Origin of the sequence: Amycolatopsis granulosa, assembly GCF_011758745.1 — a bacterium.
Classification (GTDB): Bacteria; Actinomycetota; Actinomycetes; order Mycobacteriales; family Pseudonocardiaceae; genus Amycolatopsis_E; species Amycolatopsis_E granulosa.
Genome location: NZ_JAANOV010000001.1, coordinates 115,344 through 171,811 on the forward strand (window position 1 = coordinate 115,344; position 56,468 = coordinate 171,811).

Annotated in this window: 55 protein-coding genes (2 of these 55 cut by a window edge); 38 read left to right on the forward strand and 17 right to left on the reverse strand. The window is 73.1% G+C overall.

Features of this window, described 5'->3' with window-relative positions:
* The 4 genes in view from FHX45_RS00500 to FHX45_RS00515 are tightly spaced (each overlapping or abutting the next) and all read left to right on the forward strand, a layout consistent with a single transcriptional unit that may run on beyond the window.
* Positions 1–559: the end of a lipopolysaccharide biosynthesis protein gene (locus FHX45_RS00500; RefSeq protein WP_167095980.1), read on the forward strand. It extends 683 nt beyond the left edge of the window; 559 of the gene's 1,242 nt are visible here — the last part of the coding sequence; its start codon lies off the left edge, out of view; it ends in the stop codon at positions 557–559.
* Positions 556–2,610 carry a hypothetical protein gene (locus FHX45_RS00505; protein WP_167095982.1) on the forward strand — a complete coding sequence of 685 codons (2,055 nt, stop codon included), beginning with the start codon at positions 556–558 and terminating at the stop codon, positions 2,608–2,610. Before FHX45_RS00500 ends, FHX45_RS00505 begins: the two co-directional genes overlap by 4 nt.
* Positions 2,607–3,170: a DapH/DapD/GlmU-related protein gene (locus FHX45_RS00510; RefSeq protein WP_167095984.1), complete on the forward strand. Its 564-nt coding sequence runs from the start codon at positions 2,607–2,609 to the stop codon at positions 3,168–3,170. The genes FHX45_RS00505 and FHX45_RS00510 overlap by 4 nt, the downstream gene beginning before the upstream one ends.
* Positions 3,167–3,397 (forward strand): hypothetical protein, encoded by a 231-nt coding sequence (locus FHX45_RS00515; protein WP_167095987.1) that lies wholly within the window; start codon positions 3,167–3,169, stop codon positions 3,395–3,397. Before FHX45_RS00510 ends, FHX45_RS00515 begins: the two co-directional genes overlap by 4 nt.
* A gap of 5 nt (positions 3,398–3,402) precedes the next feature.
* Here the strand turns inward: FHX45_RS00515 and FHX45_RS00520 are convergent, their stop codons facing one another.
* Complete coding sequence (locus tag FHX45_RS00520; RefSeq protein WP_341771288.1) at positions 3,403–4,827, reverse strand: hypothetical protein; 1,425 nt, start codon at positions 4,825–4,827, stop codon at positions 3,403–3,405.
* 69 nt (positions 4,828–4,896) lie between these two features.
* On the opposite strand from FHX45_RS00520, the gene FHX45_RS00525 reads away from it, so the two are divergent.
* From FHX45_RS00525 to FHX45_RS00545, 5 genes are all read left to right on the forward strand, one after another.
* Positions 4,897–5,733, forward strand: coding sequence for a glycosyltransferase (locus FHX45_RS00525; protein WP_167095991.1), 837 nt, complete (start codon positions 4,897–4,899; stop codon positions 5,731–5,733).
* Positions 5,734–5,765: 32 nt separating this feature from the next.
* Positions 5,766–6,566, forward strand: coding sequence for a family 16 glycosylhydrolase (locus FHX45_RS00530; RefSeq protein ID WP_167095993.1), 801 nt, complete (start codon positions 5,766–5,768; stop codon positions 6,564–6,566).
* An 80-nt stretch (positions 6,567–6,646) separates the two neighbouring features.
* Positions 6,647–7,264 carry a malonic semialdehyde reductase gene (locus tag FHX45_RS00535; protein WP_167095995.1) on the forward strand — a complete coding sequence of 206 codons (618 nt, stop codon included), beginning with the start codon at positions 6,647–6,649 and terminating at the stop codon, positions 7,262–7,264.
* Positions 7,265–7,338: 74 nt separating this feature from the next.
* Complete coding sequence (gene thrS / locus FHX45_RS00540) at positions 7,339–9,375, forward strand: threonine--tRNA ligase (protein ID WP_167095997.1); 2,037 nt, start codon at positions 7,339–7,341, stop codon at positions 9,373–9,375.
* On the forward strand, positions 9,372–9,920 hold the full coding sequence (locus FHX45_RS00545) for an HIT family protein (protein ID WP_167095999.1): 549 nt from the start codon (positions 9,372–9,374) through the stop codon (positions 9,918–9,920). The genes thrS and FHX45_RS00545 overlap by 4 nt, the downstream gene beginning before the upstream one ends.
* Positions 9,921–9,977: 57 nt before the next feature.
* On the opposite strand, the gene FHX45_RS00550 is transcribed toward FHX45_RS00545, so the two are convergent.
* The gene (locus FHX45_RS00550) at positions 9,978–10,526 is read right to left on the reverse strand and encodes a YceI family protein (protein ID WP_167096001.1); all 549 of its coding nucleotides are present in this window, start codon (positions 10,524–10,526) and stop codon (positions 9,978–9,980) included.
* Positions 10,527–10,625: 99 nt separating this feature from the next.
* Here FHX45_RS00550 and FHX45_RS00555 point away from each other — a divergent pair, with 99 nt between their 5' ends.
* The 6 genes from FHX45_RS00555 (at position 10,626) to FHX45_RS00580 (ending at position 14,957) form a co-directional block, all read left to right on the forward strand.
* Positions 10,626–11,132 carry a MarR family winged helix-turn-helix transcriptional regulator gene (locus FHX45_RS00555; protein ID WP_167096003.1) on the forward strand — a complete coding sequence of 169 codons (507 nt, stop codon included), beginning with the start codon at positions 10,626–10,628 and terminating at the stop codon, positions 11,130–11,132.
* A gap of 147 nt (positions 11,133–11,279) precedes the next feature.
* Positions 11,280–11,888 carry a phosphatidylinositol phosphate synthase gene (pgsA, locus tag FHX45_RS00560; RefSeq protein ID WP_167096005.1) on the forward strand — a complete coding sequence of 203 codons (609 nt, stop codon included), beginning with the start codon at positions 11,280–11,282 and terminating at the stop codon, positions 11,886–11,888.
* Positions 11,888–12,805, forward strand: a complete 918-nt coding sequence (locus tag FHX45_RS00565) for a phosphatidylinositol mannoside acyltransferase (RefSeq protein WP_167096007.1) — start codon at positions 11,888–11,890, stop codon at positions 12,803–12,805. The genes pgsA and FHX45_RS00565 overlap by 1 nt, the downstream gene beginning before the upstream one ends.
* Positions 12,802–13,941 carry a glycosyltransferase gene (locus FHX45_RS00570; protein ID WP_167096009.1) on the forward strand — a complete coding sequence of 380 codons (1,140 nt, stop codon included), beginning with the start codon at positions 12,802–12,804 and terminating at the stop codon, positions 13,939–13,941. Before FHX45_RS00565 ends, FHX45_RS00570 begins: the two co-directional genes overlap by 4 nt.
* A complete protein-coding gene (locus FHX45_RS00575; RefSeq protein ID WP_167096011.1) occupies positions 13,938–14,432 on the forward strand; it encodes a LemA family protein in 495 nt (164 codons plus the stop codon). Before FHX45_RS00570 ends, FHX45_RS00575 begins: the two co-directional genes overlap by 4 nt.
* Before the next feature lie 9 nt (positions 14,433–14,441).
* A complete protein-coding gene (locus FHX45_RS00580; RefSeq protein ID WP_167096013.1) occupies positions 14,442–14,957 on the forward strand; it encodes an XdhC family protein in 516 nt (171 codons plus the stop codon).
* Between the two features lie 36 nt (positions 14,958–14,993).
* On the opposite strand, the gene FHX45_RS00585 is transcribed toward FHX45_RS00580, so the two are convergent.
* Entirely contained in the window at positions 14,994–15,314 is a 321-nt protein-coding gene (locus FHX45_RS00585; RefSeq protein WP_167096015.1) for a hypothetical protein, read from the reverse strand.
* A gap of 33 nt (positions 15,315–15,347) precedes the next feature.
* A complete protein-coding gene (locus FHX45_RS00590) occupies positions 15,348–17,471 on the reverse strand; it encodes an elongation factor G-like protein EF-G2 (RefSeq protein ID WP_167096017.1) in 2,124 nt (707 codons plus the stop codon).
* Positions 17,472–17,674: 203 nt separating this feature from the next.
* Between FHX45_RS00590 and pdxS the strand changes: the two genes are divergently transcribed.
* The 13 genes from pdxS to FHX45_RS00655 all read left to right on the forward strand — a co-directional run bounded on the left by pdxS (position 17,675) and on the right by FHX45_RS00655 (position 30,294).
* Positions 17,675–18,589 carry a pyridoxal 5'-phosphate synthase lyase subunit PdxS gene (gene pdxS / locus FHX45_RS00595; protein WP_167096019.1) on the forward strand — a complete coding sequence of 305 codons (915 nt, stop codon included), beginning with the start codon at positions 17,675–17,677 and terminating at the stop codon, positions 18,587–18,589.
* Between the two features lie 98 nt (positions 18,590–18,687).
* On the forward strand, positions 18,688–19,323 hold the full coding sequence (gene pdxT, locus FHX45_RS00600; protein WP_167096021.1) for a pyridoxal 5'-phosphate synthase glutaminase subunit PdxT: 636 nt from the start codon (positions 18,688–18,690) through the stop codon (positions 19,321–19,323).
* On the forward strand, positions 19,320–20,072 hold the full coding sequence (locus FHX45_RS00605) for a YebC/PmpR family DNA-binding transcriptional regulator (protein ID WP_167096023.1): 753 nt from the start codon (positions 19,320–19,322) through the stop codon (positions 20,070–20,072). The genes pdxT and FHX45_RS00605 overlap by 4 nt, the downstream gene beginning before the upstream one ends.
* A 109-nt stretch (positions 20,073–20,181) precedes the next feature.
* Positions 20,182–20,700: a DUF4262 domain-containing protein gene (locus FHX45_RS00610; protein WP_167096025.1), complete on the forward strand. Its 519-nt coding sequence runs from the start codon at positions 20,182–20,184 to the stop codon at positions 20,698–20,700.
* A gap of 97 nt (positions 20,701–20,797) precedes the next feature.
* Positions 20,798–21,427, forward strand: a complete 630-nt coding sequence (ruvC, locus tag FHX45_RS00615) for a crossover junction endodeoxyribonuclease RuvC (protein ID WP_167096027.1) — start codon at positions 20,798–20,800, stop codon at positions 21,425–21,427.
* Complete coding sequence (ruvA, locus tag FHX45_RS00620; protein WP_167096029.1) at positions 21,424–22,011, forward strand: Holliday junction branch migration protein RuvA; 588 nt, start codon at positions 21,424–21,426, stop codon at positions 22,009–22,011. The genes ruvC and ruvA overlap by 4 nt, the downstream gene beginning before the upstream one ends.
* An 87-nt stretch (positions 22,012–22,098) precedes the next feature.
* Complete coding sequence (gene ruvB / locus FHX45_RS00625) at positions 22,099–23,082, forward strand: Holliday junction branch migration DNA helicase RuvB (protein WP_243869278.1); 984 nt, start codon at positions 22,099–22,101, stop codon at positions 23,080–23,082.
* Positions 23,083–23,180: 98 nt separating this feature from the next.
* The gene (gene yajC / locus FHX45_RS00630; RefSeq protein WP_167096033.1) at positions 23,181–23,579 is read left to right on the forward strand and encodes a preprotein translocase subunit YajC; all 399 of its coding nucleotides are present in this window, start codon (positions 23,181–23,183) and stop codon (positions 23,577–23,579) included.
* A 135-nt stretch (positions 23,580–23,714) separates the two neighbouring features.
* A complete protein-coding gene (gene secD / locus FHX45_RS00635) occupies positions 23,715–25,289 on the forward strand; it encodes a protein translocase subunit SecD (protein WP_167096035.1) in 1,575 nt (524 codons plus the stop codon).
* A 1-nt stretch (position 25,290) separates the two neighbouring features.
* Positions 25,291–26,529: a protein translocase subunit SecF gene (gene secF / locus FHX45_RS00640; RefSeq protein ID WP_167096037.1), complete on the forward strand. Its 1,239-nt coding sequence runs from the start codon at positions 25,291–25,293 to the stop codon at positions 26,527–26,529.
* A gap of 4 nt (positions 26,530–26,533) precedes the next feature.
* Positions 26,534–27,052, forward strand: a complete 519-nt coding sequence (locus FHX45_RS00645) for an adenine phosphoribosyltransferase (protein ID WP_167096040.1) — start codon at positions 26,534–26,536, stop codon at positions 27,050–27,052.
* Between the two features lie 106 nt (positions 27,053–27,158).
* Positions 27,159–29,498: a RelA/SpoT family protein gene (locus tag FHX45_RS00650; protein ID WP_167096042.1), complete on the forward strand. Its 2,340-nt coding sequence runs from the start codon at positions 27,159–27,161 to the stop codon at positions 29,496–29,498.
* Between the two features lie 22 nt (positions 29,499–29,520).
* The gene (locus FHX45_RS00655; protein ID WP_167096044.1) at positions 29,521–30,294 is read left to right on the forward strand and encodes an enoyl-CoA hydratase-related protein; all 774 of its coding nucleotides are present in this window, start codon (positions 29,521–29,523) and stop codon (positions 30,292–30,294) included.
* 5 nt (positions 30,295–30,299) lie between these two features.
* On the opposite strand, the gene FHX45_RS00660 is transcribed toward FHX45_RS00655, so the two are convergent.
* Positions 30,300–31,160: a peptidylprolyl isomerase gene (locus FHX45_RS00660; RefSeq protein WP_167096046.1), complete on the reverse strand. Its 861-nt coding sequence runs from the start codon at positions 31,158–31,160 to the stop codon at positions 30,300–30,302.
* A 145-nt stretch (positions 31,161–31,305) separates the two neighbouring features.
* Between FHX45_RS00660 and FHX45_RS00665 the strand changes: the two genes are divergently transcribed.
* Positions 31,306–31,926 (forward strand): MBL fold metallo-hydrolase, encoded by a 621-nt coding sequence (locus FHX45_RS00665; RefSeq protein WP_167096048.1) that lies wholly within the window; start codon positions 31,306–31,308, stop codon positions 31,924–31,926.
* A gap of 11 nt (positions 31,927–31,937) precedes the next feature.
* On the forward strand, positions 31,938–32,591 hold the full coding sequence (locus tag FHX45_RS00670; RefSeq protein ID WP_167096050.1) for a hypothetical protein: 654 nt from the start codon (positions 31,938–31,940) through the stop codon (positions 32,589–32,591).
* A 125-nt stretch (positions 32,592–32,716) separates the two neighbouring features.
* Here the strand turns inward: FHX45_RS00670 and FHX45_RS00675 are convergent, their stop codons facing one another.
* Entirely contained in the window at positions 32,717–34,297 is a 1,581-nt protein-coding gene (locus FHX45_RS00675; protein ID WP_341771290.1) for a YibE/F family protein, read from the reverse strand.
* Positions 34,298–34,428: 131 nt separating this feature from the next.
* On the opposite strand from FHX45_RS00675, the gene FHX45_RS00680 reads away from it, so the two are divergent.
* Positions 34,429–34,833, forward strand: a complete 405-nt coding sequence (locus FHX45_RS00680) for an SsgA family sporulation/cell division regulator (protein WP_167096053.1) — start codon at positions 34,429–34,431, stop codon at positions 34,831–34,833.
* 13 nt (positions 34,834–34,846) lie between these two features.
* Here the strand turns inward: FHX45_RS00680 and FHX45_RS00685 are convergent, their stop codons facing one another.
* The 7 genes from FHX45_RS00685 to FHX45_RS00715 all read right to left on the reverse strand — a co-directional run bounded on the left by FHX45_RS00685 (position 34,847) and on the right by FHX45_RS00715 (position 43,726).
* On the reverse strand, positions 34,847–36,106 hold the full coding sequence (locus tag FHX45_RS00685; RefSeq protein WP_167096055.1) for an ABC transporter substrate-binding protein: 1,260 nt from the start codon (positions 36,104–36,106) through the stop codon (positions 34,847–34,849).
* Positions 36,103–37,191 carry a hypothetical protein gene (locus tag FHX45_RS00690; RefSeq protein ID WP_167096057.1) on the reverse strand — a complete coding sequence of 363 codons (1,089 nt, stop codon included), beginning with the start codon at positions 37,189–37,191 and terminating at the stop codon, positions 36,103–36,105. The genes FHX45_RS00685 and FHX45_RS00690 overlap by 4 nt, the downstream gene beginning before the upstream one ends.
* On the reverse strand, positions 37,188–39,026 hold the full coding sequence (locus FHX45_RS00695) for a tetratricopeptide repeat protein (protein ID WP_167096059.1): 1,839 nt from the start codon (positions 39,024–39,026) through the stop codon (positions 37,188–37,190). The genes FHX45_RS00690 and FHX45_RS00695 overlap by 4 nt, the downstream gene beginning before the upstream one ends.
* Before the next feature lie 34 nt (positions 39,027–39,060).
* The gene (locus FHX45_RS00700) at positions 39,061–41,166 is read right to left on the reverse strand and encodes a transglycosylase domain-containing protein (protein WP_167096061.1); all 2,106 of its coding nucleotides are present in this window, start codon (positions 41,164–41,166) and stop codon (positions 39,061–39,063) included.
* 77 nt (positions 41,167–41,243) lie between these two features.
* Complete coding sequence (locus FHX45_RS00705) at positions 41,244–41,960, reverse strand: WbqC family protein (RefSeq protein ID WP_167096063.1); 717 nt, start codon at positions 41,958–41,960, stop codon at positions 41,244–41,246.
* Positions 41,961–41,973: 13 nt separating this feature from the next.
* Positions 41,974–42,627 carry a YdcF family protein gene (locus tag FHX45_RS00710; RefSeq protein ID WP_167096065.1) on the reverse strand — a complete coding sequence of 218 codons (654 nt, stop codon included), beginning with the start codon at positions 42,625–42,627 and terminating at the stop codon, positions 41,974–41,976.
* Between the two features lie 7 nt (positions 42,628–42,634).
* A complete protein-coding gene (locus FHX45_RS00715) occupies positions 42,635–43,726 on the reverse strand; it encodes a helix-turn-helix domain-containing protein (RefSeq protein ID WP_167096067.1) in 1,092 nt (363 codons plus the stop codon).
* 236 nt (positions 43,727–43,962) lie between these two features.
* On the opposite strand from FHX45_RS00715, the gene FHX45_RS00720 reads away from it, so the two are divergent.
* Together FHX45_RS00720 and mmuM are read left to right on the forward strand one after the other, a co-directional pair.
* The gene (locus FHX45_RS00720; protein WP_167096069.1) at positions 43,963–44,586 is read left to right on the forward strand and encodes a TetR/AcrR family transcriptional regulator; all 624 of its coding nucleotides are present in this window, start codon (positions 43,963–43,965) and stop codon (positions 44,584–44,586) included.
* The gene (gene mmuM, locus FHX45_RS00725) at positions 44,583–45,455 is read left to right on the forward strand and encodes a homocysteine S-methyltransferase (protein WP_167096071.1); all 873 of its coding nucleotides are present in this window, start codon (positions 44,583–44,585) and stop codon (positions 45,453–45,455) included. The genes FHX45_RS00720 and mmuM overlap by 4 nt, the downstream gene beginning before the upstream one ends.
* 43 nt (positions 45,456–45,498) lie before the next feature.
* On the opposite strand, the gene FHX45_RS00730 is transcribed toward mmuM, so the two are convergent.
* Both FHX45_RS00730 and FHX45_RS00735 read right to left on the reverse strand, forming a co-directional pair.
* A complete protein-coding gene (locus tag FHX45_RS00730; RefSeq protein WP_167096073.1) occupies positions 45,499–46,731 on the reverse strand; it encodes a cytochrome P450 in 1,233 nt (410 codons plus the stop codon).
* Positions 46,732–48,261, reverse strand: coding sequence for a prenyltransferase/squalene oxidase repeat-containing protein (locus FHX45_RS00735; protein WP_167096075.1), 1,530 nt, complete (start codon positions 48,259–48,261; stop codon positions 46,732–46,734). It abuts the gene before it with no gap.
* A 214-nt stretch (positions 48,262–48,475) separates the two neighbouring features.
* Between FHX45_RS00735 and FHX45_RS00740 the strand changes: the two genes are divergently transcribed.
* On the forward strand, positions 48,476–49,384 hold the full coding sequence (locus FHX45_RS00740) for a PAC2 family protein (protein ID WP_167096077.1): 909 nt from the start codon (positions 48,476–48,478) through the stop codon (positions 49,382–49,384).
* A 22-nt stretch (positions 49,385–49,406) separates the two neighbouring features.
* Here the strand turns inward: FHX45_RS00740 and FHX45_RS00745 are convergent, their stop codons facing one another.
* Positions 49,407–50,738, reverse strand: coding sequence for a carboxylesterase family protein (locus FHX45_RS00745; protein ID WP_167096079.1), 1,332 nt, complete (start codon positions 50,736–50,738; stop codon positions 49,407–49,409).
* Between the two features lie 123 nt (positions 50,739–50,861).
* On the opposite strand from FHX45_RS00745, the gene hmgA reads away from it, so the two are divergent.
* The 3 genes from hmgA to FHX45_RS00760 all read left to right on the forward strand — a co-directional run bounded on the left by hmgA (position 50,862) and on the right by FHX45_RS00760 (position 54,056).
* Positions 50,862–52,184: a homogentisate 1,2-dioxygenase gene (gene hmgA / locus FHX45_RS00750; RefSeq protein ID WP_167096081.1), complete on the forward strand. Its 1,323-nt coding sequence runs from the start codon at positions 50,862–50,864 to the stop codon at positions 52,182–52,184.
* A 118-nt stretch (positions 52,185–52,302) separates the two neighbouring features.
* Positions 52,303–53,670, forward strand: coding sequence for a phosphoribosyltransferase family protein (locus tag FHX45_RS00755; protein WP_167096082.1), 1,368 nt, complete (start codon positions 52,303–52,305; stop codon positions 53,668–53,670).
* A 209-nt stretch (positions 53,671–53,879) separates the two neighbouring features.
* The gene (locus tag FHX45_RS00760) at positions 53,880–54,056 is read left to right on the forward strand and encodes a hypothetical protein (RefSeq protein ID WP_167096084.1); all 177 of its coding nucleotides are present in this window, start codon (positions 53,880–53,882) and stop codon (positions 54,054–54,056) included.
* Positions 54,057–54,092: 36 nt separating this feature from the next.
* Here FHX45_RS00760 and FHX45_RS00765 read toward each other — a convergent pair whose 3' ends face one another.
* The gene (locus FHX45_RS00765) at positions 54,093–54,668 is read right to left on the reverse strand and encodes an NUDIX domain-containing protein (RefSeq protein WP_167096086.1); all 576 of its coding nucleotides are present in this window, start codon (positions 54,666–54,668) and stop codon (positions 54,093–54,095) included.
* Between the two features lie 78 nt (positions 54,669–54,746).
* Between FHX45_RS00765 and FHX45_RS00770 the strand changes: the two genes are divergently transcribed.
* Positions 54,747–56,468: the 5' portion of an acyltransferase family protein gene (locus tag FHX45_RS00770; protein ID WP_167096088.1), read on the forward strand. The gene runs 282 nt beyond the window's last position; the window shows 1,722 of its 2,004 coding nt (coding positions 1–1,722); its start codon is at positions 54,747–54,749; its stop codon lies beyond the right edge, outside the window.

Consider the following 56,468-nt stretch of genomic DNA (forward strand, 5'->3'; position numbering starts at 1 on the left):
GGCCATGGTGTGCGTGGTGGTGCTCTACAACCTGGTGCCGCTGATCGTGCTGCACCGCTTCGGCGCCGAGGCCAACGCCGTCTTCTTCGTGGTCTGGACCGCCATCAACGCGCTCGACGTGGCCGCGACCGCGTTCGTCAACCCGCTCGTGGTGCGGCTGTCCGCCGAACCCGGGCACGCCCGCTCGCTGGTCACCGGCGCCGGCAAGCGCCTCGCGCTCGTCTTCGTGCCCCTGCTCGCCGTCGGCGCGCTGCTGGCCTGGGTGATGCTCGCGATCTTCGGCCCGGAGTACACCGCCGGCACCGGCCTGCTGCGCGTGCTGCTCGCCGCCCAGGTGCCGCGCCTGGTCGTCGTGCTGGGGGTGGCGGTGCACCTGGCAGCCGGCCGCGGCGCGGGGGTCGCGCTGCTGCAGGCCGCCACCGCCGCTTCCGCCGTGCTGCTCGCGCTGCTGGTGCCGGCCGAATCCGGGTTCGGCGTCGGCATGCTCGTCGCCCAGGCGGTGATCGCCGCGGCGGTGCTGGTGGACCTGCGGCGCAGGCTGTCCGGGGTGCGCCCGTGACCGAACCGCCCACCCGGTCCCTGCGCCCGGACCGGCCGCTGCGCCCATCGCCCTGGCCACGTGAACCGCTGCGCTTCCCGCAGCCGCCGCCGGGCACCCCGACGCGCTACATCCCCGCCTCCGGCCGCCTCGCGCCACCGGCGAAGCCACCGGAGTCATCGGAGTCGCGGGAGTCGCCCGAGTCGTCGGAGTCGTCGGAGTCGTCGGAGACACCGTCCCGTGCGGACGGCGCGCGTCCCCGGCGGGGTCCGGCCGCCGGGCGGCCCGGGTTCCTCGCCGACCCGTTCTTCGGTCCCGGCCTCGCCGCGGTCGCGGTGGTGCTGTGGATCGTCGGGCTGCACCCGGTCCCGCCCGAGGCGATCGGCGGGCTCGGGCTCGTCGCCGAGCTGTCGGTGCCGACGCTGCTGTCCTATCCGCTGCTGGTCGCCGCGGTGGTGCTGGAACTGCTGCGCTACCGGCCGCGCACCTGGCTGCTCTCGCTCTACACGCTCGTCGGCGTGCTCGGTGTCTACGGGCTGCAACCCGCGGTCGAGGAGGTCGCGCGGCTGCCGGTGGCCTGGCTGCACGCGGGGTTCGCCGACTACATCGCGACCCACGGCGACATCCTGCACGACTACGACGCCCGGTTCTCGTGGGCCGGGTTCTTCTCCCTGGTCGCGATGATCACGCGCGCGGCCGGGATGCCGGACGCGGTCCCGTTCCTGAACTGGGCCCCGGTCGTGCTGTCCGGCCTGGCGGTGCTCGGGGTGCGCGCGCTGGCCGTGTCCGCGCTGGGCAACCGGCGCGCGGCGTGGCTCGCGCCGTGGCTCTACCTGGTCGCGAACTGGACCGAACAGGACTACTTCTCCCCGCAGGGCACCGCGATGGTGCTGCTGCTCGCCGCGCTGGCGCTGACCTTCCGGCACCTGGTTCGGCCGCGGCTGACCGAACCGGTCAAGGCGCGGCTGCGCGCCCGGCTCGCGCCGCGCTCGAGCCCGAAGGCGCGTCTGGTCGCGCAGGGCGCGGTGGTCCTGATCGGGCTGGCGCTGGCGCCCACGCACCAGCTCACGCCGTTCGTGCTCGGCGTCCTGCTGCTGCTCCTGCTGGTGTTCGGGCGGCTGTGGCCGGCGTGGGTGCCGTTCGTCATCCTCGGTGGTGCCGTGGTGTGGTTCTCGCTGGGCGCCTCGGAGTTCTGGAGCGGGCAGCTGGTCCGGATGATCCTCAGCCCGCTCGGTGACGTCGGGTCCTCGGTGGACCAGGGGATCGTGGCCCGGTTCGCCGGCAGCCCGGGGCGGCTCGTGGTGCTGACGGTGCGCATCGGCATCACCCTGTTCATCGCCGGGCTGTCCGCGTACGGGATCTGGCTCATGCGCCGCGACAACCTCAAGTCCTGGCTGCTGCCGGCGCTGAGCATCGCGCCGTTCGGCCTCGCCGTCGCCCAGCCCTACGGGGGCGAGGTCTTCATGCGCTGTTTCCTGTTCGCGCTGCCGATCATGGCGCTGCCCGCCTCGCTCGCGCTGGAGAAGGCCGTCACCTCGGCGCGGCGGCTGCGCTGGCGCAACCGGCCCGTCCGCACCGTGCTGACCGCGGCGGTGCCGTGGGTCGTGCTCACCGGGCTGCTCGCCGCGACCATCACCGCGCGGGGCGGCAACGACGCCTACGTCAGTTTTCACGACAGCGACATCGCCGCGGCGAGCTGGGCGGTGCGGCAGGCGCAGCCCGGGCAGCGGGTCGATTCGCTGGTCAACTCGGTGCCGTTGCAGTTCGCCCGGGTGGGCGAGGTGTCGCAGTACGAGGTCGACGACTACTGCGAGGACGTGATGGCCGACGTGCCCGCGCTGGTCGCGTGCCTGCGCGGCAAGGGCCCGGACTATCTTGTGCTCACCGAGCCGCAGTGGGCCTACCTGAAGATCTTCGACCAGGTCCCGGATACCTTCGGTGCCGACCTCGTTCGCGAGCTCGAGGCGACCGGGGTGTACCACCTGGTGTTCGACGATCGCGGATCGCTGGTGCTCGGCCGGACGACGCCCGCCGACAGGTTCGTGCAGGGCAGTGGCGGAGGGAACACGTGAGCGAGACCCGGTCCCTGGGACGCCGGTTGCGCGATCAGGTCCACATCGAACTGTGGGCGACGACGGTCGGCGCGTTCGTCAACGGGGTGCTCGGCAGCGCGCTGATGCCGCGGCCGCTGCGGCTGCTCGGCTACCGCGCGCTCGGCGCCCGCGTGCGCTCCGGCAACATCTTCCCCGGGCTGCGCATCTACGGCGCGCTGCGCAACGTGGAGATCGGCCGCCGCACGTTCCTCAACGCCGAGTGCTACCTGGAGGCCCTCGGCCCGATCACCATCGGCGAGGCGTGCCAGTTCGGCCCGCAGGTCATGATCGTCACCTCGCACCACCGGACACTGCCCGACGGCCGCGTGTCCCGTGTCGCGGAGGCCCGGCCGGTCGTGATCGGCGACCGGGTGTGGGTCGGTGCGCGTGCCCAGATCCTGCCCGGGGTGCGCATCGCCGACGACGCGGTGATCGCCGCCGGTGCGGTCGTGGCACGCGACTGCCCGGTGCCCGGGGTCTACGCCGGAGTGCCGGCCCGGCTGGTCCGCCGGACGGCCGTCGTCCCGGAGCCCGCGTGAGCCCGGCCGACTGGCTCACCCTGTGCACCGCGGTCGCCGGGGTGGCCCTGCTGGTGGTGCTCGTGGTGCGGACCGTGCTCAAGGAGATCGCCGTCGGGCGCCGCTCGACGGATTCGGCGTCCGCGCGGGACCGCCGGATCCGCACCCTCGACCTGGTCGCGGTGGCGTTGACGGTGCTGACCGCGGCCGGCGCCGTCTGGCGGATCGTGGTGGGTCTTGCGTTGTGATCCGGTCAGTGCGGCAGCAGGATCGCCAGCGGTGGCAGCCGCAGGCTGCCCCCGCCGGTCCGCAGCAGCTGGGGCGTGCTCCGCGGATTGACCGTGACCTTCCCGTGCGGCGTGCTGAACTGCAGCGCGTTCGCCGGCCGGGCCACGTCGACCAGCCGGGCCCGCAGCCGCGGCGCGAGCCAGGTCCAGGCCGCGGTCAGGCTCATCGGCCGCAGCCGGTCCACGCCCGGCAGCGCTTCCGACCACAACGCCGCGTAGGGCAGGTCGTCGCTCGCCTCCGGCTGCCACAGCAGCATCGCGGCGGCACCGGCCTCCTCGGCCCAGGCCACCGCGTCCAAAGTGGCCACCGCGCGTGCCTGGTCCACCGGTGGCGCGGCCTGCGTGGTGCCGGCGCTGCGGGTGACGGCACTGCGGGTGACGGCGCTTCGGGTGACGGCGCTGCCGGCCGGGAGCGTGGTGTCCGGGGCCTTGCCGCCGGGGGGTTTGCTGTCGGGTGCTTTGGTGTCCGGTGCCTTGGCATCGGGGTAGAACTCCGACCACCACACCGGCAGCCCGGTGACCCCGCGGGCCCAGCGGGTCGCGTCGGCGTAGATCTGGGACGCCTTGTCCGGCGTGGTGATCAGGCCCTTGTCGCGGGTGCCGGTGGAGGCGTCCAGCGCGACGAAGTCACCGCCGTGCTTGTGCTCGTTCCAGTACGTCACGACGTCCAGCGACCGCTGGTCGATCACGCCGTACGGGCCGCGCAACTGCGACGGGTGATCGGTCGCCGCCGGCGAGGACCAGCTGTTGAGCACCACGTACGGGCCGCCGATGCGGGCGTCCGGCCGCACCCGTTTCACCGCGTCGTAGACCTGGTTGTACAGGTCGGTGTAGGCCGCCACGTCCCAGTTGCCGCGGGCGGCGTTCCAGAAGCCCTTGAGCTCGTTCCACACCTGGAAGTACTGGACCCGGGGATAGCGCTGGGCGACCTGCGCGGCCAGGCGGGCGAAGTCGGCGAAGTGCGCCCGCAGCGGTGCGGCCGCCAGATTGTCCCAGTCGGTCGTGCCGATCGCACCGCCCTTCATCCAATCCGGAGCGCAGCACAAGGTGATCACCGGTGTGCCGCCGGTTCGCTCGATCAGGTCCATTCGTTCGTCCAATCGGGACCAGTCGTAGCGGCCGGGTGCGGGCTCGGGATTTCCCACGCCGAAGCCCATGATGTGCTGGTTCTGCAGCATCGGTGTGGCGCCCAGGATCTGCTCGCCGCTCTGCCGCTGCCCGGGTGTGAGCCACGAGTCCAAGCTGTACTGTGCGTGCGTCACGCCGAGTACCAGCCCACCCTCGCCGGGATGCAGCACCACGTGCGCCGGCTCCGGGGGCTGGTCGGACTTCCCCGGAGGCCAGCTGAAGAGCCCCGCCACCAGCAGGGCGACCATCGCCACGATCCCCACGCGAGCCAGCATGCGCGACCGACCACTGTCTTGCCTGTTCAGAGCTACACCCGGAAGGGGGAAATGCCCGTGAGTGCGGCCGCGGTCTCCGTGTGCATCCCGGCATACCAGGCCGGGCGATACATCGCCGGCACCGTCAGCAGCGTCCTGTCACAGACCTTCGAGGACTTCGAACTCGTCGTGCTGGACAACGCCTCGACCGACGCGACCCCGGAGATCCTGCGGGGTTTCACCGACCCGCGGGTGCGGGTGCTCCGCAACGAACGGGTGCTGCCGCTGGCCGAGAACTGGAACCGCGTCGTGGCCGAGTCCAGGGGACGCTACGTGAAGCTGCTGTGCGCCGACGACCTGTTGCACCCGGACTGCCTGCGCCGCCAGTACGAGGTGCTCGCCGCCGATCGGGGAATCGCGCTGGTCTGCGCACGCCGCGACATGATCAGCGAAACCGGCGCCGTGCTCGCCGCGAACAAGGGGCTGCGCGGGCTGGTGGGCCGGCACGAACCGGACGCGGTGATCCGCAAGGTCGTGCGGCACGGCGGCAACCCGCTGGGCGAGCCGGGGGGCGCGCTGTTCCGCCGGGAGCAGTTCGATGCCGTCGGTGGCTGGGACCGGGGCTGGAAGTTCCCGATGGACCTCGCGCTGTGGATCCGCCTGCTGGGTCACGGGGACTTCTACGGCCAGCCGGAGTCCCTGGCCGCGTTCCGCATCGCGCCCGGCTCGTTGTCGGCGGTGGCGCGGCGCGCCGAGTACGACGAGCAGCGGGCGCTGTCGGAGGACCTGGCGAGCGACCCGGTGTGGGGGGTGCGGCCGGTGGACCGGCTGGTGGGCGCGGCGATGGCGCCGTGGGCACGGCTGCGGCGGGTGGCCCTGTTCCTGGTGGCCCGCAGCCAGGGGGCGCGGAGCTAGTCGCTCGATGGGGGGAAGGTAGTTTGGCGCGCGTGGCGCGTCGCGTAGTCATCCTGGTGGCCTGCGTAATCCTGGCGGGCGTGGCCGTCGTCGCCGTCCGGGTGACCGCGGGGCGCTTCGGCGGTGGTGACTGGCCGGCGGTGGGCACCCAGGCCCCGGGCACGGCGGTGGTCACCCCGGACCGGTCCGGCGAGGCCGCCGCCGACTACGGCTGGCGGCTGGTCGCGCAGGACGACTTCGACGGCCGGCGGGTGAACACCGCCGACTGGGAGGTCTACGCCGGGCGCAACCCGGTGTCCGGGGAGGTCCTGAGCGCGGACCAGTGCGTGGTCCGCGACGGCATCCTCACCCTGGTCGGCAACGGTGACGACACCGCAGCGACCTGTGGCATCGCCTGGCGCGCGGACCGCACCTACGGCCGGTGGGAGGTCCGCGCGCGCTTCCCGGCCCCGGCGGACCCCGACTTCAACCCGGTCCTGCTGCTGTGGCCGGAGAGCGACAGCAACACCGACGGCGAGATCGACTTCGCCGAGATCTACGATCCGGCCCGGCAGTACGTGGAGAGCTTCCTGCACGGCCCGGGCAACACGGCCGCCGGGCAGACCAGGAAGGCCCCCTTCGACATCACGGCGTGGCACAACTACGCCCTGGAATGGCAGCCCGACCACGTCACCTGCTACCTCGACGGCGTGGCGTGGGCGACCTACGGCAGGCCCGGAACCATCCCGCACCAGCCGATGCACCTGGTCATCCAGCAGAACCACAACCGCCACAAGGCCGCGGCCCCGGTCCGCAGCACCGCGGAGATCGACTGGGTGCGTCTCTACGAGTGACGATCCGCACACGGGAAATAGTCAAGCGCTCAACTATGTTGCCTGCTGAGCATGCCCACGAACCGTCCAGGGGAGCACCCATGACCTCCACCACCGGCCTCGCCGACCTCCTGCACCTGCCGCCGGACGTGCAGAACCTGCTGTTCCGGGAGGCACGCACCGCGAACTCGTTCGCCGACGAGCCCGTCGGCGAGGAGCAGATCCAGGCGATCTACGACCTGGTGAAGTGGGCGCCGACGTCGATGAACATCCAGCCGCTGCGTGCGCTGGTCGTCCGCACCGAGGAAGGCAAGCGACGGCTGCTGCCGCACATGTCCGAGGGCAACCGCGCCAAGACCGCGAGCGCCCCGGTGACCGTGGTGCTGGCCGCCGACACCGACTTCCACGAGAAGCTGCCCAGGACCTTCCCGCACAAGCCGGGCGTGAAGGACCTCTTCTCCGGTGACGAGAGCGCCCGCGAGCGCGTCGCACGGCTCAACGCCCTGCTGCAGGTCGGATACTTCATCGTCGGCGTCCGCGCCGCCGGGCTGGCGGCCGGTCCGATGACCGGCTTCGACGCCGCCGGGATCGACCGGGAGTTCTTCGCCGACCGCGCCTGGAAGTCCCTGGTCGTGGTCAACATCGGCAAGCCGGGCGAGAACCCGTGGTTCGACCGGCTGCCCCGGCTGGACTACGACGAGGTCACCGAAACCGTCTGAAGTCCCTCGCGCGAAGCGGCAGGCGGGCGGCGGATAGCATCGGTGGGACATCACTTCGTTCGAAGGAGCCCATCGTGAACCAGCCGTCGTCCGCCGCAGCCGCACCCGCCGCCAGCGTGGTGGTGCCGGCCGGGACCACGGCCGGGGCCGCGATCCGCGAGGCGGGGCTGCCGACGAAGGGGCCGGAGGCGATCGTCGTCGTCCGCGACGCCGACGGGCGTCTGCGCGACCTGGCGTGGGCGCCGGAGTCGGACGCCACGGTCGAGCCCGTCGCGGCCGGCACCGAGGACGGCCGCAGCGTCATCCGGCACTCCGCGGCCCACGTGCTCGCCCAGGCCGTGCAGCAGCAGTTCCCGGAGGCCAAGCTCGGCATCGGCCCGCCGATCAAGGACGGCTTCTACTACGACTTCCTGGTCGACAGGCCGTTCACCCCGGAGGACCTGCAGGCGCTGGAGAAGCGCATGAAGCAGATCATCAAGGGGGCGCAGCAGTTCTCGCGCCGCCGGTTCGACTCGGTCGAGCAGGCGCGGGAGGAACTCGCGGACGAGCCGTTCAAGCTCGAGCTCGTCGACCTCAAGTCCGATCTGGACACAGTGGACACCGCCGAGGTGATGGAGGTCGGCGGTGGTGAGCTGACCATCTACGACAACCTCGACCCGCGCACCAAGGAGCGCGTGTGGAGCGACCTGTGCCGCGGCCCGCACGTGCCCACCACGAAGTTCATCCCGGCCTTCACGCTGACCCGGGTCGCCGCCGCCTACTGGCGCGGCAACGAGAAGAACCCGCAGTTGCAGCGCATCTACGGCACCGCGTGGGAGTCGGCCGAGGCGCAGGAGGCCTACCTGGAGCGGCTGGCCGAGGCCGAGCGGCGCGACCACCGCCGGCTCGGCGCGGAGCTGGACCTGTTCTCCTTCCCCGAGGAGATCGGCTCGGGCCTGCCGGTCTTCCACCCCAAGGGCGGCATCATCCGGCGGGAGCTGGAGAACTACTCGCGCCGGCGGCACGAGGAGTCCGGTTACGAGTTCGTGAACACCCCGCACATCACCAAGAGCGGGCTGTTCTACACCTCGGGCCACCTGCCCTACTACGCGGACACGATGTTCCCGCCGCTGCCCCTGGAGGGCGAGGAGTACTACCTCAAGGCGATGAACTGCCCGATGCACCACCTGATCTTCCGCTCGCGCGGGCGGTCCTACCGGGAGCTGCCGCTGCGGCTGTTCGAGTTCGGCACGGTGTACCGGTACGAGAAGTCGGGCGTGGTGCACGGCCTGACCCGGGTGCGCGGGCTGACCATGGACGACTCGCACATCTACTGCACGCAGGAGCAGATGCCCGGCGAGCTGCGGTCGCTGCTGCGGTTCGTGCTGGACCTGCTGGCCGACTACGGCCTGTCCGACTTCTACCTCGAGCTGTCCACCCGTGGCGACTCGGACAAGTTCATCGGCTCGGACGAGGAGTGGGAAGCGGCCACCGAGACGCTGCGGCAGGCCGCGATCGACTCCGGGCTCGAGCTGGTGCCGGACCCGGGCGGGGCGGCCTACTACGGCCCGAAGATCTCGGTCCAGGCCAAGGACGCGATCGGCCGGTCCTGGCAGATGTCGACCATCCAGCTGGACTTCAACCACCCCAAGCGGTTCGAGCTGACCTACACCGCCGCGGACGGCAGCCGCCAGCAGCCGGTGGTCATCCACCGCGCGTTGTTCGGGTCGATCGAGCGGTTCTTCGGCGTGCTCACCGAGCACTACGCCGGCGCGTTCCCGGCGTGGCTGGCGCCGGTGCAGGTGGTCGGCATCCCGATCGCCGACGAGCACGTGGAGCACCTGCGGGGCGTGGCGAAGGCGTTGCGCGCCAAGGGGATCCGCGTCGAGGTGGACACCAGCGACGACCGGATGCAGAAGAAGATCCGCACGCACACCACGCAGAAGGTGCCGTTCATGGTGCTGGCGGGTGGCAAGGACGTCGAGGCGGGCGCGGTGTCGTTCCGGTTCCGTGACGGCAGCCAGATCAACGGTGTGCCGGTGGCCGACGCGGTGGAGGCCGTCGCCGGCTGGGTCGCGCGGAGGGAGAACAGCTCGCCGACCGCGGAGGCGCTGAAGGCGGTTCTTCCTTGACCGAGCCGGAGCTGGTGGAGCAGGACGGGGCCGGGGTGCCGGACGCGCTGCAGCGGCTGTGGACCCCGCACCGGCTGGCCTACGTGCAGGGCCAGGACAAGCCGGCGGGTGACGAGCCCGCGGGGTGCCCGTTCTGCCGCCTGCTCGGCCTGGACGACGCCGACGCGCTGATCCTGGCGCGCGGCGAGCACGTCTGGGCGGTGCTGAACCTCTACCCGTACAACCCGGGGCACCTGATGGTCCTGCCGTACCGGCACGTGGCCGACTACCCGGACCTGACCGCGGACGAGACGCGCGAGCTGGCGGAGTTCACCCAGCACGCGATGAAGGTGGTGCGGTCGGTGTCCGGGGCGCACGGGTTCAACATCGGCATGAACCAGGGCGTCATCGCGGGCGCGGGGATCGCCGCGCACCTGCACCAGCACCTGGTCCCGCGCTGGGGTGGCGACGCGAACTTCATGCCGGTGATCGGACAGACGAAGGTGCTGCCGCAGCTGCTGGGTGAGACCCGTGAGCTGCTGTCCGCGGCGTGGCGCCGGGTCTAGCGAAGCGGGACGGGCCCGGGCGCCGCGGCGTCCGGGCCCGTATCCGGTGGGCGGTCCTCAGCTCTGCAGGAGGGCCTCGATGTTCAGCTCGATCCGGACCTTGTCGCTCACCACGGCACTCGGCACGTTCGCGCCGACGCCGAAGTCGGTGCGCTTGATCTCGGTGGCGGCGGAGATGCCGAACACCTTGCTGCCCTCGGCCAGGCCGTCGGCGAAGCCGCCGACCTCGGCGCTCAGCGTCACCGGCTTGGTGACGCCGTGCAGGGTCAGCTCGCCGTCGATGAAGTACTCGCCGTCCTCGGCCCGGACCCCGGTGGAGACGAAGGTCAGCGTGGGGAACTGCTCGACATCGAGGAACTCGGCGTTCTTGACGTGCGCGTCGCGGTCGGCGTTGTTGGTGTCGATGCTGTCGGCCTTGATGGTGGCGGTCACCTTCGATCCGGCCAGGTCGGCTCCGGTCACGATCTCGCCCTCGACGTTGTCGAACCGGCCGCGGACCTTGGACACGCCCAGGTGGCGCACGATGAAGTCGACGTCGGAGTGCACCGAGTCGATGGTCCAGGTGCCGGCGATGTAGCCGGGGATCTCGATGGTCGAAGCGGTCATGGTTGTCTCTCCTCGGGGAAGCGGGGATCTGTGGTTGAGCCCTCAACCAGACCGTAGCGGAAAATGATTGAGCGCTCAACTAGGGGTAGGATGTGTGACATGTCCGAACCGCGATGGCTCAGCGCGGAGGAGCAGCGCGTGTGGCGCGACTTCTCGATCGCCGTCTCGATGCTGCGTGGCCACGTGGAGTCCCAGCTCCAGCGGGACGCCGGAATGCCGCACACCTACTACGAGGTGCTCGTCGTGCTGTCCGAGGCGCCCGGCCGCACCCTGCGGATGAGCGAGCTGGCCGAGAAGTGCCGTTCATCACGCAGCCGCCTCTCGCACGCGGTCGCGCGCCTGGAGGCCAGCGGCTGGGTCGTCCGCGACAGCTGCGGCACGGACAAGCGCGGCTCCTTCGCCCGGCTCACCGACCGCGGGTTCGCCGCGCTGCGAGCCGCCGCCCCCGGACACGTGGAGGCGGTGCGTGAGGCGCTGTTCGACGCGCTCACGCCCGACCAGGTCCGCGCGCTGGGCGAGATCGCCCAGGCGATCCAGCACAAGCTCACGCCGCAGTGCGCGGCGGCCATGGCCGCCCTCGAGGACCCGCTGGACGAGCCGGTCTGAGCGCCCGCGGCGGCGGGTTGGGCGCGCCGCGTCACCGGATCGTCGTAGCGGGTGGATAGGCTGCGTCCAGCACACCCGACCCCGCAGCCCCAGGTGAACGCCGAGAACGATGGACATGCCCGCCGAAACCGCCATCCCGACGATCCGATGCTGAACATCTTCGCGCGAGCGTCCGTCTCGCGAGCCCTGGACCCGCTCGGTCACGCGCTGGTGCGGGCCGGCCTGACCCCGAACGCCATGACCGCCATCGGCACGGCCGGGGCGATCGTCTCCGCCCTGGTGTTCTTCCCGAACGGGATGCTGCTGGCCGGCACGTTCACCGTGTGGGGTTTCGCGATGCTCGACCTGCTCGACGGCGCGATGGCCCGCGCCCGCGGGTACGGCACCCCGTTCGGTGCGACCCTGGACGCGACCTGCGACCGGCTGGCCGACGGCGCGTTGTTCAGCGGCATCGCCTGGTGGTGCTTCGCGGTCGAGCACAACCTGCGCGCGGCCGCCGCCTGCCTCGTCTGCCTGGTGCTGGCCCAGGTCATCTCCTACATCAAGGCCCGCGCCGAGGCGGAGGGCCTCGCCGCCGACGGCGGGCTGGTCGAGCGCGCCGAGCGGCTGATCATCGCGCTCGTCGGCACCGGGCTGGAAGGGTTCGGGGTGCCGTTCGCGGTCGAGGGCACGCTGTGGCTGCTCGCGGCCGGCTCGATCATCACCACGATCCAGCGGATGCTGGCCGTGGCCGCCTCCGCCCGGGAGGCGGGCTGATGGGCCGGTTCGGCGAGCGGATGGCGGACCTGGGGTACGCCGCGGGCTGGACCGTGGTGAGCCGGTTGCCGGTCCCGGTGGCCAGGGCGGGGTTCGCGCTGGCCGCCGATTTCGCCGCGCGGCGCAAGGGCCCCGGTGTGCGGCAGCTGCGCCGCAACCTGGCCCGCGTGGTGCCGCAGGCCGGCGAGACCGAGCTCGACGAGCTGACCCGCCAGGCCGTGCGCTCCTACGCGCGCTACTGGCACGAAGCGTTCCGGTTGCCCAGCCTGGATCCCGCGCGGATCCGGTCGCGGGTCGAGGCGACCATCAGCGGCGTGGAGAACCTCGACGCGGCGCTGGCCGAAGGCAACGGCGCGGTGGTCGCGTTGCCGCACAGCGGGAACTGGGACGTGCCGGGTATCTGGGCGGTCGGCCGGTACGGCCCGTTCACGACCGTGGTCGAGCGCCTCAAACCGGAGTCGCTGTTCCAGCGGTTCGTGGCCTACCGCGAGTCCCTGGGCTTCGAGATCCTCTCCGCCGACGGCGGCACCGGCTCGTTCCGGCTGCTGCTGCAGCGGTTGCGGGAGAACCGGGTGGTCTGCCTGATCGCCGACCGGGACCTCTCCGGCGGCGGCGTGCCCGTGTCGTTCTTCGGCGAGAAGACGAGCATGCCGGCCGGCCCGGCGCGGCTGGCCGCGAGCACCGGTGCCGCGCTGTTGCCGGTGGGCAGCTGGTTCACCGAGGACGGCTGGGGCATCCGGATCCACCCGCGGATCCGCGTCACGCACCGCAGCGAGGTGCCCGCCGCGACCCAGGCGCTGGCCGACATCTTCGCCGGCGACATCGCGGCGCACCCGGCGGACTGGCACATGATGCAAAAGCTGTGGACCGCCGATGCCGGGGAGGACGGCGTTCCGGCGCGGGAGGAAGCGGCGTGAAGGTCGGGATCGTCTGCCCGTACTCCTTCGACGTCCCCGGTGGCGTCCAGGGGCACGTCACGGACCTGGCGCGCGCCCTGCTCGCGCGCGGGCACCAGGTGTCGGTGCTGGCGCCCGCTGACGAGGACGCCGACCTGCCGGACTTCGTGCAGCCCGCGGGCAAGGCCCTCGGCATCCCCTACAACGGCTCGGTGGCGCGGCTGCAGTTCGGGCCGGTCTCCTACGCGCGGGTGCGGCGCTGGCTGCGGGAGGGCGCCTTCGACGTGCTGCACCTGCACGAGCCCGCCGCGCCCAGCCTGTCGCTGCTGGCGCTGACGGTCGCCGACGGGCCGATCGTCGCCACGTTCCACACCTCCACGCCGCGCTCGCGGACGCTGTCGGCGTTCCAGCCGGTGCTGCGCCCGCTGCTGGAGAAGATCACCGCGCGGATCGCGGTGTCGGCGCTGGCGCGGCGGGTGCAGGTCGAGCACGCGGGCGGGGACGCGGTGGAGATCCCCAACGGGGTGGACGTCGAGTTCTTCTCGCGCGCGCGACCGCTGGCGGGCTATCCGCGGGCGGGCGGCACGATCGGGTTCGTCGGCCGGTTCACCGAGCCGCGCAAGGGCATGGACGTCCTGCTCGACGCCGCCCGCCGCCTGCTGCCGGAGTTCGGGGACCTGCGGCTGCTCGTCGTCGGGCGTGGCGAGCCCGAGGCGCTGCACCGGATGGCCGGGCCGGAACTCGTCCCGCACCTGGAGCTGCTCGGCCAGGTCGACGACGACACCAAGGCACGGGCGCTGCGCAGCGTGGACGTCTACTGCGCGCCGAACACCGGCGGCGAGAGCTTCGGGATGATCCTCACCGAGGCGATGGCCGCCGGAACCGCCGTGGCGGCCAGCAACCTCGACTCGTTCCGCCGGGTGCTCGACGACGGCCGGGCCGGCGCGTTGTTCGCGACCGGCGACGGCGCGGCGCTCGCGACGTGCCTGCGCGAGCTGCTCGGCGATCCGGCGCGGCGGACGTCGCTCGCGGCGGCGGCGGGGGAGCGGGTGGCGATCTTCGACTGGCCGGTGGTGGTGACGCAGGTGCTGCGGGTGTACGAGACCGCGATCGCCGCCGATCCGCGCCGGGTCAGTGCGCGGGAGGCGCCGCTGTGAGCGTCTTCGTGCTGGTCGTCACGATCGTCGCGGCGGTGGTCGTGCTCGGCGGCCTGTTCCTGGTCGCCACCGCGAACCGGCTGGACCGCCTGCACGTCCGGCTCGACGCGGGGTGGGCGGCGCTGGACGCGGCGCTGGCCCGGCGGGCGGTGGTGGCGCGGGCCGTGGCCGCGGTCGACGGCGCCGCGCCGGGCCTGCGGGAGGCGGCCGACCTCGCGGAGAAGGCCCCGCGTGCCGAGCGGGAGGTCGCGGAGAACGAGCTGACGCGCCTGCTCGCGACCATCGACCGCACCCGGCTGCCCGCCCAGCTGGCCGGGGAGCTCACCGACGCCGAGCACCGGGTGGTGATCGCGCGCCGGGTGCACAACGACGCGGTGCGGGACACGCTGGCGCTGCGCCGGCGGCGGAAGGTGCGGTACTTCAAGCTCGCCGGCACCGCACCGCGGCCGGAGTACTTCGAGATCGCCGAACCGCCGCTGCCCGGCGCCTAGGATCGGGGCATGGCTTCCGAAACCGACCCGGCGTGCGCGGTGGCGCACGGCGCCGGCGACCCGTCGGCGGAGACCCGCACGCTGGTGGCGGTGTTCTCCTCGCCGGTCGCGCAGTTCCTGCTCCGCTACGGCCAGGACCTCGGCTACCGCGCGGTGCTGTTCGATCCGGATGCGACCCGTACCGCCGAGGTCCCGGGTGCCAAGGTGACGGCCGTGCTGCCGGACCTGGACGCGGACACGGACGTCGTGGTGACCGACCACCACCGGGCCGAGCTGGGCCCGGCGCTGCGCGATGTCCTCGCGCAGCCGGTCCGGTGGGCCGGGGTGATGGGCAATCCGCGGCACGAGGGCCCGCACGTCGCGGCGCTGCGCGCGCTGGGCGTGGCCGAGGCGGACATCGCGCGGGTGCACCGGCCGATCGGCCTCGACATCGGCTCCCGCCGCCCGGCCGAGATCGCGATCGCCACCCTGGCCGGGCTGATCGCCGACCGCAACGGCCGCCCCGGGGGCTTCTTTCCCCGCTGAGCGCGGGCCGGGGCGCGTGGTGCACCCGGCGTCCCGCTAGCCGCGCGAGGCACGCACCGCGGCGCCGGCCGCGTCCAGGGCCAGGTCGACGGTCACGACGGAACCGTCACCGTCGGTGCGCCCGTGTTCGTCGATCGCGAGGCCGATCAGGGCGAGGTCGGCGGCACGATCGCGCAGCGACCACTGCTCCGGGGTCTCCGCACCCGGCGGTTCCGTCTCGTCCCGGTGCCGTGCGGCCACCGCTGCCGCCGCGAGCTCCCGCGGCAGGCGCACCGTGATGCGCTGCTCCCCGATCGCCGCGCCGATGGCGGCGAGCACCTCGGCGTCCTGCCCGTAGCGCTCGTACTCGCTGGTCATGATCACGAGCTTACGGGCGGCAAAGGCGTCTCCTCAGGCGTGCGCCGCGGCCAGGTTCTCCGGCAGCGGGTCGTACCGCGCGTGCCGGCGGGTGAACAGCGCCGTGCCGGAGCTCAGCGAGCGCAGCTCCGTGGTGTACCGCAGCAGCTCGGTCGCGGGCACCTCGGCGCGGATCACGCTGCGGCCCTGGCCCACCGACTCGGTACCGAGCACCCGGCCGCGCCGCGACGACAGGTCGCCCAGCACCGCGCCCAGGTACTCGTCGGGCACGCGGACGTCCACCTCGTCGAGCGGTTCGAGCAGCACCACCCGCCCGTTCGCGGCCGCGTCCTTGAGCGCCAGCGCCCCGGCGGTCTGGAACGCCGCGTCCGAGGAATCCACGCTGTGCGCCTTGCCGTCGACCAGCGTGACGCGTACGTCGACCACCGGGTGGCCGGCCACCAGCCCGCGCTGCAGCTGCGCCCGCACTCCCTTCTCCACGCTGGGGATGAACTGGTTCGGGATGGCGCCGCCGACGATCCGGTCGACGAACTCGAACCCCGCGCCGCGCGGCAGTGGCTCGACCTCGATGTCACACACCGCGTACTGGCCGTGCCCGCCGGACTGCTTCACGTGCCGCCCGTGCCCCTTGGCCGGGGCGGCGAACGTCTCGCGCAGGCTGACCTTGACCGGTTCGGTGTCCACCTCGGCACCGCCGGCGCGCAGCCGCGACAGCACCACGTCGGCGTGCGCCTCGCCCATGCACCACAGGACCAGCTGAGCGGTCTCGGCGTTGCGTTCCAGCCGCAGCGTCGGGTCGCCGGCGACCAGCCGGGACAGGTTGCGCGCCAGCGCGTCCTCGTCGCTGCGGTTGCGGGCCACCACGGCGACCGGCAGCAGCGGTTCGGGCATCGGCCACGGGCGCATCAGCAGCGGGTGGTCGGGGGCGGAGACGGTGTCGCCGGTCTCGGCCGAGCCGACCTTGGTCAGCGCGCACAGATCACCGGCCACGCAGTAGGGCACTTCGCGCAGGTTCGCACCCAGCGGGGAGTACAGGTGGGCCACCCGCTCGTCGGTGTCGTGGTCCTCATGGCCGCGTTCGGCCATGCCGTGCCCGGACACGTGCACCGGCCGTTCCGGCCGCAACGTCCCGGAGAACACCCGCACCAGCGACACCCGCCCGACATAGGAGTCCACGGCGGTGCGCACCACTTCGGCGGCCAGTGGCCCGTCCGGATCGGTGCTCAGCGCCGGGTGCGGCGCGCCGTCCGGCCCGGTGACCGGCGGCAGCGCGTGCTCCAGCGGTGACGGGAACGCCCGGACGATGCCGTCGAGCACCTCGGCCAGCCCCACCCCGGTGGTGGCGCACACCGGGATGACCGGGTGGAACGAGCCGCGCGCCACCGCGGTCTCCAGGTCGGAGATCAGCGTCTCCTCGCTGATCTCCTCGCCCGCGAGGTAGCGGTCCATGAGGGTCTCGTCCTCGCTCTCGGCGATGATGCCCTCGATCAGCTCGTTGCGTGCCTCGGTCAGCCGCTCCAGGTCGGCCGGCGCGGGGTCGCCCAGGCGCGGCGGATAACCCTGCGAGTAGTCGTAGAGGCGGCGGGTGATCAGCCCGACCAGGCCCGGCTCCGGGCCGGTGGCCGGCAGGTACAGCGGAAGCACGCCGGCGCCGAACGCGTCCTGGCACGCGGCGATCTCGTCCTCGGGGTCGGCGCGGTGGTGGTCCAGGCGGGAGATCACGACCGCGCGCGGCATGCCCACCGCGGCGCACTCCTCCCAGACGGCCACCGTGGCGGGGTCCACGCCCTCGAACGCGCTGACCACGAACAGCGCGGCATCGGCGGCGCGCAACCCGGCCCGCAGCTCGCCCACGAAGTCGGCGTACCCCGGGGTGTCGATCAGGTTGATCTTGTGGTCCTGGTGCATCAGCGGTGCCACCGACAGCCCGACCGAGCGCTGCTGGCGCACCGCCGCCGGGTCGTGGTCGCACACGGTGGTGCCCTCCACGACGGAACCGGCCCTGGCCACGGTGCCGGACACCGCGAGCAGGGCCTCGGTGAGGGTGGTCTTGCCGGAGCCCGAGGGACCCACCAGGACCACGTTGCGGACCTTGACCGGGTCGTCCACAGCGACCGCGGCTCCGGCGTCGACGGTGCGGGCTTGTTTGTCGGCCATGGCGCGCTCCCCGGGACGACAGCAGCAGGTGTGTCCTCGATCACACACCCGGCGGGCATGGTCCGGCAACCCCGGCCGGTCAGGTTGCGCCTGCGGGGCGAAAGTGGACTGCTGGAATCGCGGCGAACTGGCCTGGGGGAGCGGTCCACCAGAACCTAGACTCGACCGTGCACCCCTTCGTGTTTCGTGAAAGGCGTCCCGTCGTGTCCGAAGTTGAACCCAGCAGTTCCGCCACGCCCGAGCGGGGCACCGCGCGCGTCAAGCGCGGCATGGCCGAGATGCTCAAGGGCGGCGTGATCATGGACGTCGTCACCCCCGAGCAGGCGAAGATCGCCGAGGACGCCGGTGCGGTGGCCGTGATGGCGCTGGAGCGCGTGCCCGCCGACATCCGCGCCCAGGGCGGGGTGGCGCGGATGAGCGACCCGGACCTCATCGAGGGCATCATCTCCACGGTGTCCATCCCGGTGATGGCCAAGGCCCGGATCGGGCACTTCGTCGAGGCGCAGGTGCTCCAGTCGCTCGGGGTGGACTACATCGACGAGTCCGAGGTGCTCACCCCGGCCGACTACGCCAACCACATCGACAAGTGGGCGTTCACCGTGCCGTTCGTGTGCGGGGCGACCAACCTGGGCGAGGCGCTGCGCCGCATCACCGAGGGCGCGGCGATGATCCGCTCCAAGGGCGAGGCCGGCACCGGCGACGTGTCGAACGCGACCACCCACATGCGCAAGATCCGCGCGGAGATCCGGCGGCTGACGGCGCTGCCCGAGGACGAGCTGTACGTGGCGGCCAAGGAGATGCAGGCGCCCTACGAGCTGGTGCGCGAGGTGGCCGAGCGCGGGAAGCTGCCGGTCGTGCTGTTCACCGCCGGCGGGATCGCCACCCCCGCCGACGCGGCGATGATGATGCAGCTGGGCGCCGAGGGCGTGTTCGTCGGGTCCGGGATCTTCAAGTCCGGCGACCCGGCCAAGCGCGCGGCGGCCATCGTCAAGGCGACCACGTTCCACGACGACCCGGACGTCATCGCGAAGGTCTCCCGCGGCCTCGGCGAGGCGATGGTCGGCATCAACGTCGACGACGTGCCCGAGCCGCACCGCCTCGCCGAACGCGGCTGGTAGCTCCACCCGCCCGGCCCGCTCCCGCGCCGCCGCCGAGCGGCCCGCCCCGCGGCAGCCGGGCCGAATACCGTAAGCACGACGTGTTCCAGGAGGTCAGGGTGTCCGCGGTACCGGTGATCGGCGTGCTCGCGCTGCAGGGGGACGTGCGGGAGCACGTCGCCATGGTGGGGCGCGCCGGCGGGCACGCCGTCACCGTCCGCCGGGCGTCGGAGCTGGCCGCCGTCGACGGGCTCGTCCTGCCCGGCGGCGAGTCCACCACCATGTCCCGCCTGCTCTACACCTTCGACCTGCTCGAACCGCTGCGCCGGCGGCTCGACGGGGGCATGCCGGCGTTCGGGTCGTGCGCGGGCATGATCCTCCTCGCGAAACAGGCCCTGGACGGGCGGCCGGACCAGCACCAGCTCGGCGCGCTGGATGTGATCGTCCGGCGCAACGCCTTCGGCCGCCAGGTCGACTCCTTCGAGGAGGATCTGGACTTCACCGGCGTCACCGGCGGCCCGCTGCACGCGGTGTTCATCCGCGCCCCGTGGGTGGAAAAAGCCGGTGCCGACGTCGAGGTGCTGGCCACGGTGCCCGCGACGGAGACCACCGGCGCTAGGATCGTCGCGGTCCGGCAGGGGCCGGTGCTCGCCACGGCCTTCCACCCGGAGCTGACCGGGGACGATCGGGTCCATCGCCTGTTCGTGGAGATGGTGCGGGACGCGGCGACGACGAGCGAGACGGAGGAGAGATGAGCGGCCACTCCAAGTGGGCCACCACGAAGCACAAGAAGGCCGCCCTCGACGCCAAGCGTGGCAAGCTGTTCGCGAGACTGATCAAGAACATCGAGGTCGCCGCGCGGACCGGCGGGGGTGATCCCGAGGGCAACCCGACCCTCTACGACGCCATCCAGAAGGCGAAGAAGAACTCGGTCCCGCAGGACAACATCGAGCGCGCCCGCAAGCGCGGCGCCGGCGAGGAGGCGGGCGGCGCGGACTGGCAGACGATCAACTACGAGGGCTACGGCCCCAACGGCGTCGCCGTGCTGATCGAGTGCCTGACCGACAACCGCAACCGCGCCGCCGGCGAGGTGCGCACCGCGCTGACCCGCAACGGCGGCTCGCTCGCCGACCCGGGCTCGGTGTCGTACCTGTTCAACCGCAAGGGCGTGGTGATCATGCCCAAGAACGACCTGTCCGAGGACGACGTGCTGATGGCCGTCCTGGACGCGGGTGCGGAGGAGGTCAACGACCTCGGCGACAACTTCGAGATCGTCTCCGAGGCCACCGACCTGATCAGCGTCCGCAAGGCGCTGCAGGACGCCGGCTACGACTATGAGTCGGCCGACCCGACGTTCCTGCCGTCGGTGAGCGTCCCGCTCGACGCCGAGGGCGCCAAGAAGGTGTTCCGGTTGATCGACGCGCTCGAGGACTGCGACGACGTGCAGAACGTCTACGCCAACTTTGACGTCTCCGACGAGGTGCTGGAAGAGGTCGGCGCGTAACACCGCTCTCCCCGAGGCCCTCCGGTGCACCCGGCGCCGGAGGGCCTTGCCGTGCAACGGGAACTTCCCACCGACGGGGTCTGTCCGGCGCCGGTGCGGGTACGGCAGAATGCCGCCCGTGACCGAGACCCTCGCGCCCGAAGAATCCGACCTCCTCGAGTGGATCGTCAACCAGGCCGAGACCCGTGGCAACGCGGTGATCTCGGTGGCGGGGGACGAGTCCGGGCCGGGGTTCGCGTTCACGGCGTGCGTGTGGGCGCTGCACGAGGTTCCCGAGGCGGTCGTCGTCGGGCTGCCGGAGCGGATGGCGCCGGTCCTGCTCGACGCCTACGTCGACCGCGCGGCCAACGGCGAGCAGTTCGAGCCCGGCAAGGTCTACCACGACTTCTTCGAGGGAGTCCCGGTCACCTTCGAGCGCGTCGCGAAGGGGCACTACCTCGAATACTTCGGCAGCGCGTTCCTCGTCTACCCGGACGGCGACTTCCCGGCGCTGCAGATCATCGTCGCCACCCCGGACGGGCACTGGCCGTGGAGCGACGAGGCGCCCGAGGGGTTCGCCGACTGGCAGCCGGTCCTCACCGAGAGCGGGCGGCCGGAGAGCTGGACCCCGGGCGCCGACGGTCCATAGTGGACGATCATCGGTCCCGGCGCGTCGTGCCGGGACCGGGCCGTCCGGCACGGTAGCCTCACCTCGAACGCGTGTTCGGCGCTAGGAGGGTGGAGCGGTGCGAGTGCTCGGCGTGGACCCCGGGCTGACCCGGTGCGGGCTCGGCGTGGTGGACGGGGGCACGGGCCGCACGGTCACCTGTGTCGCGGTGGGCGTGGTGCGCACCCCGGTGGAGGACACGCTCGGGCGGCGGCTGCTCGCGGTCTCCGACGCGGTCGAGCAGTGGCTGGACACCTACCGGCCGGCGGCGGTCGCCGTCGAACGCGTCTTCAGCCAGCACAACGTGCGCACCGCCATGGGCACCGCGCAGGCGGGGGGAGTGGTCGCCCTGGCAGCGGCCCGCCGTGGGCTGCCGGTCGTGTTCCACACCCCGAGCGAGGTCAAGGCCGCCGTCACCGGCAGCGGCCGCGCGGACAAGGCGCAGGTGACCGGCATGGTGACCCGGCTGCTCGGGCTCGCGCAGGCGCCCCGCCCGGCCGACGCCGCCGACGCGCTCGCGCTAGCCATCTGCCACCTGTGGCGTCAGCCGATGCGCGACCGCCTCGCCGAGGCCGAGGCCCGCGCGGCCGAACTGGCCCGCACGCACCGGGCCCGCCTCGCCGCGGCGGCGAAGTCGGCCAATACGGTGTCCCGGACGGCGGTGACGCGGCGGAACACGCGGACACCAGGGAAGGGAGTGCGCGGATGATCTCCTCGGTCCGGGGCGAGGTGCTCTCGGTCGGGCTCGACCACGTGGTGGTGGAGGTCGGCGGGGTCGGCCTCGCGGTGCAGGCCACCCCGGCGACGCTGGCCACCCTGCGCCGCGGTGAGCAGGCCCGGTTGCACACGTCCCTGGTGGTGCGCGAGGACTCGCTGACCCTGTTCGGGTTCGCCGACGCGGAGGCCCGCGAGCTGTTCGGGCTGCTGCAGACCGTCTCCGGGATCGGCCCGCGCCTGGCGCTCGCCGCGCTGGCGGTGCTCGACCCGGACAAGCTGCGCACCGCACTGGCCGAAGGCAACATCACCGTCCTCACCCAGGTGCCCGGCATCGGCCGCAAGGGCGCCGAACGGCTCACCCTCGAGCTGCGCGACAAGGTCACCGCGGCCGGCGCGGAGGCCGCCGCGGTCCCCGCGGGCGGCGCGGTGCGCGCCGAGGTCGTCGACGCCCTCACCGGTCTCGGGTTCCCGGCCAAGCAGGCCGAACAGGTCGTGGAGAAGGTGCTCGCCGCGGGCGAGGCCGGCACGACACCGGCCGTGCTGCGCGCGGCCCTGAGCGCCCTCGGGCGCAAGTGAGGCAGCTGACGCGTGCACGATGACGAGGTGACGGAGTACCCGGCGGACGAGACCCTCTCCGCGCTGCCCCAGCTGGGCGAGCGCGAGATGGAGACGACGCTGCGCCCGAGCAGGCTGAGCGAGTTCATCGGCCAGCCGCGGGTCCGCGAGCAGCTGGAACTGGTGCTGGAGAGCGCCCGCCGCCGCGGTGTGCCGCCGGACCACGTGCTGCTGTCCGGCCCGCCCGGCCTGGGCAAGACCAGCCTGGCGATGATCGTCGCGGCCGAGCTGGACGCCTCGATCCGCATCACCTCCGGTCCGGCCCTGGAACGCGCCGGCGACCTCGCCGCGATGCTGTCCAACCTCGCCGAGGGCGACGTGCTGTTCATCGACGAGATCCACCGCATCGCCCGGCCCGCCGAGGAGATGCTCTACCTGGCGATGGAGGACTTCCGCGTCGACGTGGTGGTCGGCAAGGGGCCGGGTGCGACCAGCATCCCGCTGGAGATCGCGCCGTTCACCCTGGTCGGCGCCACCACCCGCTCCGGTGCGCTGACCGGGCCGCTGCGCGACCGGTTCGGCTTCACCGGTCAGATGGAGTTCTACGCCGATCACGAGCTGGACCAGGTGGTCCGGCGTTCGGCGACGATCCTGGGGATCGACATCGACCCCGAGGGCAGCGCGGAGATCGCCCGCCGCTCGCGCGGCACGCCGCGCATCGCCAACCGGCTGCTGCGCCGCGTCCGGGACTACGCCGAGGTCCGCGAGGACGGCCGGGTGACCCTCGCCGTGGCCCGCGCCGCGCTGGAGGTCTACGACGTCGACGAACTGGGCCTGGACCGGCTCGACCGGGCGGTGCTGTCGGCGCTGGTGCACTCCTTCGGCGGCGGCCCGGTCGGGGTTTCCACGCTCGCGGTCGCCGTCGGCGAGGAGCCGGCGACCGTCGAGGAGGTGTGCGAGCCCTACCTGGTGCGTGCGGGCATGCTCGCGCGCACGCCGCGTGGGCGGGTGGCGACGGCGAGTGCGTGGGAGCACCTCGGGTTGCGCCCGCCGCCACGCCCGGACCAGGCAGGGCCTACCCTGTTCGACTAACCGGGTGCCGGCCGGCCAGTGGTGCCTGGCACACTCGAAAGAGCACATCCGGACAAAAGAGGTGCGCGGCCGCTGCGTCGCACACCGAATGGAGAATCATGGAACAGCTTTTCCTGCCGTTGCTGCTCATGCTCGTCGTGGCGATCCCGCTGGTGATGGGCACCCGGAAGCAGAAGCGTGCCGCGCAGGAGCAGCAGAAGCTGCAGGGCAGCCTGTCCGAGGGCGACCGGGTGATGACGACGTCCGGCCTGTACGGGACGGTGGCCGACACCAGCAGCGACACCACGATCGACATCGAGATCGCGCCCGGTGTCGTGACGACGTGGCTGCGCCAGGCGGTGCGCGAGAAGGTCGCGCCCGAGGTGGCCGACGAGACCGGGGCCGACGACGTCAGCGACGCCGCCGTGGTGGAGCCGGTGGAGACCACCGAGCCCGCCCAGGCCGAGGAGAAGCCCGGCCCGCAGATCGCGCCGCCGCTGGAGCACGAGAAGAAGTAGGCCCGACCGCAGGGCAACCCCGGCGTCCGACGGTGACGCCGGGGTCAACGCCGCGTTCACAACGCGGCGAGTAGTGTCTGCGTACCGCCCCGTAGGCGGACGATCCATCGCTGACCGTCGAGGAGAACGACCACCGTGGCACCACCGGCCGGGCGGATCCGCCCGGGACGCTATCTCGGCTTCTTCGTCCTGATCGTGGTCGTGCTCTACGCGCTGGTGTTCTTCACCGGCGGGGGCAAGCCCACGCCGAAGCTGGGCATCGACCTGCAGGGCGGCACCCGGGTGACGCTGAGCGCGCGCACCCCGGACGGCTCGGCGCCCTCGCGTGACTCGCTCAACCAGGCGCGCCAGATCATCGAGACCCGTGTGAACGGGATCGGCGTCAGCGGCACCGAGGTGGTGCTCGACGGCAACAACATCGTGATCACCGTGCCCGGTGAGCAGGGCGACCAGGCCAAGAAGCTCGGCCAGACGGCCCAGCTCGGGTTCCGCAAGGTGCTCGACGCGCAGCCGGTCACCACGCCGCCGGTCGCGGCGCCGCCGGGCCAGGCCGACGACCCGGCCGCGATCCAGCAGGCCAAGGCGACCCGCCAGGCCGCCACCCTGGTCACCGGCACCGGCGACACCCTCGCCGCCGGTCCCGCCGCCTCCCAGGCGCTGGCCGCGTACGCCTGCTCCACGCAGGATCCGCTGCGCGGCAACGATGACCCGAACCTGCCGCTGCTGACCTGCGACCAGAACGGCACCGAGAAGTACCTGCTCGGCCCGGTGTTCCTGAAGGGCACCGAGATCGCCAACGCGGCCGCGGCGCCGCCCGCGCAGAACAAACCGGGCTGGACGGTCGAGCTGTCGTTCAAGTCCGACGGTCGCCAGACCTGGGCCGACTTCACCACGAAGAACATCGGCCAGCGCGCGGCGTTCGTGCTCGACACCGAGGTCGTCTCCGCACCGACGATCCAGAACGCGATCCTCGACGGCAACACGCAGATCAGCGGCAATTTCACGCAGCAGCAGACCAAGGACCTGGCGGACATCCTCAAGTACGGGTCGCTGCCGTTGTCGTTCGCCGCGTCCGACGCCACCACCGTCTCGGCGACGCTCGGGCTGGCCTCGCTCGAGGCGGGCCTGATCGCCGGGGGCATCGGCCTCGCGCTGGTGTTCGTCTACTGCCTGGTCTACTACCGCCTGCTCGGGTTCCTGACGATCGTCTCGCTCGGCCTGTCCGGCCTGATCGTGTACGCGGTGCTGGTGCTGCTCGGGCGGTGGATCAACTTCACGCTCGACCTCGCCGGGGTCGCCGGGTTCATCATCGCCATCGGCGTGACCGCGGACTCGTTCGTGGTGTTCTTCGAACGGCTCAAGGACGAGATCCGCGAGGGCGGGCGCAGCTTCCGCTCCGCGGTCCCGCGTGGCTGGGTGCGCGCCCGGCGCACCATCCTCGCCTCGGACGCGGTCATGTTCCTCGCGTCCGCGGTGCTCTACGCCATCGCGGTCGGCGACGTCCAGGGCTTCGCCTTCACCCTGGGCATGTCGACCGTGCTCGACCTGATCGTGGTGTTCCTGGTGACGCACCCGCTGGTCGCGCTGGCGTCGAAGTCGAAGTTCCTGTCCCAGCCGAAGCTCACCGGGCTCGGCGGCGTGCAGACGCTGGCCGCCCAGCGGCGGCCCGCGCGCAAGGTGCCCGCCGGCGCGGGCGCGAAGGAGTCCTGACGTGGCAGACGAGCTGAACACCGAGAAGGTGACGTCCACCGGCGCCACCCCGGCCGCGAAGAAGGCCGGCAAGGAGAGCGTGTTCCACCGCCTCTACGTCGGCACCGGCGCCTTCGACATCGTCGGCAAGCGCAAGCGCTGGTACACCTTCTTCGTTGTGCTGGTGCTGGTGTGCCTCGCCTCGATCGGCGTCCGCGGCTTCAACCTGGGCATCGAGTTCGAGGGCGGCACCCAGATCCAGATGCCGGCCCGCGGCGCGAACGGCCCGATCACGACCGACGCGGCCAAGCGGGCGTTCGCCGACGCGATCGGCGAGCAGTCCGAATCGGCCCAGACCGTCGGCGTCGGCGACGCGGCCACGGTGCAGCTGCGGTCCAGCACGCTGGACGCCGACCAGGTCGCCAAGGTCAAGCAGTCGCTGTTCGACGAGCTCAAGCCGATCGGCAGCAACGGCCAGCCGAGCGCGCAGGCGATCAGCGACAGCGCGGTGAGCGCCTCCTGGGGACAGGAGATCTCCAGGCAGGCGCTGATCGCGCTCGCGGTGTTCATGGTCCTGGTGACCGTGTTCCTGGCGATCTACTTCGAGAAGTGGATGGCGATCACCGCGCTCATCGCGCTGGTGCACGACATCCTGGTCACCGCGGGCATCTACTCGCTGGTCGGGTTCGAGGTCACCCCGGCGACGGTGATCGGCCTGCTGACGATCCTCGGGTTCTCCCTCTACGACACCGTGGTGGTGTTCGACAAGGTCAAGGAGAACACCCGCGGCATCCTCGGGCTGACCCGCCGCACCTACGCCGAGACGGCGAACCTGGCGCTGAACCAGACCCTGATGCGGTCGATCAACACCTCGGTCATCGCGCTGCTGCCGGTGCTGGGCCTGCTGGTCGTCGGTTACATCCTGCTCGGCTCCGGCACACTGCAGGACCTCGCGCTCGTGCAGCTGACCGGCATGCTCGCCGGCGTGATGTCGTCGCTGTTCCTGGCGACGCCCCTGCTGGTGGACTTCAAGATGCGCGACCCGAAGTACAAACAGCAGGCCGACCGGGTGCGGGCGCGCCGCGCCAGCCAGGCGCGCAAGGCGGCCGAGCGCGAGGAGGACCTCGACGCGAGCGACGACGAGGCCCTCGGCGCGGAGCTGCGCAAGGAGAAGGCGTACGCGGCCGCGGCGAGTGTCCCGGCGCGCACGCCGAAGGCGCAGCCGCGGCGCGGGCGGCCCTCGGGCAAGCGGAAGCGCTGAGCGCGTGGAGCTGGAGCGCGCGCTCGGCCTGATCGCCGAGGTGCCGGACTTCCCCGAGCCCGGTGTGCTGTTCCGCGATCTGTCGCCGCTGTTCGCAGACGCGGGCGGGTTCCGTGCGGTCGTCGACGCCCTGGCGGCGACGGTCGACCCGGAGACCGACGTGCTGGCGGCGGTCGAGGCGCGCGGGTTCCTGCTCGCCGCGGCTGTCGGCTACGCCCGCGGGCTCGGTGTCGTGCTGGTGCGCAAGCCCGGCAAGCTGCCCAGCGTCGCGGCACGGGTCGACTACTCCCTGGAGTACGGGACGGCCACCGTGGAGCTGCCTGCCGGTGTCGTCGCCCCCGGGCAGCGGGCGGTGGTGATCGACGACGTGCTCGCCACCGGTGGCACCGTCGCCGCCGCATGCGAGTTGCTGGAGAAGGCCGGTGCGGCCGTGTCCGGCGTGTCGGTCGTGATGGAGCTGGCCGCCCTTGACGGGCGGTCGGCGCTGACCGGGCGGAAGGTCAGCTCGCTGCTGGTCGCCTGACCGTTCGCCGCGCCGGGGTGGCGGTCGGCGCGGCTGGGAACAACTCGGCGGCCCGCCGGGGTTACGCTTGTTGGTCTACAGGCCGCGCGATGAGCAGGAGGTGGGCTTGAGCCAGGAGCTCGAAAGCCCGGCGCCCGCCCGGGACACCGCCGACAACCGCGGCGCGCAGCCGCAGGGTGTCACCCGGGCCCCATCCGCCACGCGCCGCGTGCGAGCGCGTCTCGCCCGGCGCATCACCGCGCAGCGGGCCGCACCGGTCAAGCAGGTCCTGGAACCGCTCGCCGCGATCCACCGCGACCTGCACCCGAACGCGGACCTGAGCCTGCTCCAGCGCGCCTACGACGTGGCCGAGGAGCTGCACCGGCACCAGCGGCGCAAGTCCGGCGACCCGTACATCACGCACCCGCTGGCAGTGGCCACCATCCTCGCCGAGCTGGGCATGGACACCACCACCCTGGTGGCGGCCCTGCTGCACGACACGGTCGAGGACACCGGCTACTCGGTGGAGCAGCTGACCGCCGACTTCGGCGAGAAGGTCGCCCAGCTCGTCGACGGCGTCACCAAGCTGGACAAGGTCAAGCTGGGCACCGCGGCCGAGGCGGAGACCATCCGCAAGATGGTCATCGCGATGGCCCGCGACCCGCGCGTGCTGGTCATCAAGCTCGCCGACCGGCTGCACAACATGCGCACCATGCGGTTCCTGCCGCCGGAGAAGCAGGTCCGCAAGGCCAAGGAGACCCTCGAGGTCCTGGCGCCGCTCGCGCACCGCCTGGGCATGGCGACCGTCAAGTGGGAGCTGGAGGACCTGGCGTTCGCCATCCTGCAGCCCAAGAAGTACGACGAGATCGTGCGCCTGGTCGCCGACCGCGCGCCGTCGCGCGACATCTACCTGCGCAAGGTGATCGACGAGCTGACCGGTGCCCTGGGGGGCTCGCGCATCACGGCCAAGGTCGAGGGACGGCCCAAGCACTACTACTCGATCCACCAGAAGATGATCGTGCGCGGCCGCGACCTCGACGACATCCACGACCTGGTGGGCGTGCGGATCCTGGTCGAGGACGTGCGCGACTGCTACGCCGCGATGGGCGTCGTGCACGCGCTGTGGCAGCCGATGCCGGGCCGGTTCAAGGACTACATCGCCCAGCCGCGGTTCGGCGTGTACCAGTCGCTGCACACCACCGTGATCGGGCCGGACGGCAAGCCGCTGGAAGTGCAGATCCGCACCTACGAGATGCACCACACCGCCGAGTACGGCATCGCCGCGCACTGGCGGTACAAGGAAACCCGGGGCACCCACAGCAGTTCGCACGGCACCGCGGTCGACATCGACGAGATGGCGTGGATGCGGCAGCTGCTCGACTGGCAGCGTGAGGCGGCGGACCCGGGCGAGTTCCTCGATTCGCTGCGCTACGAGCTCGCCGCCCGCGAGATCTTCGTGTTCACGCCCAAGGGCGACGTGGTGACGCTGCCGGTCGGTGGCACGCCGGTGGACTTCGCCTACGCCGTGCACACCGAGGTGGGGCACCGGTGCATCGGCGCGCGCGTCAACGGCCGGCTGGTCGCGCTGGAACGCAAGCTGGAGAACGGCGACGTCGTCGAGATCTTCACCTCCAAGGCGGAGAACTCCGGGCCCAGCCGGGACTGGCTGACCTTCGCCAAGTCGCCCAAGGCACGCGCGAAGATCCGCCAGTGGTTCGCCAAGGAACGCCGCGACGAGGCGATCGACGGCGGCAAGGACGCCATCACCAAGGAGGTCCGCAAGGTCGGGCTCCCGTTGCAGCGCCTGGTGTCGGCGGAGGCGATGGGCGCGCTGGCGGCCGAGCTGCACCACCCGGACATCAGCTCGCTCTACGCCGCGGTCGGCGAGGGACACGTCAGCGCGAAACACGTGGTGCAACGCCTCGTCGCGCTGATCGGGGGCGTCGAGGAGGCCGAGGACGAGCTCGCGGCCCGGTCCACGCCGTCCACGGTCACCCGGCGCCGCGCCTCCAACGACGTCGGCGTGGTGGTCAAGGACGCCACCGACGTGTGGACCAAGCTGGCGCGCTGCTGCACCCCGGTGCCCGGCGACGAGATCCTCGGGTTCGTCACCCGCGGCGGCGGGGTCAGCGTGCACCGCACCGACTGCACCAACGCCGAGGACCTGCGGGCCCAGCCGGAACGGCTCGTCGAGGTGGAATGGGCGCCGTCCGCGAACTCGGTGTTCCTGGTGTCCATCCAGGTCGAGGCGCTCGACCGGCATCGCCTGCTCTCCGATGTCACCAAGGTGCTCGCCGACGAGAAGGTCAACATCCTGTCCGCGTCGGTGCAGACCTCGCGCGACCGGGTCGCGGTCAGCCGCTTCACGTTCGAGATGGGCGACCCGAAGCACCTCGGGCACGTGCTGAAGGTGGTCCGGGGGGTGGAGGGCGTCTACGACGTGTACCGCGTCACGTCGGCCTCCTGATCCCGGTCGCTAGGGTGCCGGTATGGCACCTGGGCTGGAGTTCGCGCGCGACGGGGAAGTGGCCACGCTGACGTTCGCGCGGCCGGAGAAGAAGAACGCGATCTCCCACGACATGTGGGCGGCGATCCCGGACGTCGTGGGCGAGGTCGAAGCCGACCCCGGGCTCAAGGTGCTGGTGCTGACGGGTGCCGGTGCGGATTTCTCCGCCGGCGCCGACATCAGCGAGTTCGGGGCGCTGCGCGCGACCGCGGACGGTGCGGCCGCCTACGACAAGGTCGTGGAGGGCGCGGTGACCGCACTGGCGGGCATGACCAAGCCGACCGTGGCGAAGATCCGCGGCAACTGCATCGGCGGTGGCTGCCAGATCTCCGTCGCCTGCGACTTCCGCTTCGCCGAGCCGGGGGCGCGCTTCGGGATCACCCCGGCCAAGCTGGGCATCGTCTACGACTTCCGTTCCACGCACCAGCTCGTCTCGCTGATCGGGCCGGCGCACGCGCGGTACTTCCTGCTGTCCGGCCGGCTGATCGACGCTATCCGCGCCCGCGACATCGGTCTGGTCAACGACACGTTCGACGACCTCGACGCCGGGGTGGCGGACTTCGCCGCGACGCTGTGCTCCCGCTCGCAGACCTCGGTGCGCGGTATGAACCGGATCGTCGGCAAGATCCTCGACGGACAGTCCGAAAGCGACGCCGAGGTCGAGGAGATCCGGCTCGCCGCGATCCACGGTGCCGACTACGCGGAGGGCGTGGCCGCGTTCCTGAGCCGCCGCCCGCCGCGCTTCACCGCCCGTTAGCGGCGTCAGCCGACCGACACCGCGGTGAACTTGACCTCCATGTTCGGCTTGCCGCCGCCCGGGCTCGGGTCGAAGCTGCCGTCGTGACCGGCGCGCGCCACCTTGTCCAGCACCTGGAGACCGGCGTCGGAGATCGAGCCGAACACCGTGTAGGCCGGGCTCAGCTCGGCCGGGCCGTAAACCATGAAGAACTGGCTGCCGTTGGTGTTCGGGCCCGCGTTGGCCATCGCCAGCAGACCGCGGCCGTACTTCAGCTCCGGGAACGTCTCGTCCGCGAAGGAGTACCCCGGGCCGCCGCTTCCGGTGCCGGTCGGGTCGCCGCACTGCAACATCATCAGGCTCGCGTCGGTGCCCAGGCGGGCACACGAGGTGTCGGTGTAGTAGCCCTGCTGGGCCAGGCTGAGGAAGCTGTTCACGGTGCACGGCGCGAGGGCGCGGTCCAGCGTCAGCGGGATGTCGCCGGCGGTCGTCTTCAGCGTGACGTTCACCGTGCCGGTGGACGGGATGTTCTTGGTCTGCGGCGGCTTGTTCGGCTTGGCCGCCGGTTCGTTCGCCGTCGCCGGGTAGGAGCACTGCACCGGGTTCGGCAGCGGCGTGGGCCGCTGCGGCAGGGCGGCGCGCTGCGCCGGGATGTTCAGCGCCGAGGACGAGGGCGCGGACGGCGCCGTGGTCGGCGCGGCCGTGGCCGAGCCGTTGTCGGTGCCCCGGGTCGCGAAGAACACCACCAGCCCGGCGACGACGACCACCGCGCCGACCGTCGCACCCACACCGACGATCTTCCGCCGTCGCGCACGCTCGGCCCGGCGGGCCATCTGCCGCTCGAGCTTGCGCTTCGCGGCCTCACGGCGCTGCTGGTTGGTCGCCACCTGCCCTCCAGAATCCACTCGACGTCACCGACCGGGTGGCGGCAGTCTATGGGCACAGCCTGTGAGGACCCTGTACAGCCCCGGTTAGGGTGGGTGCCGGACATCCCGGGCACGGGTGGACGCGCGGACGCGGAGGTGGACTTTCGTGCTCGTCGTCGGGTTTCCGGCAGGCGCGCTGCAGGCAAACTGCTATCTGCTCGCGGCCGGCGCCGGTGCGGCCTGCGTGATCGTCGACGCGGGGGAGGACTGCGCCGGCCGGGTCGCCGAGGCGCTCGCCGAGCACGACCTGACCCCGGCGGCCGTGCTGGCCACCCACGGCCATCCCGACCACGTGGCCGGTGCCGCGGCCGTCACGGCGGCCCACGGCGTCCCGCTGTGGATCCACCCGGCCGACCGAGGGCTGCACGACGGCGGCCTGCCCGGTGACGTCCGGGCGCTCACCGGCGCGCCGCTGGAGCTCGCGGACCTGGTGATCGACGTCGGACTGGTGCCCGGGCACACCGCGGGATCGGTGGTGTTCCGGCTCACCACGCCCGAGGGTGGCCGCCTCGCGCTGACCGGCGACACGCTGTTCGCGGGCTCGGTCGGGCGCACCGGCTCGGCCGGTGACCGGCGGCGGCTGGGGGAGTCCCTGCGCGACCAGCTGCTGCCGTTGCCCGACGACACGGTGGTGCTGCCCGGGCACGGTCCGGCCACCACGATCGGCCGCGAGCGGGCCGGCAATCCGTTCCTGAGCGGGGCGCGCAGCGTCGTCCCGGTGCCGTGACGGGGGAGGACGTGACCGAGCCGAGGAAACCGGCGGAACCGGGGCCGCTGCCGCTGCACCAGGAGGGCCCGGGGCTGACCCGGCGGCGCCTGGTGTCCGGGCTGGCCGGCGTGGTGATCGTGGCCGCGGCGTGCGGCGGTCTCGCCGGGCTGATCGGCGGCCAGATCGCGGGCCTGGCCGTGGCCGCCGTGGTGGGCCTGCCACTGCTGTGCGTCGTGGTGTGGAACGTGCGGCGCCGATTGTGGCTCGCGGGCACCACCGTGGTGGTCCGCGCCTTCCGCACGCGCCGCGTCGATCTGGTGTCGGCGCGGCGGATCGACCTCCTGGTGACCGACGTGCGCGGCGCCCGCACGGTGAGCCTGCTGGCCGGCTCCGGGCAGCGCGGCCGGGGTGTCCGGATCGACCTCGCCGTCTACGCCGGGACCGGCGGACGCGAACTGCCCGTCCTCACCCTCCGGCGGCTGGCCGACGCGCTGGCGGACAACATCGAATCGAACGGCCTGGTGTTCGCAGAGCTGCTGGTCGCGCAGCTGCGGGCGGAGGCGCGGGGCGCGGGGCTGTCCGAGCGGCCGCTGCACCAGCTGGCGTCCGCGGCACCGGCCGGCCGGATCGCGCAACGGTTCACGATGGACGCGGTGAGCCGGTTCGTGGCACGGCTGGGCTGACCAGGGGTTGCGCGCCGAGGCGCGCCTCCACCTGACGACCGAGCCCTTCCGGCAGGACGGGAACCGGGTGCCGGTCTTCGTACCCCATCGGGACAGCCGCGAGCGGTGCCGGTGCCCGCCTGGGGCTACTGATCGCTGCCGCGGCCGAGGTGGCTGCTGGGCTCGCGCGCGGCGATGATCGCGGCCAGCACGGTGGTGACCGGCACGGCCGCGACGATGCCGACACTGCCGGCCAGCGTGCGCACGATCTCCTGGGCCACGTCCTGCGAACCGAGGATCGCGCCCAGCCCGACGCCGGAGATCGACGAGTACAGCATCACCGGCAGCGCCGCACCGGCGTACGCCATGACCAGGGTGTTCACCGCCGAGCCGACGTGGTCGCGGCCGATCCGCAGCCCGGCCGAATACAGCTCCCGCCAGTTCAGCGACGGATTGGCGCGGCGCAGCTCCCACACCGCGCTGGTCTGGGTGACGGTGACGTCGTCGAGCACGCCGAGTGCGCCGATGACGACCCCGGCCAGCAGCAGGCCGCGGGCGTCCACGCCGTGCCCGAGCGACGCGATGAGCGTCGAGGTGCTGTCGTCCAGGCCGGTCAGCGAGGCGGCCGCGGAGAAGACCGCCGACAGCGCGCCGATCAGCGCCAGGCTGGCGAGCGTGCCCAGCACGGCCACCGAGGTGCGTGCCGACAGGCCGTGCGTGAGGTACAGGGCGATGAACATGATCAGCCCGGCGCCCACGATCGCGACGAGCAGCGGGTTCTGCCCGGCCAGGATCGCCGGCAGCACGAACGCCACCAGCACCACGAAACTCAGCGCCAGCGCGCCGAGCGCGGCCAGGCCCTGCCAGCGCCCGAGCACGACCACCGCCACCGCGAACAGCGCGGCGAGCACGGTGAGCGGGAGGCCGCGCTGGAAGTCGACCAGCTGATAGGACGCCGGGTCGGCGGCGTCCCCGCCGTTGTAGGCCAGCACGACGTGGTCGCCCGCGCCGAACCGGGGGGTGCTGGGTTCGATCGGGACCGTCAGCTCGACGGTGCGCCCGGTCGCCGGCCCGTCGGTGAGCGTGACCCGCGCCGTCAGGCACGGCTTGGCGTCCGGGCCGGGCTGGTCACCGACCTGCACCTGCCCGGCGGCCAGGCAGGGCCCCGAGGCGGCGGTGCGGACCGTGCCGTGCACCGGGGTGCCCTGGGAGATCGCCGAGGTGGGTTTCGCCTGGCCCCACGGGTAGAGCAGCAGCATCCCGGCGACCGTGCAGACCGCTACCGGCGCCAGCAGCCAGGTCAGCAGCAGCTTGACCCGGCGGGACGCCGGCGGGGCGGGGGAGTGCCCGTGACCGTGCCCGTGCCCATGACCGTGCCCATGATCGTGCCCGGTGGGGGGTGGCGTGGCGGGCCGGTCGTGCCGCGGGCGGGAGCCCGCGGTGGTGGACCGGCGGGCGCGGGCCGGTGCCGTCCCGGGGCCGGTGGCGCGAGCCGGGGGGCTGCCGGTGGTGCGCCCGGCGGTCCGTGGCTCGGCGGTCCTTGGTTCGGCGGTCCGTGGTTCGGCGGGGCGGCGGGGACGCTCCGGCGACCCGGCTCGACGCCCGGTGGGGTCGCCGCCGGTGTCACCAGGGGCCGGTCGCGCCTGCCGCGCCGCGGGATCGGCAGCAGGCGGCCCGGGCACGCGGCGGATCGGGCCGGTCACCGCCGCGGGGTCGTCGTGCTGCACCGCAACATGGTGCCGTCCGCGGCTCTCACTCCTCCGGGTGGGTCGGCGAACTCGTCCGGGAAATGGCGTAACGGGAGCCGCCCTGGCCCGTCCTCCCAGTGACGAGCCCGCAGCGGGACAGGAGGCCCATCGTGCACGCCGAAACGGTCGAGGAGCACCAGTTCGTCAGCCTGGACGGCTACGACGTCCCGGTCTTCTCGCGGTGGAGCTACACCACCGCCGATCCCTACGCGGTCACCCTGTCCTTCCGCGCCGACCGTGGCCGCTGGGTCGAGTGGTGCTTCGCCCGCGAACTCCTCGCCACCGGGCTGGGGCGGCCCGCGGGCGAGGGCGACGTGCGGATCCGGCCGGACCTGGCCGGCGGGGCCGGCCAGCTGCTGATCGAGCTGGAGTCGCCGGACGGGTACGCCGTCGTCGAACTCGGCCGCGAGGGCGTGGCCCGGTTCATCGCCTCCACGCACGCGCTCGTCCCGCTCGGCGCCGAGGGCGCCTTCGTCGACGTGGACGCGTTCATCGCGGAGATCACCAAGGTGTGAGCCCGCGCGCACCTCACTGTCCACACGGGACGGACAACCACTCCTGCGGGCTGACGCCGAGCCGGATCCGGTCCAGCTGCTCCAGCAGCGTGTCCAGCCGGCCCGGGTCGGCCAGGAACTCCAGCGCCGCGCGGTAGAACGCGCTGGTCATCGCCGCCGGCATCAGGTCCGAGGCGTCGAAGCAGAGCGTCCCGCCGGACCGCAGCGTGCCGGCGATCTTGCGCCCGGCCGGGTTGCCGTCGTAGACACCCAGGTCCACGCCCCGCGTCGCGGAGAACGCGCTGCCTCCGGTCACCCGCGGCCAGATCTCCTGCGCCGCCGGTGTCGCGAGGTACCGGATCAGCGCGCGCGAGGCCGGGGTGTCGGTGAACATCCCCGCCAGGTCGGCCGACACCTCATACGTTCCCGGCGCCACGTCCGGGCCGGCCGGCGGGACGGCGACGAAGTCCAGCGCCCGGCCCCCGTCCGGGTAGCGGGCCAGCATGAACGACCCGTTGTGCTCGAAGGCGCACGTCTGCGGGTCGGTGAGCATGCCCTTGCCCGCGTCGCCGAAGTAGGTCAGCAGCACCCGCCCCGGGTTGTCCCCGACGGTGGCGGCCATCATCGTGCCCCAGGTCCGCCACGCGCGCCGCACCTCCGGCGCGGTCCACGGCAGCTGCCCGGCCGCCCACCGGCGGTAGACCTCCGGGCCGGCCTGGTGCAGCAGCACGTCCTCGACCCAGTCCGTGCCCGGCCACCCGGACACCGGCGGTGCGCTCAGCCCGAGGCACCACGGGGCCGTGCCGGTCGCGGCCGTGAACTCGTCCCAGGTGCCCGGCCGGGGCAGGCCGTGCCGCGCCGGGTCGAACCAGACGATGCTCTTGAGGTCCACCTTCACCGCGATGCCGTAGAGGTGCGCCTGCCCGGCGGTCTGCAACTGGAGCCACTGTGGACCGTAGGCCTCCGCCGCTGCCGCGCCGAGCACGTCGTCGAGCGGGTACACGTTGTGCGCGCGCACGTAGGTGACCAGCTCGCCCGGGTTCGGCACGACCGCGACGTCCGGCGGGTTGCCGTTCTGCACGTCCGAGGCGAGCACCTGCGACACCGCGCGCGTGCCCTGGTACCGCACCCGGATGCCGGTCTGGGCGGTGAACCCGGCCAGCACCTGCTCGAACGCCGCACCCTCGCCCCCGGTCCACGACGCGAGGACGGTGATCGTGCGCGTGCCGTCCCCGGTGCCGCAGCCGGTGAGACACGCGGCGACCAGGAGCAGCACCCCGGCCAGCGTCCTCATGGGCGGAACCGGTATTCGTCGAGCCGGGCGTGCAGGCCCCACCCGGCCAGCACGGCGATCGCGAGCGTCACCGCGGGCACGACCAGCGGCAGCCGCCCGGACGTGGCCGCGGCGTCCAGCCGCTCGTTGACCTCGCGGGTGCCGGCCGCGGTCGTCGCCTCGTCCGGCACGGCGCCCGCGGCGGCCGGCGGCGCCGCACCGGCCGCGCCCACCGTCGCCCCGCAGTCGCCGCCGCGGCAGTGGGCGGCGACCAGCTGGACGAGCTGGTCCCGGCCGTCGGCGTCGGTGCGGGTCATCCGCCGGTCCCAGCCCGCGAGCACCTCGGTGAGCCGGTCCCGCGCGGTGTCCAGCCGGTGCACGGCGACGAGCGTGAACATCATGCTCGCGCACAACCCGAGCAGCAGCAGGGTCGCGGTCAGCAGCTGCGGGTTCACCAGTCGCTGGAAGCGCTTTCCTAGGTAGAGCTGTGTGAGGCACAACAACGCGAGCAGCACCGCGATCGGCGCCGCCCAGAGCGCGGGCCTGACCGGGTGCAGCCAGCCGGTGGCCAGCTGCCGCGCCAGTGCCTGCTCCTGCACCGCCCGCAGGTCGTCCAGCTGCGCGAGCACCCCGTCGGCGGAGTGCAGCAGCTGCGCGGAGGCGTCCCACAGGTCGGCGGTGCCGACGACCTCACCGCCGCCCTGGCGGTAGTGCGCGTCGGCCTGCGCGACCGCGGCCCGGTAGGCCCCCAGCAGGCCCTCCACCAGGCGCAGGATGCGGCTGCCCGCGTCGCCGGCCTCGTTCAGCTCCGCCACCCGGGTGAGGCTCTGGCTCGCCAGCGCCGTCTGCGCCGCGTACTCCGTGCCCGCGCCGGCCAGCCGCACCTCGCCGGAGGCGAAGCTGCGCACCACCGCCCGGTCCGCCCGGATCAGCGCCGACCTGGCCGCCGTCACCTCGATCACCGCCTGTGCCGTGCGGTCCCGGACCGTCTCCGCCGCGGCCTGCACACCCCGCACCGTGGCGAACGCGGTGACCAGCACGGCCACCGTGGTGACCAGCAGGGCCAGCCGCAGCCGGAGCAGGGTGCGCCGCGTCGTGGAGCTCACCACAGCGACCTGGCCCGCACCCCGTTGGCCCGGTCGATCAGCACCCCGTGCTCGTCCGCGGTCCGGGCCTGGCGGGCCAGCTCGCGGTAGGCGCGGTCCAGGCGATCCCGCAATCCCTTATCCGACACCGGGTCGCCGAGCACCGGGCCCGGCGGCACCGATCCGTCGCCGTGCGCCCGGACGAAGAGGAAAGCGCTTTCCAGAACCGCCGTCGCCAGCCGCTGCCACGACTCGTCGCCGTCCAAGGTCAGCGTGTGCAGCCGGTCGGCGGCGGAGGCCAGCTCCGCCGCCGACGGGTCCGGCCCGGCGGCGAGGATCCGGATCGCGGCGACGGCCGCGGCGTGCCGGTGCAGGGAGATCTCCGGGACCTCGTCGAGGACCGCGACGGCCGCGGCGCGCTCGCCCGCGCGCCACCGGATCCGCGCCAGCCCGAACGCGGCGCCCGCCTGCAAGCGGTCGCACGCCCACACCGCCTGGTAGAAGCGGGCGGCGGCCTCCGGCCGGTTCCGGTGCTCGGCGCAGAACCCCAGCGCGAGCTTGGGCGCGAGCTCGCCCGGCAGGTCCTGGTAGACCGTCCCGAACAGGTCCTCGGCCTGGCGCACCCGCCGCCCGGCCAGCGCGAGCAGACCCCGGTGCCAGCTGGTCCGCCAGTCGTGGTGCGCCAGCCAGCCCAGCTGCCGTTCGGCCGAGCTCAGGCAGTGCCCGGCCGCGGCCAGCCGGTCCCCGGCCGCCGTGCGGTGGTGGGCCTCCAGGTGCGCTCGCGCCCGGCGGAAGTCCACCTCCACCGACGCCGGGATGCTCGCCAGCTTGGCGAGCAGCCGTTCCGGGTCCGGCGCGCGGACGGTGCTCAGCAACGCCGTCTGCGGATCGTGCGGATCCGGGTGCGGCACCGGCAGTGCAGCGGCCGCGTCCGCCGGGGACGGGCGCCCGTCCCCGGCGGACGCCGCCGGGGCGCCGCCGCGGGTCCACGCGCTCAGCGGCGGGGCCTGGCCGAGCCCGTCGTCGAGCAACGCGGCGGATTCGGCGAACACCGCGGAGCGCGCGGGCCGCGGCTTCCCGTCGCCGAGGCAGCGCACCTCACGCAGCACCCCGCGCACCTGGTTCAGCATCTCGGGCACGTCGGCGAACCGCCGGTCGTAGTGGGCCTTCGCGCGGTCGACGAGGTGCCGGAAGGACTCCGCGCCCGGATCGTCCGGGCCGCAGCGGGCCAGCTCGTCCAGCATCACCCCAACCGCGTGGATGTCCGCGCGCTCGGTCAGCCCGTGCTCCCGGATCTCGGCGCGGCCGACCAGGTAGGGCGGGGTGCCGAGGACCGGGCTCGCCAGGTCGCCGGTCCGCCGGATCGCGCCGAAGTCGATCAGCTTCACCGTCTCGCCGGTGCGGATCACGTTGTCCGGCTTCATGTCGCAGTACAGCAGCCCCTGCCGGTGCAGGTAGTCCAGCGCGTCCAGCACCGGCACGGCGCAGGCGAGGGTCTCGGCGAGGGACAGCCCGCCGCCGTCGCACACCGCCCGCAGCGACGGCCCGTCCACGTGGTCCATCACCAGGTACCGCAGGCCGCGGTGGGTCACCACGTTGAAGATCCGCACGATGCCCGGGTGCTCCAGCGCGGTGAGCACCCGGCTCTCCTGCGCGGCGAGCCGGATCGCCGCCGTGTCGTGCGGGCGCGTCAGTCCCTTGAGCACAACCTGTTTGCCCTGCAGGTTGCGATCCCGGGCCAGGTAGATCAATCCGAAGGCGCCGCGGGCGAAGCAGCTCAGCACCTCGTACTGCCCGGCCACCAGCTCACCCGGCGTGAGCCCGCCGGGGTCCGGGGGCTCCGCCTCGACGCCCACTCACCGGAGGTTACGACACGACGGCGCTGCGTGGCTAGGACCGGGCGCGCAGGTAGGTGGGATCGGCCGCGGGAATGGCGGTGTCCGGCCGGCCGCCCAGGATCTGGCTCATCGCGTGGAAGTACGGCGGCGCCGCGACCGTGCCACCGAACGCGCCGTGCCCGCAGGAGCCCAGGTGCACCGGCGTGCCGGGGCAGATCTCATCGGGGTGCGGGCCGTCGGCGAACACCATGGACGACACGGCGTAGTCGTCGACGCCGCCGATGAACGCCACCGACTCGCTCTGCTGCGTGGTGCCGGTCTTGCCGAAGTCTGCGTGGTGCCACCCGGCCGCGGCCGCGGCCGCGGCGGACGTGCCCGTGATCGTGTCCTGGCTCAGCCCGTTCAGCAGCGTGTTCGCCAGCCCCGGTGCCACCACCTGTTCGCACGGCGGCTGTTTCACGGCGACGTCGTGTCCGTTGCGGTCGGTGACGGACAGGATCGGGTCCGGCTGGCACCACGTGCCACCGCTCATCAGCGTCGCCGACACGTTGGCCATCTCCAGCGGGCTCACCGGGCTGTTGCCCAGGGTGAACGACAGCTTGTTCTGGAAGTACTGCGACTGCGGCTCGCTGTACTGCGGGTTCGGCGACGACGGGTCCGGTTTCGCGCCGGCGTCGTTGGTGTTCAGGCTGGTGCGCAGACCCAGCCGGCGCGCCATGTCCAGTACCGCCGGCATGCCGACCTGCTGTTCCAGGTTGACGAAGGCGACGTTCGGTGAGGTGGCGAGGCCGTCGCGCAGCGAGATCGGGTTCGGGTAGTTCACGCCGTCGTTCTGCACGCAGTACTGCGGCGTGTAACGGTTGGCGCCCGGCTGGGTGAAGCACCCGCCGGCCTGGTTGGGCAACGGCGTTTCCAGGCCCGCCTTGCCGGTCTCCAGCGCCGCCGCCGAGGTGAAGATCTTGAACGACGACCCGGCGCCGAACACGTTGCTGGGAGCCGCGACGATGTTCGTCGACGTCTCGCCCTTGGCCGGATCGGTGCCGTAGTTGCGGTTGGCGACCATGGCCAGCACCTCGTGGGTGTTCTGCCCGGGCCGGATGACCGCGAAGGTGTTCGCCACGCCGTCCTGCGTGGTCGGCACGTTCGCCTCCACGGCCTGCTTGACGGTCCGGCTCACCAGCGGGTCCATCGTCGTGCGGATGAGGTAGCCGCCGGTCTCCAGCTGATCGGCGGTGAAGCCGGACTGGAGGAGGTAGCTCTCGGCGTACTGGCAGAGGAACCCCGCATCCGGCGTGGAACCCAGGCAGGTGCTCGAGGGCAGGTCCGGGCCGTCGGGCAGCACACCGAGCGGCGCGGTCTTCGCGGCGGCGCCGTCCGCCGGGGTCAGGGTCCTCGTGCCGACCATCGCGTCGATGACGACGTTGCGGCGCTGCGTGGCCTGGTCCGGATGCGTGTAGGGGTTGTACAGGCTGGGGTTGTTCACCATGCCGGCGAGCAGCGCGGCCTGCGGCACGGTGAGCTTGTCCGGCGTGGTGCCGAAGTAGGCGTGCGCGGCGGCGCCGACGCCGTAGACGTTGCCGGTGAACTCCACCACGTTCAGGTAGCCGCTGAGGATGTCGTCCTTGGACACCGTCTGTCCGAGCTGGACGGCGATCTTCGCCTCACGCAGCTTGCGCGCGATCGTGTCGGCCTGGTCGGCCAGCTGGTCGGCCCGGTTGTTCCGGTCCACGACGTTGATGAGGTAGTTCTTGACGTACTGCTGGGTGATCGTCGACCCGCCCTGGGTGCTGCCGCCGGAGGAGTCGTGCAGCGCGGCGCGGACCATGCCCTTCACGTCCACGCCGCCCTCGTCGTAGAACCGGCGGTCCTCGATCGAGACGATCGCCGCCTTCATCGCGGGGGAGATCTGGTTCGCGGTCACCGGGAGGCGGTACTGGTCGTACAGCGTCGCGATCGGGTTGCCGTCACGGTCGGTCACCGTCGTCACCAAGGGCTGCTCGCTGTTCGCCAGCGCTGCCGAGATCCCGTTCACGGAGTCGGCGACCTGGTTGGACAGCACCCCGGCGCCGAGCGCGACGGGAGCCACCACCCCGGCGACGAGGAGCCCGGCGACCGCGCAGTAGGCGAGGAGCCGGGGCACACCACGAGACAGACGCACGCCGTCCAGGATAACTCCGCCGCGGTGAATTGCCGGTTGCCGAAATTGTCTTTACCCGGTGTGGAAACAATCTTTGCTCACTGTGCCGGCACCCGGTCCGGGACCAGGCAGTCCCGCACCCCCGCCGGTCCGCGTGTGGCGAACGCCCACAGCGCGCTCGCGGTGCGCATCCCGCGGTCGCGGGTGAGCGGAGGCGGCGACGGGTAGCGCACCCGCAGCCCCCGTTCGGCGAACGGGCGCTCCGACAGGTACTTCGCCCCGCCCGGACCGCACAGGTAGATTCCGGCCCCGGCCGCCGCGGTGAGATCGGCCAGCCGCTCGGACCGGCCCTCGCGTGCGGTCAGCTCGCTGCTGCGCACCACCGCGCCCCGCCAGCCCATCCGGTCGAGCATGGCACGCACCGACACCTCGGCCACCACCGCGAGCCGCTCGTGCAGCGCCAGCGCGGCGAGCACCTCGTCGACGATGCCCGCGGTCTCGGGCCAGTGCGCGCAGCGACCGTAGTACTGCCGGACCAACCGCGACATCGTGCGGTGTGCCGCGGCCGGATCGGCCGGCCGCAGCTCGCGGATCCGGGTGGCCCGGCCGCGCGGCCGGTGCACCGGTACGGTCAGCCAGCGCTGGTCCTCGGGGTCGGCGGCCGCGGCCAGCCGCGCGCGGTGCTGGTAGTCGCGGCCGTTGAACTGCACGTCGTCGAGCACGACCCACACGTCCGCGCAGAACAGCTTGCCCAGTGTGGACAGTCTCGGGAAGAGATTCGGCTGGTGGACCGCGCAGGAGAGCGTCTGGGGCACGGCCGGTATGGAATCACAGCATCCGGCTGCGGAATCCGGCTTCCACCAGTCGGCGATATGCGGAATACACGATCGGGGGAATTTTCTGGGGAATGGCGAATCCTTTTCGTGGATATTCGAGGAGGCGCTGGAAATCGCCCACGATCATGTCGATCAGCTCGGTACCGTGCCGGGTCCGCAGCGCGTACTCGGTGAGCGACACCGGCGCCGAGGCGCACACCGGCTCCACCTCCGGCCACACCTTGCGCGTCGTGGCGAACGCGCGGCGCTCCATGTAGGGCATCGAGACCAGCATCAGCGAGGTCACCTCGACCCCCGCCGCGGCGAGGACCGCCCGGGACAGCACGATGTTCTCGCCCGTGTTGGCCGCGTGCGGCTCGACGAGGATCGCGTCACCGGGCACGCCCAGTTCGAGCGCGCGCTCCCGGTAGTGCACGCCCTCGCCGCGCGGGAAGTCGCGCGCCGTTTCCCGGCTGTTGCCGCCGGTGAACACCACCACCGGGAACAGGCCCTGGTGGTAGAGCTCGGCCGCGTACGCGGCGACGCCGAGGTCGTGGCAGCCCAGCCCGACCGCCGCCGAGCACGGTTTCGGGTGGTGCCGCAGCCGGTGGAACTCCCACACCAGCTCGGCGTCGGCCCACACCCGGTCGAGCAGCATCTTCCGCATGATCGGGCTACCGGCACTCGAAACCGCGGCGGATGCCCTCGATGCTGCGCACCTGGTGCATGAGCCCGTAGCGGGCGGACAGGCGGGCGGTCCGGTCCAGCGTGGCGAGCCCGGAACCGGCGGTCGCGCCGTCGGACAGCAGGATGTGGGCGTGCGCGGTGTCCAGCCGCACCTGCTGCAGCGGGGTGTCGTCGACGCGGTGCGACAGCGCCACCTCGATCGCCCGCCCCGCCGCCGTCAGATCGCCCGCGCCGCGGTGGGCCAGCGCCAGTTTCTGGTGCGCGATCGACCAGTCCGCGGGCTCCTCGAGCCGCTCGAACGCGCGGATGGCGGGCACGATGTGGCGGGTCGCGGTCTCGTGCAGGCCGCGCTTGCTCAGCGCGGTGCCCACCCACAACTGCGCGCGGGTGCGGTCGTGCGCGCTGAGCCGGTCGTCGGTGGTCAGGCTCGTGTAGCGGGCCGCCGCCGACTCCAGCTGCCCGGACATCTCGGCGATGACCACGAGTTGCAGTTCCAGCTGGGCCACCCGGCGCGGGGACTTCAGTTCGGTGAACACCCGCAGTGCCTGGCGGTAGACGGGTTCGGCGGACAACGGCCCGCGCAGCGCACCCTGGTCCTGCCGCACCTCGCCGAGCAGCCGCAGCGACCGGCCGTAGAGGTACAGACCCTGTGCGTCGGAGCTGTCCGGCTCAAACCGGTCCAGCCAGCGGCCCAGCAGGGTGCTCGCGAGGCGGAACTCCTGCCGCCCCAGGCAGGCGACGGTGCGGTCCAGGTCGTCGGTCCAGGCCTCGTAGTCGTGGCGGGGCGACGGTCCGGGTGCGGGGCCGGACTCGCGCGCACCGGTCACCAGCACCTCGAACCGGGTCCGCGCGCCGTCGTCCGCTCTGGCCAGCGCGGTGTCCAGGATCGCCTGCGTGTCCGGGCGCGGGACCGTCGAGGTTCCGCCGCTTTCCCATTTCGCGACGGTGCGCGCCGCGACGCCGAGGTAGGCGGCGAAGCCGCGCACCGACAGGCGCAGGGCGTGCCGCAGCAACCGCGCCTCCCGTCCCGTCCACTGGTGGGCGGTAGCGGCTGCCGCAGATCTCGTCCCGGCGCTCACACGATCAGGGTAACCACATCGGGGCCACACCAGGACGCCGAAAGGGCAACGGTCGTTCGTTTCCGTCACGAGTTCGCTCGTTCAGGCTAGAGCGAGGCACCCGGCGCCGGGGCTGACTCCTTGTCCCGGGCCGCCCCTCGGCGCCGGGTGCCGTGGCACACCGCCGGCACCGGCATTCCCGTGGCCCCGCAGGGGAAAGCGCGCGCGCCGCACGGACGGCACACTACGATGGGGTGATGACCGGCATCTCCACGCCTGCCCGGAACACGTTCCGCGAGCAGCAGTGGCGGGAAGCGCACGACCGTTACCTCGAGTGCGCGCGGGAGGTGTTCGCCCGTCTCGGGTACCACGCCGCCACGGTCGCCGACATCGTCGCCACGGCCAACGGCAGCCGGGCCACCTTCTACGCGCACTTCCGCGACAAGGCCGACATCGCGGCCGCGCTGTTCGAGCGGATCCTGCCGGACACCGCGGCGCTGTACCGGATGCCGGCGCACTTCCCGGAGCTGACCCCGGAGCGGGTGCGCACCTGGCTGGACGAGCACGTGCTGGCGTTCTGGTCGCGGTACGCCGTGGAGATCGACGTCCTGACCCAGGCCGTCGCCGACGATCCGCGGGTCGCTGCCCGGCACTACCAGTGGGGTGTGGACGCCGCCCGCGAGTTGGCGCCGTACCTGGCACAGTGGACCGGCGAGCACGAGCAGGCCGGGCTGACCCGTGCGCTGTTGCTGGTGCTGCAACTGGAACAGGCGTGCTACCACTGGCTGATCCGGGGCGTCGGGCACGACCGGTCGCTGGTGCTGGACGTGCTCGCCGACGTGTGGTGGCGCGAGCTGACCTACCTGCGCACCGGCCCGTGACCGTCGTCCTCGACGGCGGCCTGGCCACCGAGCTGGAGGCGCGCGGGCACGACCTCTCCGACGCGTTGTGGTCGGCGCGGCTGCTGGCCGACGACCCGGACGCGATCGTCGCCGCGCACCGCGCGTTCTTCCGCGCCGGCGCGCGGGTCGCGACCACGGCCAGCTACCAGGCCAGTGTCGCCGGGTTCGCCGAGGCCGGCATCGCCCGCGACGAGGCGGTCCGGTTGCTCGGGCTGAGCGTCGAACTCGCCCGGGAGGCGCGGGTGCGCGGTGACGAGCTGGTCGCCGCGTCGATCGGGCCGTACGGCGCGACGCTCGCCGACGGCTCGGAATACCGTGGCCGCTACGGGCTTTCGGTCGGCGAGCTGGCCGCGTTCCACCGGCCGCGTGCGGAGATCCTGGCCGCGGCCGGACCGGATCTGCTGGCCTGCGAGACGGTGCCCGATGTGGACGAAGCCGAGGCGATGCTGCTCGCCATCGAGGGGCTCGGGGTCCCGGCGTGGCTGTCCTACACGATCATCGGGGAGAGCACCCGCGCCGGCCAGCCGCTGACCGAGGCGTTCGCCGTGGCGCGGGGCAACGACCAGATCGTGGCGGTCGGCGTGAACTGCTGCGATCCCCGGGACGTCGCGGTGGCCGCCGAGATCGCCGGTGCGGCGAGCGGGAAACCGGTGATCGTCTACCCGAACAGCGGTGAGAGCTGGGACAGCCGGGGCCGGCGCTGGACCGGCGGATCCCGCTTCGCACCGGAGCTGGTGCGCGACTGGCTCGCCGCCGGGGCCGGCTACGTGGGCGGGTGCTGCCGGGTGGGACCGGCGGAGATCGCGGCGCTCACCGCGGTGGTCAGCGGGCCGGGAACGAGCAGATAGCTCACGGCAGCGGAAGCGCAGGCGGTGCCCGGGCGGCGCCCGCTCAGTCGCGGCACGCCACCACTTGCAGCCGCAGCCGTGACGACGGTGCGATCGCGTGCCCCCGCAGCTCCGGTACCCCGGCATCGAGGTCGACGCACCGCAGCACCCGGCGCCGCAGCAGGGCTGCGATGATCATCCGGATCTCCAGCTGCCCGAGCCGGCTGCCGAGGCAGAACCGGGTGCCCCCGCCGAACGGCAGATATCCCTCCGGGGTGGCGCGGCGGCCGAGGAACCGCGACGGGTCGAAGGTGTGCGGGTCGGGGAAGTACTCGGCCCGGTGGTGGGCCAGGTAGACGCCGGGCGTGATCACCGTCCCGGCCGGCAGCGTCCGGCCCAGCAGCTCCATCGGTTCGGGCAGCGCCCGGTTCCCGGCCACCTCGACCGGCGGGTGCAGCCGCAGCGCCTCGGAGATCACCGCGTGCAGCACCGGCACGTCCGCCGGATCGGATCCGTCGCTGGTGGTGGAGGAGATTTCGGAGGACACGGCGTCGTGCAGATCCGGCCTGCGGAGGAGCCAGTACAGCGTCCACGCGGTGGCCGACGCGGTGGTCTCGTGCCCGGCGAACAGCAGCGACACCACCTGGTCACGCAACTCGTCGTCCGGCACCGGCCCGAGCGGCCCGTCCGCGGACAGCAGCGGCGCCAGCAGGCCGTCCGGGGCGGACCGCGCGGCGGCCACCAGGCGCGCGTCCAGGTCCGGGCCCGAGCGCGGCAGGCCGCCGCGCAGGAACCGGTAGGTCAGCGTGCGGTGACGCTTGCCGAGTGCCCGGTCCAGCCAGACCGTGACCTCCCGCAGCAGCACCGGATCCGCGACCCCCAGGATCATCCGCGCGATGATGGCCAGGGCCACCCGGCGCGTCCACGCCGGGAGCCCGAACACGGTGCCCGCCACCAGCGTGTCGATCTCCGCGTCGATGGCGGCGGCGATCAGCCCGCGGCTGGCGGCGAGACGGCTTCCCCGCAGCGGCGGCCCGAGCACCTTCCGGTACGCCGCGTGGCGCGGGCCGTCGGCCCACAGCAGCGACTTCGGCCCCAGCAGCGGCGTCAGGGACCGGCTGGCGGGGTGCCGCAGCCCCGCGTCCTGCCGGAACAGCCCGGTGAGCGCTTCGTGGTGCCACACCAGCACCTTCGGGGCCGGACCGCCGCGCACCTCCAGCATCCCGGCGGGGTCGTCGGCGTGTCTGTCCAGGAAGGACAGTGGGGCCAGGGCGAGCGCGAGTTCCACCCGGCTCATTCACGCGGTCCGTTCGGCATGTGCCGGTTCGAGCCGCGTCAGCAGCGCCGCCACGCGGGGGTGGGTGCGGGCCAGGTGCAGGGCCGCGATCCCCTCGGCGCGCACGATGCGCCCGGGGGTGTAGAGGTCCTTGTCCTGCCACAACGGGGGATGCGCCGCGTCGTCCGGCCAGGACAGCAGGAACGCGCACCCGCGGGCGGCCGCCTCGTCCGCCCAGGGCTCACCGGCCCGGGTGAGGACCTGGACGGCGTAGGCGGTCTCCTCGAACGTGCCGGACCACCGGCCCCACGAGCCGTCCGGCCGCTGGGTCCGCGCGATCCACTGCAGCGCCCGGGCGCGGACCGCCGGGGCGTGCCCGCTCGCGTTCAGCGCGAGGAAGCACTGCGCGGTCGCGTAGTACGGGGACGCGTGCCACTTGTCGGTCCAGCTGCCGTCGGCGTGCTGCCGGCCGGCGATCCACCCGGCGAGGCGTCCGGTCACTTCGGACGGTCCGGCGGTGTGCAGCGCCTGCAGCACATGGGCGTTGGTGGTGACGGAGGGGGTGCGTTCGTCCGGGTAGGTGCAGAAGTGATGGTCCACCCGGTAGCCGTCGAGGCAGTCCAGCGGGACCGGCCTGCCGTGCGCCGCCAGCGCGCGCAGCGTTGTGGCGGTGTCGTCGGCGTCCGGCGGCAGGCCGGCCCCGCCCGCGGCGCCGTCCGTCCCGACCGCGGCGGACAGCCCGTCGAGCACCTCCCCGGGCACGGCGATCCGCAGGCCCGCCCCGGCGAACGCGGACAGCACCCAGGATCGTTCGAACACCGCCAGCGGGGCAGCCACCGGCACGGCACCACCGTGCCGGGCCTGGACGTCCTCCAGGTACCGCGCCCCGGAGCCGGTGACGGCGCCCCCGAGCCAGGCGGCCGTGGCGGCGGGGGAACAGCCCAGCCCGTGCGGACCCGGACGGAGCGGACCGGAGCCGTGCGCCGCCGCACCCAGTGCCTCCAGCGAATGCACGATCTTCTCCGGCAGCGGCCGCCCGGCCGCGACCAGGCTGCGCAGCCCGTCCAGGACGTCGGGCCGGGTACCGGGCGCGTGCGGCACCCGGCGGCCGCCGGCCAGGACGACGCCGTCGGCCGCGAGCGCGTCCAGATGCGCGTTGAGCGCGGACACCAGCGACGGCACCAGGATCTCCACCGCGACGGTGTCCGGCAGCTCGACGCGCAGCTGCGGGCCCCATCGCGTGGCGAGGAACCGCAGCCCGCGCTCGGCCGCCGCCAGGACCGGGGACGCGCCGCCGCGGCGGAACTCCGTCAGCAGCGCCTCCGTCGCGCTCAGCGTGGGCAGCAGGCCGTAGCCGTCCGGGCCGCCCCAGCTGCCCTCCGGTGCCTGCCTCGCCAGCAGGAACGCGACCCGGTTCGCGTGCCCGGCGAGGTCCGGGATCAGGGTGACCAGGCGGGCGGTCTCGTAGACCGACGGGGAGAAGTCCCCGTCCGGATCCGTGGCCACGGCGTGCACCAGGTGCTGCGCCAGCTCGGCGAGGTCGGCGGTCATGGGCGGTCCCCCGTGGTTCAGCGGTGGCGATGATCACGCTCCGCATACCGGCCGTGACAATGCGGAGAACGAATCTAACAGCTTTGAACAGCGTTTTGCAGTGGGTTCGCCCGAGTGGCCCAGTAGCCCGGTGGAAGTAAGCCTGTCGGCGGGATGGATCGCGGCCCTCGCTACGTTGAGTGTCGAGGAGAGGTGGCCAGACAGGCAGGAGGCTGTGGTGTTCGATCCGACGGATCTCTACGAGGTGGACTCGGAGCTCCCGGAGTTGAGCGGGGCGGTGCTGCTGCACCAGCTCGACGGCTTCATGGACGCCGGTCAGGCCGGGGCGCTGGTCAGCGAGCACCTCAAGTCGAACTGGGACAACCGGGTGGTGGCGCGGTTCGACGTGGACCGGCTGCTCGACTACCGGGCGCGGCGGCCGGTGATGACCTTCGACACCGACCACTGGGAGAGCTACGACACCCCGGAGCTGGCGGTGCGGCTCTTCCACGACGAGGCCGGCACCCCGTTCCTGCTGCTGAGCGGGCCCGAGCCGGACGCGCTGTGGGAGCGCTACGCCGCGGCCGTGCGATCGCTCGTGGAGCGGTGGGACGTGCGGATGACCGTGTCGTTCCACGGGATCCCGATGGGCGCACCGCACACGCGCCCGCTCGGGGTGACCGCGCACGCCACCCGGCGCGACCTGATCGGCGACTACGAGCCGGTGCTCAACCGGCTGGAGGTGCCGGGCAGCGCGCTCAACCTGACCGAATACCGCCTCGGGCAGGCCGGGCACGACGCCGCCGGGTTCGCCGCGCACGTGCCGCACTACCTCGCGCAGTCGCGGTACCCGGCGGCCGCGCTGACCGTGCTGGGCTCGATCACGCGGCTGGCGGGCCTGTCGCTGCCGGACGAGGCGCTGCGCGCGGCGTCCCGGCGCACCGACGCCGAGATCGCCCGGCAGGTGGCCGAGTCGGACGAGGTGGCCGAGGTCGTGCACGCGCTCGAGCGGCAGTACGACCTGTTCGTCGAGGCGATGGACGGCAAGCAGACCCTGCTCGCCGACGTGGGCTCGATGCCCACGGCCGAGGAGCTGGGCGCGGAGTTCGAACGCTTCCTGGCCGAGCAGGATCGCCGCGAGTAACCCGCGCGGGCTCGCCGGGGTGCTACGGCAGGCGGTGGGGCGCGCGTTTCGGTGCGTGCCGCGGCCAGCCGGGCTCCGGTGTGCCGGTCCGGGCGAAGGACAGCCAGGCCGCCCGCAGCGTCCGGCCCGTCCGGGTCACGGTGCTCCACTCGGCGCCCGCCAGCATCGGCGCGTCCCGCCAGGCGGCTTCGTCGCCGAGCAGGAACGGCAGCTCGATGCAGTGCCCGGCGCCGAACGCCGACTCCGGCGCGGCCCAGTCGAACACGTAGCTGTACACCCGCCCGCCGCGCGCGGCGAGCTGGTCGGCGAACGCGCGGGAGGGCCCGGCGAACATCCAGCGCGTGACGCCGGCCTTGACCGCCGCCGTCGCGCGCGCGGTGAGCGGGAACCGGTCCAGCTGCGCGATCCCGGGCTTGCCGGTGAGGAACGAGTTCATCTCCGCCGCCGTGGTGCCGATCAGCACGTCCACCTCCGGCGCGAACCGGGCGCGCTGCGACAGCCACTGCGACACGCTCGGCAGCGGAGGCGCGTCGGCCACCGGGCAGAACGGCGGCACCGAGTACAACCCGCCCGGGCCGGCCGCCCGCACGACGGTCGCCACCTGCGCGCGGAGGATCTCCGCGGTCGGCGCGGTGCGCGGATCCGTCCCCAGCGCCGCGGTGAACAACCGCGCGGTGCGGGCGGCCGTGCGGGCACCCGCCAGGCGCAGGCCCAGCGGCGCGCTCTGCAGGATCGCCCGCCGGAACAGGCCGCGCGCCTGCGGCAGCGCCATCAGGCACGCGATGGAGTGCGCGCCGGCGGACTGCCCGAACACCGTCACGTCGTCCGGATCGCCGCCGAACGCCGCCGCGTTGTCCCGCACCCAGCGCAGCGCGGCGAGCTGGTCGAGCAGCCCGAGGTTGCCCGGGGACACCCCGGGCAGGTGCAGGTACCCGAGCGCGCCGAGCCGGTAGTTGGGCGCCACGAACACCACGTCGCCCTCGGCGGCCAGCCGGTGTCCACCGTAGAACCCGAACGAGTTCGCCCCGGTGACGTACGCGCCGCCGTGCAGCCACACCATGACCGGCCGCTTGCGGTCGTCGGCCGCGGGCGTGACGACCGTGAGGTTCAGGCACTCCTCGTCCTGCTCCGGCAGGTCCGCGGGCACCCCCAGGACACCGTCCGGGCGCACCGGCGGTTGCGGGCTCACCGGGCCGTGCCGGGTGGCGTCGCGGACCCCGGTCCACGGCTCGGCCGGCTCGGGCGGGGCGAACCGGGGCGCGCGGGCGAAGGGCACGCCCCGGAACTCGGCGAGGCCGTCGCCGGTGACGAATCCGCGAAGCTTGCCGCCCCCGGCGACCACCACGGTATCCACTCCACCACTGTAACGGCGCGCGGTGTCGCATGATCGTGTCCCGGCGCCCGCCGGAGTTGCCCCGCGCCGGGAGCGGCACCACGCTGGAGTGACCTCAGCAGCCGACGAGGGCAGGTGGGCACGATGACGAGCACGGTCGAGCCGGACGTCCGGACGGGCACCGAACTGGCGTACCTGGCGGGGTTCGGCAACGAGCACCACAGCGAGGCCGTTCCCGGTGCGCTGCCGGTCGGGCGCAACTCCCCGCAGCGGGCACCGCTCGGGCTCTACGCGGAGCAGCACAGCGGCACGGCCTTCACCGAACCGCGGGCGCACAACCGGCGCAGCTGGGTCTACCGCATCCGGCCCTCGGCCGCCCACCCGCCGTTCCACCCGGTCGAGCACCCGGCCCTGCGCAGCGCGCCGGTGACCGGTGGCCTGCCGGACCCGAACCGGATGCGGTGGGACCCGGTGCCCTTCCCCGGCGAGCCGGCCGACTTCGTCGACGGTCTCTACACCGTCGGCGCCACCGGCGACGTCCTGCAGCGCGCGGGCATCGGCATCCACGTCTACCGCGCCACCCGCAGCATGACCGACCGTTGTTTCGTCGACGCCGACGGGGAACTGCTGCTGGTGCCCGAGCTCGGCGCGCTGCTGCTGCACACCGAGTACGGCAGGCTCCGCGTGGAACCGGGGGAGATCGCGGTGATCGGCCGTGGCGTGCGGTTCCGGGTCGACCTGCTCGACGAGAAGGCGCGCGGTTACGTGTGCGAGAACTACGGGCAGCCGTTCACCCTGCCCGAACTCGGGCCGATCGGCGCCAACGGCCTGGCCAACGCGCGCGACTTCCTCTACCCGGTCGCGGCGTTCGAGGACCGGGAGACCACCATCGAGGTGGTGCAGAAGTTCGGCGGGCGGCTGTGGGCGGCCGAATACGACCACTCACCGCTGGACGTGGTGGCCTGGCACGGCAACCACGCCGCGTACAAGTACGACACCGCGCGGTTCGCCGTGATGGGCACGGTCAGCTTCGACCATCCCGACCCGTCCATCTACACGGTGCTCACGTCGCCGTCGGAGCTGCCCGGACAGGCCAATGCGGACTTCGTGATCTTCGCGCCGCGCTGGCTCGTCGGCGAGGACACCTTCCGCCCGCCCTGGTACCACCGGAATGTGATGAGCGAGTTCATGGGCCTGGTCAAGGGGGTGTACGACGCCAAGGCCGAGGGGTTCGAGCCGGGCGGGGCGAGCCTGCACAACATGTGGTCGGCCCACGGCCCGGATGCGGCGACCTACGAGAAGGCGAGCACGCAGGAGCTGGTGCCGCAGAAGATCGGCGACACGCTCGCGTTCATGTTCGAGACCCGGTGGCCGGTGGTGACCACGGACTTCGCGGCGTCGGCCGCGCACCGGCAACCCGGTTACGACGAGGTGTGGCGCGGCATCCGGCGTGAGTTCACCCGGTGATCCCGGCCCGGTGGGGTGGCCGTCGCACGCCGTCGGGCCACTGAGGCCCTCCGACCCTCGCCGCGGGACCGGCGGCGCCGCTACGGTCGCCGGAGAACTTCGCGGAGGAGGTGCTCCGATGCCGTTCGCCGACCGCAGGGACGCCGGCCGGCGCCTCGCGGCGCGACTGGACCGGTGGCGGAGCCGGGACGTGGTGGTCCTGGCGATTCCGCGCGGCGGCGTGCCGGTCGCGTTCGAGGTGGCCGGGGCGCTCGGCGCGCCGCTCGACGTCGTCCTGGTGCGGAAACTGGGGTTGCCGTTCCAGCCGGAGCTCGCGCTGGGCGCGATCGGCGAGGGCGGGCTGCGGGTGGCCGATCCGGATCTGGTGCGGCGGCTCGGCGTCAGCGCCGCCGACCTGGCCGCGGTCGAGGCGGCGGAAAGGTCCGAATTGGAGCGTCGCGCCGCGAGGTTCCGGGCCGGCCGGGAGCGGGTGTCGGCGGCCGGGCGTACCGCCATCGTGGTCGACGACGGGCTGGCGACCGGATCCACCGCGCGGGTGGCGGTGACCGCGGCGCGCGCGGCCGGTGCGGCACGGGTGGTGGTGGCGGTGCCGGTCGGGGCGGCCCAGGCGGTGGCGGCGCTGCACGCGAACGCCGGCGGTGCCGGCCGTGCCGATGACGGTGCCGGCCGTGCCGACTGTGCCGGCTGTGCCGATGAGGTGGTGTGCCTGGAGTGCCCGCCGGAGTTCACGGCGGTGGGGCAGTGGTACGCGGACTTCAGCCAGACCCCGGACGAGGAGGTGACGCGGCTGCTGGCCGGTGAGGACTGCGTCCCCGGTCGAGCACCCGGCGACGAGGATGTCACCGTGTTCGCCGGGGCGGTGCCGCTCGCCGGGCGGTTGACCGTGCCGGACCGGGCGGCCGGAGTCGTCGTGTTCGCGCACGGCAGCGGCAGCGAGCGGTACAGCCCGCGCGCGCGGTCGGCCGCGGACACGCTGCACCGCGCCGGGATCGCGACGCTGCTGGTGGATCTGCTCACCCCGAGCGAGGAGGCGGACCGGGCCCGCTTGTTCGCCGTGGAGCTGCTGGCGAACCGGCTGGTGGAGGTGACGCGCTGGGTGCGGGCCCGGACCGGGCTGCCGGTCGGCTACTACGGTACCGGCACGGGAGCCGCGGCGGCCCTGTGCGCGGCGACGGACTACCGGGTGGAGGTGGCGGCCGTGGTGGCGCGCGGCGGGCGGCCCGACCTGGCGGGCAAGCGCCTGGGCTGGGTGCGGACACCGACCCTGCTCATCGCGGGAGCGCACGACACCGCGCTGCGGGAGCTGCACCGGGACACGTGTGCGCGGCTGCCCGGCGAGTCGCGGCTGGCGATCGTTCCCGGCGCCACCCAGCTGTTCGAGGAGCCCGGCGCCCTGGACGCCGCGGCCTGTCTCGCGCGCGACTGGTACCGGGAGCATCTGACCCGGGCCCGGATCGGGGGTGCCGCCGGGCGGCATTCGCGGTGATGATCCCCACGCGTCAGCCGGGCGGTCCCGGAACCGCCGTCGGCCTGCCGTTTTCCCGGCCGCGCCTTCGGTCCATTGCGGACAGTCAAACGCGCCCGCGTGCCGCACGGCGTGTCGGCTTGGCTGCTGTCGAACAGGTGTTCTACCGTCCGACGCGACCGGTCGGGGAGTGACGGGTCACCACGCACGACAGCAGCAGGGGAGAACCGATGGCCTACAAGATCACGCATGTGTCCCGGGCGCAGGAGATCCGGTTCCCGACACAGGCGGCGGCCGAGCACTACGCCGACCGGCTCGGTGGCGGCCTGGACAAGTGGCGGGTCCGGGAAGCCGGCGCCGGAGCGGCGAACCCGGGCGGGGTGCCCCAGCCCGGGAGCCGCGGCTGATCACGGCCGCCCACGCCCGCGTGTGCGGGGGAGGCGTCACCGCCAGGCGAACACCGGTTGCTCGAGGTGCGCCACCCGGGTCGTGCGGCCGTACAGCGCGGCCTCCCGGAACTGGTAGAGGACCGCGGCGGTCGGGGCGTGCACGAGGTGGCCGGCCAACGGCAACTGGATCACCGGCCGGTCCGACTCGGGGATGGTCACGAACCGCGGTTCGACCGCGAGGTCCCGCACCGCGATGACGTGCACCTGCGCGACCTCCGCGGGATTGGGGCGCGGCTCGGTCTCGCGGTCGAGCCGCAGGACGACCGGGGTGATGACGTAGCCGGAGCGGGTCGGGTAGTCGTCGAGCACGCCCAGGCAGTCCGCACGCGCGGCGGTCACGCCGAGCTCCTCCGCCAGCTCCCGCAGCGCGGCGGCCACCGCGTCCTCGCCGGGATCGAGCCGGCCGCCGGGCAGCGCGAACTGCCCCGGGTGGGCCCGCATCCCGCTCGCCCGGCGGGTCAGCCAGATCGCCGGATCGCCGCCGGTGACCACGACGGCGACCGCGGCCGCGCGCCGTCCGTCAAGCGGCACCGCCACCCTGGGGAACTGTTCGATCACGTCGGTCCGCACCCCCCGACCCTAGCCCGGCCCGCGGCCGGCGCTGGGTAATCTCGGCCTGACCCGGGAACGCCGACCAGGAAGGTGCCGATGACCTCGCCCCACCCGCGTACCCGGTTCCGCCCCGAGATCGAGGGCCTGCGTGCGCTGGCCTGCGTCCTGGTGGTCGTCTACCACGTGTGGCTGGGCCGGATCTCCGGCGGCGTCGACGTGTTCTTCTTCCTCACCGGGTTCCTGATCACCGGGCAGCTGTTCCGGGCCGGGCTGCGCGGGCGCATCGAGATCCGCGCGCTGTGGCGCCGCGCGATCACCCGGCTGTTCCCGGCCGCGCTCGCCGTGCTGCTCGTGGTGATCGTGGCCGCGGCCCTGGTGCTGCCGCAGTCCCGCTGGTTCCCCACGATCCGGGAGGTCTTCGCCGCCGCGCTCTACCTGGAGAACTGGCAGCTGGCGGCGAACGCCACCGACTACTTCGCCCAGCACAGCGACGCCAGCGTGGTGCAGCACTTCTGGTCGCTGTCCATCCAGGGGCAGTTCTACCTGGTCTGGCCGCTGCTGGTGGCTGCCGTCGCGTACGCGGCGCGGGGGCGCCTGCGCCGCGCACTGACCGGCGTGCTGCTCGCCGTCACCGCCGGGTCGCTGGCGTACTCGGTGTGGCTGACCGCGGCCGACCAGCCGGTGGCCTACTTCTCCGCGCTGACCCGGATCTGGGAGTTCGCGCTCGGCGGCCTGCTCGCGCTGGCCATCGACGCCGTCGCCCTGCCCCGGCCACTGCGGATCGCGGCCGGCTGGCTCGGGGTCGCCGGGCTCGTCGCCTGCGGGCTGGTGCTGCAGGTCGGGACGGTGTTCCCGGGTGCCGCCGCGTTGTGGCCGATCGCCGCCGCCGCGCTGGTGCTGCTGGCCGGCACGACCGGCAGCCCGGCCGCCGCGGACCGGCTGCTGACCGCCCGGCCGCTGACCTGGCTCGGCCGGATGAGCTTCCCGTTGTACCTGTGGCACTGGCCGGTGCTGGTGCTCTACCTGGTGTACCGGGGCCGGAGCGGGGTCGGCCCGCTCGGCGGCGCGTTCGTCGTCGGCCTGTCGCTGGCCCTGGCGGTGGCGACGCACCACCTGGTCGAGGCGCCGGTGCGCCGCTCGCCGCTCGCCGACCGGGGCGCCTACCGCTTCGCGGTGCTCGCGATGGTCCCGGTGCTCGCCGCCGCCGGCGCCTGGCAGATCACCGGCCTCGCCCGCTCCGGTGCGCCCGCCGCCGGTGGTCTGGACCACCCCGGTGCGCTGGCCCGCACGCCCGGGTTCGTCTACCGGGGCGCCACCGGTGTGGCGCCGGTGCCCTCGCCGCTCGAGCTGCCCCAGGACTGGGCCTGGATCGACCACTGCGCGAGCTCCCCGCGCGGCGGCGAACTCCAGGTGTGCACCAGCACCCCGGACGGCCCGCCGGAGAAGACCCTGGTGGTCGTCGGCGACTCGCACCCCACCCAGTTCGTCGCGGCGCTGGAACCGGTGGCGCAGCGGCGGAACTGGCAGCTCGTGGTGATGTCGCGCGGCGGCTGCCCGTTCTCCACCGAGTCCGAGATCGACCCCGACGACCAGGTGTGCCGCGACTGGAACGCCGCGGCCGCCGACGAGATCCTCGACCTGCGGCCGGATGCGGTGTTCACCACCGCGACCCGCAACGTGCGGGCCGGGCTGACCGAGTGGACGCCACCCGGGTTCGTCGCGCAGTGGCGGAAGATCTCCGCCGCCGGGATCCCGGTGCTCGCGGTCCGGGACAACCCGCGCTACGACTACGCGCCGTCGGAGTGCGCGGAGCTGCGC

Bases quoted from the DNA above. Each gene is read 5' to 3' on its own strand.
- FHX45_RS00755 (WP_167096082.1), top strand. From the start codon at position 52,303: ATGCCGTTCGCCGACCGCAGGGACGCCGGCCGGCGCCTCGCGGCGCGA.
- FHX45_RS00720 (WP_167096069.1), top strand. From the start codon at position 43,963: ATGACCGGCATCTCCACGCCTGCCCGGAACACGTTCCGCGAGCAGCAG.
- FHX45_RS00555 (WP_167096003.1), top strand. From the start codon at position 10,626: ATGTCCGAACCGCGATGGCTCAGCGCGGAGGAGCAGCGCGTGTGGCGC.
- FHX45_RS00605 (WP_167096023.1), top strand. From the start codon at position 19,320: ATGAGCGGCCACTCCAAGTGGGCCACCACGAAGCACAAGAAGGCCGCC.
- FHX45_RS00565 (WP_167096007.1), top strand. From the start codon at position 11,888: ATGGGCCGGTTCGGCGAGCGGATGGCGGACCTGGGGTACGCCGCGGGC.
- FHX45_RS00735 (WP_167096075.1), bottom strand. From the start codon at position 48,261: ATGACCGCCGACCTCGCCGAGCTGGCGCAGCACCTGGTGCACGCCGTG.
- ruvA (WP_167096029.1), top strand. From the start codon at position 21,424: ATGATCTCCTCGGTCCGGGGCGAGGTGCTCTCGGTCGGGCTCGACCAC.
- FHX45_RS00710 (WP_167096065.1), bottom strand. From the start codon at position 42,627: ATGCGGAAGATGCTGCTCGACCGGGTGTGGGCCGACGCCGAGCTGGTG.
- FHX45_RS00730 (WP_167096073.1), bottom strand. From the start codon at position 46,731: ATGAGCCGGGTGGAACTCGCGCTCGCCCTGGCCCCACTGTCCTTCCTG.
- pgsA (WP_167096005.1), top strand. From the start codon at position 11,280: ATGCTGAACATCTTCGCGCGAGCGTCCGTCTCGCGAGCCCTGGACCCG.
- FHX45_RS00655 (WP_167096044.1), top strand. From the start codon at position 29,521: ATGGCACCTGGGCTGGAGTTCGCGCGCGACGGGGAAGTGGCCACGCTG.
- yajC (WP_167096033.1), top strand. From the start codon at position 23,181: ATGGAACAGCTTTTCCTGCCGTTGCTGCTCATGCTCGTCGTGGCGATC.
- FHX45_RS00610 (WP_167096025.1), top strand. From the start codon at position 20,182: ATGCCGCCCGTGACCGAGACCCTCGCGCCCGAAGAATCCGACCTCCTC.
- FHX45_RS00580 (WP_167096013.1), top strand. From the start codon at position 14,442: ATGGCTTCCGAAACCGACCCGGCGTGCGCGGTGGCGCACGGCGCCGGC.
- hmgA (WP_167096081.1), top strand. From the start codon at position 50,862: ATGACGAGCACGGTCGAGCCGGACGTCCGGACGGGCACCGAACTGGCG.
- FHX45_RS00685 (WP_167096055.1), bottom strand. From the start codon at position 36,106: ATGAGGACGCTGGCCGGGGTGCTGCTCCTGGTCGCCGCGTGTCTCACC.
- FHX45_RS00535 (WP_167095995.1), top strand. From the start codon at position 6,647: ATGACCTCCACCACCGGCCTCGCCGACCTCCTGCACCTGCCGCCGGAC.
- FHX45_RS00590 (WP_167096017.1), bottom strand. From the start codon at position 17,471: ATGGCCGACAAACAAGCCCGCACCGTCGACGCCGGAGCCGCGGTCGCT.
- FHX45_RS00550 (WP_167096001.1), bottom strand. From the start codon at position 10,526: ATGACCGCTTCGACCATCGAGATCCCCGGCTACATCGCCGGCACCTGG.
- FHX45_RS00585 (WP_167096015.1), bottom strand. From the start codon at position 15,314: ATGACCAGCGAGTACGAGCGCTACGGGCAGGACGCCGAGGTGCTCGCC.
- ruvB (WP_243869278.1), top strand. From the start codon at position 22,099: ATGGAGACGACGCTGCGCCCGAGCAGGCTGAGCGAGTTCATCGGCCAG.
- FHX45_RS00760 (WP_167096084.1), top strand. From the start codon at position 53,880: ATGGCCTACAAGATCACGCATGTGTCCCGGGCGCAGGAGATCCGGTTC.